Genomic DNA, 56,867 nt, shown 5'->3' on the forward strand with positions numbered 1-56,867 from the left:
AATCGCCGCGAGATCCGGCTCCAAGAAACTCGCCATCATCGCCGTCGCAAGGAAACTCCTCACCGTCCTCAACGCAATGCAACGCGAACAAAAACAATACGCCTGAAAACACAGTTGCCAGGCCTCGACCTTCCGACCGGATACAGCGTAATCAATACCCCGCCGCGCGGTCCACCACATTCTGCAACGGCTCGCCGCGTTCCAGCCGCGCCATCTGCTCCAGCATGAGCGGGACGAGATGGGTGGCGTCCGAGGTCGCGGCGGCGTGTGGTGTCACGAAGACCCGCGGATGCGACCAGAGCGGGCTCAATCGCGGCAAGGGCTCGGTCTCGAATACATCGAGGCTTGCCTCCTTCAGCGTGCCGTCGTCGAGCGCGCGCAAAATGTCGGCTTCCTTTTGCAGCTTACCCCGTCCGGCATTGATCAGGCACGCCCCGCCGAGGCCGTTGTCGCGCCGCAACCTCGACAGGAGTTCGTAATCCACGATGCCTTCCGTCGCCGGCGTATGCGGCAGGAGAACGACCAGAATGTCGGTGGCGTTCAGGAACGGCGTCAGCCCCTCGTCGCCGCTGAATGTCTCCACCCCGTCCACCGTTCGCGGCGTCCGTGTCCAGCCTTTTACGTCGTATCCGATCGCAATGAGCGCCTTCGCGGCGGCGCGGCCGAGTTCGCCAAGCCCCAATATGCCGACCGAAACATCGGGCGACGGCGGCTGTGTCCTGTCGCGCCAGTTCCCGCGTGCCTGTTCGCTGCGATAGAATATGCCCTGGCGGTGATGATCGGTGACGCGCCAGACGACGTAGTCGACCATATGCTGCGTCAAATTGGACGCGACCACGCGCACCACCGGCACGTCGGGCAGGTCGGGGTCGGAAAGAACATGATCGACGCCTGCGCCGATGGAGAAAATCGCTTTCAGGCCTGGCAGTTTCGCCAAAAGCCCATGCTCATGCTTCCAGACGACCGCATAGTCGATTGCATCCGCTTCGCCACCGGGCGACAGCACCACCTCGTGGCCTGCGGACAAGAGGTCTTGCCATTTCTTCGGCTCGAAGCCCTGAACGGACAACAGAATACGGCCCGGCTTGCGCTCGCTCATATGCGTCTCCCTGAAATCTCTTATTCGCTGACGACGCCCTTGGGCGCTGTGGCGATGTCGAAGGCGGCGGCGATCAGCGCCTTCGTGTAATCGGTCTGCGGGTTCTCGAATATCTGCCGGCTCGGGCCGTATTCGACGACCTTGCCGTTGCGCATCACGATCACGTCGTTGGCCAGCGCGCGCACGACCTTCAAATCGTGGCTGATGAAGAGATAGGCGAGTTGATGCGCCTTTTGCAGATCGCGCAACAAGTCCACGACCTGCGCCTGCACGCTCATGTCGAGCGCGGAGGTCGGCTCGTCCAGCATGACGAAGCGCGGATTGACCACCATGGCGCGCGCGATCGCGATGCGCTGGCGCTGGCCGCCGGAAAACTCGTGCGGATAGCGAAAGCGCGTCGCCGGATCGAGGCCGACTTCGTTCAGGACATCGACGACCAGGCGGTCGCGTTCGTCGTCGTTCAGCTTCGGCTGATGAATCCGCAAGCCTTCCTCGATGATCTCGGACACCGACATGCGCGGCGAAAGCGAGCCGAACGGGTCCTGGAAGACGATCTGCATCTCGCGGCGCAGCGGCTTCATCTGGCGGAAGGAGAAATCGTTGATCTCCCTGTCGCCCAGCATGATTCGCCCCTGCGACGAGATCATCCGCGACAGCGCCAGCCCCAACGTCGTCTTGCCGGAGCCGGATTCGCCGACGACGCCGAGCGTCTGCCCGGCGCGCACCGTCACGTCGATGCCGTCGACGGCCTTCACATGGTCCACCGTCTTGCGGAAAAACCCTTCCTTGATCGGGAACCAGACCTTCACGTCTTCGCCCTTCATCACGATCGGCGCGGTTTCGTCGGCGGCCGGCGGCTCGCCTTTCGGCTCGGCCGCCAGAAGATGACGCGTGTATTCGTGCTTCGGATTGGCGAAGACCTCGGCCGTCGCTCCCTCCTCGACGATCTTGCCCTTCGTCATCACGCAGACGCGGTCGGCGATGCGCCGCACGATGCCAAGATCATGCGTGATGAACAGCATCGACATCTTGTTGCGGGTCTTCAACTCGGCCAGAAGCTCGAGAATCTGCGCCTGAACGGTCACGTCCAGCGCCGTCGTCGGCTCGTCCGCGATCAGGAGTTTCGGCTCGTTGGCGAGCGCCATGGCGATCATCACGCGCTGGCGCTGGCCGCCCGACAATTGATGCGGGAAGGCGCCAAGCCGCTTTTCCGGCTCGCGAATGCCGACTTCGTTGAGCAGTTCCAGCGTGCGCACGCGGGCCTGTTTGTCACCCATGCCGCGATGAAGCCTGAGGATTTCCCCGATCTGCCGCTCGATCGTGTGTAGCGGATTGAGCGAGGTCATCGGCTCCTGGAAGATCATGGTGATGTCGTCGCCGCGCACCTTGCGCAGCGACTTCTCACCAAGCCCGAGCAAATCCTGCCCGCCGAACACGATCCTGCCAGACGGGTGGCTTGCCGCCGGATAGGGCAACAGCTTCAGCACCGACAGCGCCGAGACCGACTTGCCCGAACCCGACTCACCGACCAGCGCCAGCGTCTCGCCTTCGGCGATGTCGAAGGAGATATGGTCGACTGCGACCTGCTCGCGCCCGCCCTGCGTGAAGGCGACGGACAGGTCCTGAACGGAAAGAAGAGTCCCGCTCATTTGAACGTCTTCCGGGGGTCGAAGGCATCGCGGACCGCTTCGCCGACGAAGATCAGCAGCGAGAGCATGATCGACAGCGACAGGAAGCCGACGATACCGAGCCACGGCGCGTTGAGGTTGCGCTGGCCCTGCCGCAGAAGTTCGCCGAGCGAGGCGGAGCCGGGCGGCAGGCCGAATCCGAGGAAATCGAGAGAGGTCAGGGTCGTGATCGATCCGTTGAGAATGAAGGGCAGGAAGGTCAGCGTCGCCACCATCGCGTTGGGCAGGAGATGACGGAACATGATCGTCGCATTGCCGACACCGAGCGCACGCGCCGCGTTCACATATTCGAAGTTGCGCGCACGCAGGAACTCGGCCCGCACCACGCCGACGAACGCCACCCATGAGAACAAGAGCATGATGCCGAGCAATATGAAGAAGCCCGGCGGCAGGATCGCCGCTATGATGAGGATCAGATAGAGAACCGGGATCGACGACCAGATTTCGATCACGCGCTGGAAGATCAAATCCGTCCAGCCGCCGAAATAGCCCTGCACCGCGCCGGCCGAAACGCCGATCACGGCGGATGCGGCGGTGAGGATCAGGCCGAACAGAACGGAGATGCGGAAACCATAGATGACGCGGGCGGCAACGTCGCGCGCCTGATCGTCGGTGCCGAGCCAGTTCCAGTTGCCCATTCGGCATTCGGGATCGTTCGCGCCCTCGAAATAGCGCTGACAGCGCGTCTCGCGGTCATACATCCATGATGGCGCGGCAGGGGCCGCGACCGGTATCTCGTTGTTCACCGTGCGGTAGGAGTAGCGGATCGGCGGCCAGATCATCCAGCCATTCGCCTCGATCTCGTCGCTGATGACCGGATCGCGATAATCCGTCACGGCAAGAAAGCCGCCGAACTTTTCCTCCGGGTAGTCGACCACGACCGGGAAGAGGATTTCGCCATTGTAGGACGCGATGATCGGCTTGTCGTTGGCGATAAACTCGGCGAACATCGACAGGACGAAAAGGATCAGGAAAATCCAGAGCGACCAGTAGCCGCGCCGATTCGCCTTGAAGTTCTCCCAGCGTCGTTTGTTAAGCGGCGACAGCCAGGGCCGCGCGGCCCGCTCGCGCACTTGCTCCACCTGCGCCTTGGAGAGGATATCCGACATCAGACGTCCCTCCGCTCGAAATCGATGCGCGGGTCGATCCAGGTGTACATGAGGTCCGACAGGAGTGCGACGAGCAGCCCGATCAGCGAGAATATGTAGAGCGTGGCGAAGACGACCGGATAGTCGCGGTCGAGCACCGAGCGGAAGCCGAGGAGGCCCAGGCCGTCGAGCGAGAAGATGTTCTCGATCAGGAGCGAGCCGGTGAAGAAGGCCGAGATGAAGGCGCCGGGGAATCCGGCGATGATGATCAGCATGGCGTTGCGGAACACATGCCGGTAGAGCACCTGCCGTTCCGACAGCCCCTTGGCCCGCGCCGTCACCACATATTGCTTGCGGATTTCCTCGAGGAACGAGTTCTTCGTCAAAAGCGTCGTCGTCGCGAAGGCCGACAGAACCATGGCCGTCAGCGGCAGGGTCAGATGCCAGAAATAGTCGAGGATGCGCTGCGGCCACGACAGGTCGGACCAGTTCTCCGATGTCAGCCCTCGCAGCGGGAACCAGTCGAAGAAGGATCCGCCGGCGAACAGAACCATCAACAGAATCGCGAACAGGAAGCCGGGGATCGCATAGGCGATGATGACGATGCCGCTGGTCCACACGTCGAAGGCCGAGCCGTCCTTGACCGCCTTGCGGATGCCGAGCGGGATCGAGATCACGTAGGAAATCAGCGTGATCCACAGGCCGAGCGAGATCGAGACCGGCATCTTCTCGATAATGAGATCGATGACCGTGATATCGCGGAAATAGCTCTCGCCGAAATCGAACCTGCTGTAATTCCAGATCATCAGGCCGAAGCGTTCGAGCGGCGGCTTGTCGAAGCCGAACTGCCGCTCCAGTTGCGCGATGAACTCCGGATCGAGCCCCTGCGCGCCGCGATAGCCGGACTCGCCGCCCGAATCGAACTGGAAATCCGCCCCGCCGCCCGTCAGGCGGTCGGATGCGCCGCCGCCCTGTCCGGTGACGTTCGCGATCACCTGCTCGACCGGACCGCCCGGCGCGAACTGGATGACGATGAAGGAAATTGCCATGATGCCGAACAAGGTCGGGATCATCAAAAGCAAGCGTCGGAGGATATAGGCGCCCATCAGGTCTTTCTGGGTTCCGATTCGGGAAGGCTCGTCACGTCGCTCTTATCACATCTCATGCTTGCGTCAGCCACGCGAGCCGGTCGCCTCGACCCGATCGGGCCGCGTCCACCACGTATCGAGAATGCCGGGATCGTAGGGCGGCGTCGTTTCGGGCCAATCGTAGTAATCCCATGCCGCAACCCATCTGGTCGGCTTATAGAACTGGAAGACGAAATAGTGTTCGGCCCGCAAGATGCGGTCCAGCGCCCTGTTTGCGGCGGTGAATTCTTCGGGCGTCTTCGCCTCGACGACCTTGTCCAGCACCTTGTCGATCGCCGGATTGGCGACACCCGCCATGTTAAAGGACCCCGGCGCATTAGCGCTTTGCGTGCCGAAGAACTGGCGGATGAACCGATCGGGATAAAGCGGCATCGAATAGCGCGAGACCGTCATGTCGAAATCGAAGTCTCGCACACGCTGCCTGTATTGCGAGGCATCGACCACCCGGTAAGTCGCCTGAATGCCAAGCCGGCGCAGATTGCCGATGAAGGCGTTGTGATGCGGCTCGAAGGAATTGTCGTCGTCGAGAAATTCTATGGTCAGCGGTTCGCCCGAAGGCAGCAGCATCCGCCCGCCCTCAACTCGGCAGCCGGCCTCGCGAAAGATTTCCATAGCGCGGCGTGCCTGGTTGCGGTCGCGGCCCGAGCCGTCCGTGACCGGCGCGACATAGGCTTGCTCGAACACCTTTGGCGAAAGCTCATCTCGCAGGGGTTCGAGGATGGCAAGCTCTTCCGCGCCCGGCAGGCCGGTCGCCTTGTATTCGGTATTTTCGTAGAAGGATTGCGAGCGCTCGAACGAGTTGTACATGATGTTCGCGTTCGTCCATTCGAAATCGAACAAGAGACCGATTCCCTCGCGAACGCGCGGATCGGTGAACTTTTCGCGGCGCGTATTGAACGACCACCCCTGCCCGCCGGACGGGCGTTCGTCGGGAATTTCGAGTCGTTTCACGCGGCCGTCGGTGACCGCCGGGAAATTGTAATCGACCGCCCAGTTGCGTGAGGTGAACTCTTCACGCACGAGAATGCGCCCGGCCTTGAACGCTTCAAACGCAGCATTGCGGTCGCGGTAGTAGTCGTAGCGGATGCGGTCGAAATTGTAGCGCCCCCTGAAAATCGGACGCTCTGCCGCCCAGAAATCCTCGACCCGTTCGAAATCGATATAGGTCCCGAAGGAAAACGGCCCGACCCGGTAGGGGCCGGACCCCAGCGGCGCTTCCGATAAAGTCGCGTCGAAGCGCCGTCCTTCCCACCATGCCTTGGAAAATATCGGACAGCCTGCGGCGATGGTCAGGATCGTGGCATTTCCAGCGTCGGCCGGAATCCGTACGAGAACGGTCCGCTCGTCAACCGCTTCGACCGCCTCGATCTGGCGCAGATAGGTCGCCAGATTCTCGTGACCGAACTCTTTCAGCGTTTCCATCGACCATACGACGTCTTGCGGCGTGATCGGCGTGCCGTCGTGAAACTGGGCTTCGGCGTCCAGAGTGAAGCGTAGTTCCCGCCGGTCCTCGTCCACGGCGATCGTCTCGGCCGCATAAGCGTATACGGACCCGATCTCATCGGTCGTCGATGTCATCAGCGTGGCAAAGGTCAGGCTCATTCCCAAGGCCCCGTTGCCTCGCAGGACATACATGTTCAGCGTATCGAACGTGTTGGGGTTCTGGTTGTAGGCCCATGACGGCGTTTGCGTGACGATCCGCCCGCCCTTCGGCGCATCGACATCGACATAGTCGAGATGCGGAAAATCGGGCTTGTATTTCAGTTCGCCGAACGCGGCGAGACCGTGCAGCGGCGTGTTCGTCGGTGCCTGCGCGAGCAGGTTCTTCGGCAGAAACGGGGCGGCGGCGCTCGCCGCGCCGAGCGCGAGAAAATCGCGACGGCCAAGGGCGAAGCGCGTCATTCGGCTTCCTCATATTGCTCTTCGATCTCGGCCTCGCGGTCCGGCAGGACCCACCACGACATGGTGTCGATGCCGATATAATGCGGCTGCTCGTCCGGGATGCCGAACTTGTTCCAGATCGCGTAGCGCAGGGTCGGCTGGAAATATTGCGGCACCGTATAATAATTCCACAACAAGGTTCGATCGAGCGCGCGCGTCGCCGCGACCAGTTCCTCGCGATCGGCCGCGAAGATGATCTTGTCGATGAGCGCGTCCACGACCGGGCTCTTGATGCCGGGAATGTTGCGAGAGCCGGGCGCGTCGGCGGCCTGTGTGCTCCAATAGTCGCGCTGCTCGTTGCCGGGCGATTCGGACTGCGGATAGCTCGCCGTGACTGCCTCGAATTCGAAGCCCTGCACCCGCTGGATATATTGCGACGTGTCCACGATGCGCAGCGTGGCGTCGATGCCGAGCCGGCGCAAATTGGAGATATAGCCGCCGGTGATCACTTCGGCCGTCGGCGAGCCGCCGAGAAATTCGATGCGGAACTGCTCTCCGCTTTCCTTGTTCACCATCCGCCCGTCACGGATCGCCCAGCCCGCCTCGTCGAAGAGGCGCACCGCCTCACGCAGATTGTCGCGTGAGGCCTGCGGTGTGTCGAAGACCGGAAGCTTGAATTCCTCGGTAAAGAGTTCGGGCGGCAGATCGGCGCGATATTCTTCCAGGATTTCCAGTTCCTTGCCTTCCGGCAGGCCGCTCGATGCCAGTTCGGAACGCTGGAAATAGCTCGAGGTGCGCTCGTTCAGATTGTAGAACTGAAGCCGGTTCTGTTCCTCGAAATTATAGGCCAGCGTCAAGGCGTGACGCACATTGCGGTCCTGGAACCGCTCCTCGCGCATGTTGAACGAAAACGACTGCATCGGCGCCACGCTTTCAGACGTGAACTCGCGCTTGACCACGTCGCCGCGCTCGAACGCAGGGAAGTTGTAGTCGACCGACCAGCGCCTCGTGCTCAGCTCGCGCCTGATGTCTTCCATGCCGCCGCGCGTGAAGGCAAGGAATTCAGCGTTGTCGTCGAGGAAATAGGTGAAGGTCATGCGGTCGAAATTGTTGCGGCCGACATTGACCGGCAGGTCCGCGCCCCAATAATCCTCGACACGCTCCCAGATGATCCGCGATCCGGCATCGAATGACGAGATTTTGTATGGACCGGAACCGAGCGGCGGCTCCAGCGTCGGATTGGCGATGTTGCGGGTCTGGCCGCGCGCGTTCTCGCCCTCCCACCAGTGCTTCGGCAGGACGGGCAGGTCACCCATGATATGCGGCAGTTCACGATTGCCCGTCTGATCGAAGGTGAAGCGGACCTGTCTGTCGTCGAGCGCAACCGCCTCGGTGACGTTGGCATAATAGCGAACGTGAAGCGGGCTGATTTCGCTCAGCTTCTCGAACGACCAGACCACGTCTTCCGCCGTGATCGGCTCGCCGTCGTGCCAGCGCGCATTCGCATCGATGCGGTAGGTGGCGGACGAATAATCGTCGGGATAGGTGAAAGCCTCGGCGATCAACGCATGGCTCGTGCCGGCCTCGTCGAGCGACTGCTGCATCAGCGTGTCCCAGAGCACCCCGCCGAACTGCGAGAGCCCGGCCGCCGGCGTGCCGCGCACGATGAAGGGATTGAAACTGTCGAAGGTGCCGAAGGCGGCCGAATTCAGCGTGCCGCCCTTTGGCGCATCGGGGTTTACATGAGGATAGCGGGTGAACTCCTCGGTCGGCTCCTCGGTCGTGATGAGGGATGAAACGGTCCGCCAATTGTCTTCTGTATCCTCGGCCCCTTGAGCGCCGGCAAGGCCCACGCCCGCCGCGAGCAGTGCCGATACGGTCAAAGACCGTTCGAAAATCGTGCCGAACCAGCTCAGTCCCATGCGAAGCATCTCCCTGTGATGTCGATTACCCTAGCGGATCGGACGCGTTTGAAAACAGGCAGTTTGCCAAGTTTTGGCAAAGCGCCGTTTCGTCGCGCAATAAAAAAGCCGGGGCGAACCCGGCTTTTTCGTGATCGTGGAGATTACGATATCGTTAGTTCTGAGCCGGCGCGCGCGGCTCCTCGTCGGTCACCTCACCATCGGCGGCCGGCTGGCCTGCATCGGGCTCGGGCGACGCCGCGGTTCCGTCCTGATCTTCGGTCGGCTCTGCCGGCGCGGCTTCCGTCTGCGGAGCGGCCTCGGTAGCAGCGCCATTGTCCTCGGCAGGAGCGGCTTCGTCCGCCGGCGCAGCGGCACCGTTTTCGGCAGGCGCAGCTTCATCTGCGGGCGCTGCATCGCCATTCTCGGCCGGAGCAGTGCCTTCATCAGCAGGAGCAGCCTCGTCGGTTGCCGGAGCGGCTTCCTCGCCTTCGGCGGGTGCAGCCTCCTCACCTTCGGCAGGCGCAGCTTCATCGCCGGCGGCCTCGTCTTCGGCGGCAGCCGGTTCGGGCAGCGGCAACGGATTGTCGGATTGCTGGTTGAGATAGGCGATCAGGTTCGCTTCTTCCTGCGGGTCACGAATACCGGCGAACGCCATGGTCGTGCCGGAAATGTAAGAACGCGGGTTGACGAGGAAGTGGCTCAGATTTTCGAATTCCCAGGTCTTCGTGGCACCCTCGGAATAGGTTTCCATCGCTGCCGAATAGGAAAAGCCTTCATGCTCGGCGACCACTCGGCCGACGACACCCCACAAATTCGGGCCGACGCGGTTGGCACCGCCACTATCGACCGTGTGGCAGGACGCGCAGCGGCGGAACGCCGACTCGCCGGCGGCCGGATCGGCGGTAGCGAGAAGATCGAGCGCGCTCGGACCCGCATCAGCGGGCGCGCCGCCGGCGGCCGGCTCGTCGGGAACCTCGATCGCGTAGCCCGGAGTTTCAGGCGAATGCGACGCAAAGAGCGCGTCAGAGACAAGGCTGACCGAAAAGACGACGAAAACGACGCCGAGAAACGCGCCGATCAGCTTGTTGAGTTCAAATGAGTCCATCTACCCAAGGCTCCAAGGTTCGACCGGGGTGATCCGCCGCGCGGACGGCGCGCGCGGCAATTGGTCCCCCATCCCGGTCGTGCCGGTGAAAATCGCGCGGAAACTAGGTCTTTTGCTTACCGAAGGCAACACATATAAGGGCGTTTCCATGTGAGACCTTTTGCCACTTTCGCGGGCGACGACGAAGCGCAGGATCATCAGCCGGCATGTCCCGACTTGTTCTCATTCCGGCCCGGATGGCCTCGACCCGCCTGCCCGGCAAACCGCTGGCCGACATAGGCGGCGTCCCGATGATCGTGCAGGTCGCGCGGCGCGCTTTGGAAAGCGGCATCGGCGACATCGCCGTGGCCACCGATACGCCCGCCGTGGCGCAGGCGGTGGAAGCGGCCGGCTTCAAGGCCGTCATGACCTCGCCTGACCACCAGTCGGGCTCCGACCGCATCCACGAGGCGCTGGCCGCGCTCGATCCGGACGGCCGCTTCGAGACGGTCGTCAACCTTCAGGGCGACCTGCCGACCATCGCGCCCGACCTGATCGCTTCATGCGCCGAGACGCTGGAAGCGGGCGCCGCCGACATCGCCACGCTCGGCGTCGAGATCGCCGACGAGGCGGAAAAGACGAATCCGAACGTCGTCAAGATCGTCGGCTCGCAGATCGGCGAGGGCCGGCTGCGGGCGCTGTATTTCACGCGCGCCACCGCGCCGTGGGGCGAAGGTCCGCTCTATCATCACATCGGAATCTACGCCTATCGCCGCGCCGCACTGGAGCGGTTCGTTTCGCTCGGACCCAGCCCGCTCGAAACGCGCGAGCGTCTGGAGCAATTGCGCGCGCTCGAAGCCGGCATGCGCATCGATGCAGCGATCGTCTCGTCGGTCCCGCTCGGCGTCGACACGCCGGACGATCTCGAACGCGCCCGCACCATACTTTCAGCAGGATAAGACCGCATGACGAAGACCAACAAGATCGCTTTCCAGGGCGAGCCCGGCGCGAATTCGGACACCGCCTGCCGCAACATGTTTCCGGACATGGAGCCGTTGCCTTCGCCGACCTTCGAGGATGCGTTCAACGCCGTCGAAAGCGGCAAGGCGGACCTCGCCATGATCCCGATCGAGAACACGATCGCGGGCCGCGTCGCCGACATCCATCATCTGTTGCCGGAATCGAAGCTGCACATCGTCGGGGAATATTTCCTGCCGATCCATTTCCAGTTGATGGTGCTGCCGGGCACGGAATTGAAGGACATCAAGACCGTTCACAGCCACATTCACGCACTTGGCCAGTGCCGCAAGATCATTCGCAAGAACCGCTGGAAGCCTGTCGTCGCGGGCGACACCGCAGGAGCGGCGAAGCAGGTGGCGGAGGAAGGCGATAAAAGCGCAGCGGCGCTCGCGCCGATCCTTGCAGCAGAGCTCTACGGTCTCGACATCCTCGACCGCAACGTGGAGGACACGGAGAACAACGTCACCCGCTTCGTCGTCCTGTCCAAGCAGAAATCATGGGCGGCCCGCAAGGCGCCCGACGATCTGATGATGACCACCTTCGTCTTCCGCGTCCACAACATACCGGCCGCGCTCTACAAGGCGACCGGCGGCTTCGCGACCAACGGTGTCAACATGACGAAGCTCGAAAGCTACCAGCTCGGCGGCACCTTCTTCGCCTCGCAATTCTACGCCGACATCGAGGGGCATCCCGACGACGTCAACGTCGCGCAGGCCCTGAAGGAACTCGACTTCTTCTCGCGCGAGGTGCGGGTTCTCGGCGTCTACCCGGCAGCGGAGTTCCGGGTCAGCCAGCGCGGCGGGGAATGACGGGCTTCGGATCGAATCGTAGCCACCGGTTGAAATGCCGAGGCATGGATTTCTGTGACCCGCACAGGGATGACGATGGCATTGATGGCCGTGCCAATCGCCAACGCTGATAGTTCGCAAAAAACTTTTCCGCCGTCACCCCTGTGCTCGTCACAGGGGCCCATGCCTCGACTTTCCGGCTCGCTCGACCCGCCGATGCTTAATCGTCGTCCAGCCAAGCCCTGATCAGATGGCTGGCGATTGCCGCGCGCGGCGGCACGATGAGCCCGTCCGGGTGTGTTCCGGCGAGCATCGCCGCCACCTCCGCGCGGTCGAACCAGCGACACGCTTCGAGTTCGGTGAAATCGGGCGTCAGATCCTCATTCAGCGCCTCGCCGAAACAGCCGATCATCAGCGAATGGGGAAATGGCCAGGGCTGGCTTGCGTGATAGGCGACGCGGCCGATGCGCACGCCGGATTCCTCGAACGTCTCGCGGCGCACGGCGTCCTCGATGGTTTCACCCGGCTCGACAAATCCGGCAAGCGTCGAAAACACGCCCGGCGCGAAATGCGGGCTGCGGCCCATCAGGCAGCGCTCACGCGTAACCGTCAGCATGATGACGACGGGGTCGGTGCGTGGGAAATGCTGCGTGCCGCACTCCGGGCACACGCGCTTGTAGCCGCCGATCTTCGCCTCTGTCCGACCGCCGCATTTGCCGCAGAAGCGGCAATTCCCATTCCACGCAAGCAGCGAAGCGCCCTGCCCGACCGCGCCGAGATCTTCGCTTTCCAGCAGTCCCTGGCTGTTGAGCGAGCGCAGGTCGATCGCCTTGAGCCCATCGGGCAGGTCTTCGGGTTCCAGACTGCCGGGTGCCGCCAATAGCGGGCCGTTTGCGTCCATCCCCAGGAGCACGGCATGATCGAGCCTGGCACCAAGCTCTTTCGCTTCATCCAAGGTCAACCGGCAGGCGGGCGCAGCGCCGTTCATCTTCAGGCAAAGCCGGCCGCCGCGCAGGATCAGCACCGCGAGCCGTGGATCGGCCATGGCGTCGGCAAGCGCCGTTTCGGAGCGATTCTCGGCCTGCCGGTCGACCCGGTTGCCGGCAAACCCGACGAAACGGCTCGGCTCGTCGCCCGGCCCCTCGAACAGTGAAAACGTCACAGGCGGTCCTTGATCGTGTTGACGAAAGAATGCAGATCCTCGCGCCTGTAGGGCTCGGCCTGGCCGAAGCCCCAGACCGGCCCCGGCCAATTAGCGTCGCCCTGCCGGCGCGCGACGACATGAACGTGGAGCTGGCGCACGACATTGCCCAGCGCACCCGTGTTGATCTTATCGCAGCCCGTCACTTCCAAGAGGGTTTTCGAAACGAGGTTCGTCTCGAAGGAAAGCATCGCCTGGTCGAGGGGCGTCAAATCGTGAATCTCGACGGCGTCCCGACGTTGCGGAATGAGGATCAGCCACGGCCAGCGCGCATCGTTCATGATCCGCAGCTCGCACAGGCCGAGCCAGATCACGTCCCACGTGTCGCGTTCGAGCTTGCGGTCGAGTTCGAAGCCGCCGGCCTTGTGCGGCATGTCCATATCCTCTCCTCCCACTGGAACAGGGAGGCTAGAGCGTTTCGCAGCGGGAGGGAAGCCAATCCTTCGTCATGCGATGCGGCCTTGCATTCGCCTCTCGAATTGCCGATATGGAGCGTGGGAGGTTGGTGGTGGACGAGCCACTCGCCAACCGGGTCAGGTCCGGAAGGAAGCAGCCCCAACGAGCTCCGGCACGGGTCATCGTGCCAGCCTCCCACCTTTTCCCCGGCCCCGCGCCGTTGACGCGAGCCCACGAGGAAGACGACACTCGCGCCGCGAGACATTGAAGGGCACAAGCGAGGTCATGGACGAAACCCCGGACACGGAACAGAGCCGTCCTCAAGGCCCCTACCGGGTTCTGGCCCGGAAGTACCGTCCGCGCGACTTCACCGCGCTGATCGGCCAGGAGCCGATGGTCCGCACGCTGACCAACGCGTTCGCCACCGGCCGCATCGCTCAGGCGTGGATGCTGACGGGCGTGCGCGGCGTCGGCAAGACGACGACGGCCCGCATCCTGGCCCGCGCGCTCAATTACAAGACCGATGCGGTCAGCCAGCCGACCGTCGATCTGTCGGTGCCCGGCGAGCATTGCGAAGCCATCATGGAAGGTCGCCATGTCGACGTGGTCGAGATGGACGCCGCCTCGCATACCGGCATCGACGACATCCGCGACATCATCGAGCAGGTTCGCTACGCGCCCGTTTCGGCGCGCTACAAGGTCTACATCATCGACGAAGTGCACATGCTCTCGACGCAGGCCTTCAACGGCCTGTTGAAGACGCTGGAAGAGCCGCCGCCGCATGTGAAATTCATCTTCGCCACGACCGAAATCCGAAAAGTTCCGATCACCGTCCTGTCGCGCTGCCAGCGCTTCGACCTGCGCCGTATCGATGCGGGGATGATCACCGCCGATCTGAGGCGCATCGCCGGCCTTGAAGGCGTTGACGTAGACGATGACGCGCTCGCCATGATCGCGCGTGCCGCCGAAGGCTCGATGCGCGATGCGCAATCGATCTTCGACCAGGCGATCGCACATGGGGCCGGCCGCGTCACCGGCGAGGCCGTTCGCGACATGCTCGGGCTCGCAGACCGTGCCCGCGTGATCGATCTGTTCGAGCTTTTGATGAAGGGCGACGTCGCCGGGGCGCTCGGCGAATTGCGCAGCCAATACGATGCCGGCGCCGATCCAGCGACGGTGCTGACCGATCTGGCCGAATTCAACCATCTCGTCACGCGCATCCGCTTCGTGCCGTCGGCGGCGGACGATGCCTCCATCTCGCAGGAAGAGCGACAGCGCGGCCGCGAGATGGCGGAGGGCCTTTCTGTCCGCGTCCTGTCACGGACCTGGCAGATGCTGATCAAGGGCATAAGCGAGGTGCAGACCGCATCGCGACCGGTCAGCGCCGCCGAGATGGTGCTGATCCGCATCGCCCACGCCTCGACATTGCCGACGCTCGACGAAGCCTTGAAGTCACTCGAATCGGGCGTGCCCTCGACCAATGTGCCGCAAGCGCCGCCATCCGCACCTCGCGGCCCTGCCGCTCCGGCACCCGCACCCGCGCCGGTCGATGCCATCGCCGCGCAGCCCATGACTGTCACGACGAATGGCGGCGGGCAGGCGATGCGCCTCGTCAAGACCGAACCGGAGCACATTCCGGCTGTCGCGCCCGCGCCTGAGCCAGAGCCGGACGTGCCCGCCGGCCCGCGCATCGCTTCGCTCGCCGACATCATCGCGCTGGCCGACGCCAATCGCGACATGGCGCTCAAGGTTCAGATCAAGCAATATCTGCGGCCCGTCCGTTTCGAGCCGGGCCGGGTCGAGATCAGCCTGACGGAGGATGCGCCGCGCCTCTTGGTCAACGATTTGTCGACGCGGCTGCATGCCTGGACCGGACGACGCTGGATCGTCACCGTCTCGCGCGAACGCGGCGGCGATACGATCGCCGAGCAGGAACGGGCAAAGCGCGACAGCGCCTTCATGGATGCGCAGAACGACCCGGCTGTCGCCGCGATCCTCGCCCGCTTCCCCGGTGCGAAGATCATCGACGTGCGCCTGCCCGATGCCCCCGAGATCGCCGAACCCGAAATCGACGGCGAGGATATTCCCCTCGATCCGGGCATCGGCGACCCGGACGACGACGAAATCTGAACCACGGAGACGACGATGAAAGATCTTCTCGGCATGATGGGCAAAGCCCGTGAAATGCAGGCCAAATTCCAGCAGATGCAGGAAGAGCTGGCCAATGTGGAAGCGTCGGGCGAGTCCGGCGGCGGGCTCGTTCAGGTGACGCTCGCGGGTAAGTTCGAGATGAAGGCGCTCAAGATCGATCCCTCGCTCTTCAAGGAAGACGACGTGGAAATTCTTGAGGATTTGATTCTCGCCGCGCACAATGACGCCAAGGCCAAGGTCGAGGCTATCATGCAACAGAAGACGCAGGAACTGACGGCCGGCCTTCCGATCCCGCCTGGGATGAAGATGCCTTTTTAGGCATTTGGGAAATCGTCGGTTAACCGTTCTGCAACCTGTTGCGGGCAGGATTGGAGGAAATCCGGTTTTGACCAAGGCTTACCCGCGGTTGCGCGTTGTGAATGCGCTTGCCCCTTTTTCGCCGCAAATCGCCCTTTCAAAACCTTAACGTGACGGCGGGGGCCGTTCGGAGAGGTCTGTATCGTGTTCTTTCGGCTCCCGGCCGCCGTATCGGCGGTGGCCCTGTCGCTTTTCGTGTCTGCCTGCACTTCCAGCAGCGATCTTCTGGACGATGTCGTAACGTCGTCGGTCAAGCCGGTCGCAGCGACCGCCAGCAACCGCGACTGCATGGCGCGCGCCATGTTCTTCGAATCGCACCGGTCGAGCCGCGAGGGGCTGATCGCGGTCGGATCGGTGGTCATGAATCGCGTGGAATCGGGCGAGTATCCCGACACGATCTGCGGTGTCGTCGGCCAGAAAAACCAGTTCGCGCCCGGCGTCATGACACGGCAAATGAATTCCAAGGCACTGCCCGACGTGATGGCGGCGGCCGATGCGGTTTTGGCCGGCGAGCGCCACCCCCTCGTTCAGGACGCCAAGTTCTTCCATACGGCCGGCCTGAACTTCCCCTACCCCAACATGCACTACGTTTTACGCGCCGGCGGCAATGCGTTTTACGAAAAGCGGGGCAAAGCCGAGCGCGCCGCCAAGGGCATACGCCCGCAGGCGCAGCTTGCCGCCGCCGGACGCGTCGAGGGCAAGGGCGCGCGCGTCACGCAGGTCGCGGCAGCGCCGCAGCCCCAACCTCAGCCGGAGCGTTTCGGCGCGCCGCAACCGGCTACGGCTACGCCGACCGAATCGCAGATCGCCGCGACGCAAGCCGCCGCCGAACCGCAGGTCGAGGCGCTGTCTTTCGATATCGAGCCCGCAAAAGCCGACGCGATCGGCGCACTGATCGCCAGCACGAGCAAGCCGGTGTCGGGACAGTAACTCAAGGGATCGCCCGCTCCATCAGGACGACCGGCAGCACAACGCCTTCACCCATTTTGGCTTCGACGATCTTCAGTCGGCGAAAGCCCGCAAAGGCGTAGAATGGCTCGGCGGGTAAGGTGGATTGACTCATCATCCGCTCGATCTGGGCCGCATGTGCCTGGCTGAGACAGTGCCGCAGCAATGCAGAGGCAGCGCCACGCCGCGCGAAACGCGGATCGGCAGCAAAATGGCGGATATGCGCAACGCCCTCCTTCACCTTGCCGGTTCCCGGCTCCTCCCGGGTCCAGCCGCCACACGCTGCCGGCTCGCCGTCCAATTCCGCGACAAAATAGGTTCCGCAGGCAAGAAGCAGTGGATTGGGCCGGGACATAAGCGGCATGGCTGCGACGAGAGCTTCTCGATCATACCGCTCGTCGTCCAGTGTCGCATAGGCGGCCGCGATCAGCGAGGCGAGCGTGTCATGGTCCAAAGGCGTTGCCCTACGAATGACGACGTCGCTACTTCCCATGCCATCTCCTCCTTACACAAAAGATAGCGAGCCTTTGCTGGCAACGCTACCCAAACCTCCCAAAACGCATTACACCGCCGGAATGTCGAAGAGAATCGCCGGTCCCGAGATCGAACGCCTGATCCAGCTTCTGGCAAAGGTGCCGGGGCTTGGGCCGCGCTCGGCCCGGCGCGCGGCGCTGCATCTCATCAAGAAGAAAGAGCAGCTTTTCGTGCCGCTCACCGCCGCTATGGGCGAGGCGGTGGACAAGGTGCGCGTGTGCTCGGCTTGCGGCAATGTCGACACGTCCGATCCGTGCACGATCTGCACCGATCCGCGCCGCGAGGACGCGACGCTGATCGTGGTCGAGGACGTCGCCGATCTTTGGGCGCTGGAACGGGCGAGCGCGATGAATGTGCGCTACCATGTCCTCGGCGGAACGCTGTCGCCGCTCGACGGCATCGGCCCCGATGATCTCAACATCAAGGCGCTGGTCGACCGGGTCGCCGAGGGCCGCGTTGCGGAAATCATCCTTGCGGTCAACGCCACTGTCGAGGGGCAGACCACCGCGCATTACATCACCGATCAATTGTCGAGCTTCGATGTCAAGGTGACGCGGCTTGCGCATGGTGTGCCGGTCGGCGGCGAACTGGACTATCTCGACGAAGGCACGCTGACGGCCGCCTTGAAGTCGCGCACCGCGTTTTGAACACCTGACCGGAAGGAAAGCAATGAAAAGCCCAGCTCTACGTTGCCCCCCTCTGTCCTGCCGGACATCTCCCCCGCGAGGGGGGAGATCACGCGCGTCGATGTCTCGTCCGATCCAACGACTGACCGCGACATTTCAGAAGGCTGATCTCCCTCCCTGCGGGGGAGATGTCCGGCAGGACAGAGGGGGGCGCCATAGAGCGCTGCTCCTCATGTTACTGCTGTTCCTGTTCCCCCTCTCCGCTTACGCCCAATCCGTCGAACAACAATTCCAGTCGTGGCTCACGAACGATCTGTGGCCGGAAGCCTCGCGGTCGGGCGTGTCGCGCGCGACCTTCGACGCGGCTTTTGCCGGCGTCAGGACCAATCTGGAACTGCCTGACCTCGTCATGCCCGGTCAGGCCGCGCAGACGCCGCAGCGCCAGCATCAGGCGGAGTTCGGCTCCCCCGGCTCCTATTTCGCGGAGAACATCATCGGCGGTGTCGCGGCGGGCGGGCGACAGCGCGCCGGCTATCTGTCCGGTGTCCTGAAAGATTTGGAAGACCGCTACGGCGTTCCGCGCGGCATTCTGCTTGCCGTCTGGGGCCGCGAGAGCGGGTTCGGCACCGCGCGCATTCCGCACAACGCTTTCGAGGTGCTCGCCACCAAGGCGTTTCTGGCGACGCGCAAGGACATGTTCCGCGCCGAGACCATCGCCGCATTGCAGATGGTCGAGCGCGGCTATGTGCGCGTGTCGAACATGAAGTCTTCGTGGGCGGGCGCGCTCGGGCAGCCGCAATTCCTGCCGACTTCCTATCTCGAACATGCCGTCGCGCATTCCGGCGGACCAAGAGCCGATATCTGGAATTCGGAGGCCGACACGCTCGCGTCCATCGCCAATTATCTTTCGCATTTCGGCTGGGTTCGCGGGCGCGACTGGGGTTTCGAGGTGAACCTGCCGGCAAACGTCTCCTGCGCGCTCGAAGGCCCGGACCGGGGCAAGCCGATTTCCGAGTGGGCGTCGATGGGCGTCACGCGCGTTTCGGGCCGCCCTTTCCCGGATAACGAATTGCGCGGCGAAGGCTATCTGATGATGCCAGCGGGCCGCTCCGGACCGGCCTTCATCGTCACGCCGAACTTCTACGTCTTGAAGGAATATAATGAGAGCGATCTTTACGCCCTGTTCGTCGGGCATGGCGGCGATCGCATCACCTACAATGTCGCACCGTTTTCAGGCCAATGGGGCCGCGTCGGCGGGCTGATGCGCTCGGATGTCGCCGCGATGCAGACCGGCCTCCAGCGCCTCGGCTACGATACGGGCGGTGCCGACGGGCTGGCCGGCTTTCGCACCCGCCGCGCCATCGGCGACTGGCAGGCACGCAACGGACTGACACCGACCTGCTTTCCAGATGCGGAAATCGTGCGGCAGCTTCGATAAACCGACTGGAACCGCCCGCCCGTTTCACGCATTGTTGATTCAGGGACGGGACTATTTGGAGGGAAATCGATGCCCAAATTACAATTCAAAGGCTGGCATGCCGGCGTTCTTGCCGTTGCCGCTGCCGGCATTCTCGCATCCTGCGTCGTCGTCGAAGACGGCCCGGGACCGCGCCCCTTGCCTCCAAGGCCAGGCCCTGGCGGTCCCGTCATGTGCACCCAGCAATTCGACCCTGTCTGCGCCGAGCGTCGCGGCGATCGGCAGACATTCGGCAATGCCTGCATGGCGGAGGCCGAGGGCTACCGCATCGTCTCGTCCGGCGAATGCCGGCGCGGCGGCGGAGGCTGGGATCGCCCAGGCCGTCCAGGCGGCGGCCCCGGCTCGGATCGTCCGGGACGCCCCGGCCCGGACCGTCCGCAATTCTGCACCCGCGAATATGCTCCGGTCTGCGCCGTTCAGGGCAATCGCCAGCAGACATTCGGCAATGCCTGCGAAGCGGAATCCGCAGGCTGGCGCATTCGCCGCAACGGCGAGTGCTGATCTGACGAACTGCGAGGGGCCGGCATTGTGCCGGCCCTTTTCATTCGGCCGCTTCGGATATCTCCGCAAGCCCATGCACATCGGCCAAAATCTCGAAAGATCTGACGCGTGCGGCATGGTCATGAATCTGCGCCGTCACCATGAGTTCGTCGGCGTCCGTGCGCGCGATGAAGGCATCGATGCCCGCTTTGACCGTTGCGGGCGAACCCACGACAGCACAGGTCAGCGCCTGATCGAGCATCGCTTTGGCCATCGGATCGATCCCGGCTGCAAAGTTTTCGACCGGCGCTGGCAACTTGCCGGGTCGTCCCGAGCGCAGATTCACAAATGCCTGCTGAAGCGATGAGAACAGATATTCGGCTTCCGCATCGCTCGGTGCGGCGACGACATTGACGCCAAGCATCACATAGGGCCTGTCCAGATGTTCGGACGGCTCGAAGCGTGTTCGGTAGACTTCGAGCGCGCGGTCGAGTTCTGCCGGCGCGAAATGCGAGGCGAACGCATAGGGAAGGCCGAGAGCCGCCGCAAGCTGAGCGCCGTAAAGGCTCGAACCGAGAATCCAAACCGGAACGCCCGTCCCCTCGCCCGGCACCGCGCGCACGCGCTGCCCCGATTCTGCGGGCTTGAAGTACGACATCAATTCGATCACGTCGTTCGGAAACTGGTTGACGTCGCCGGACAGCGAACGGCGCAGCGCGTGCGCGGTCAACTGGTCCGTGCCAGGCGCGCGACCGAGACCAAGGTCGATCCGCCCCGGATAGAGCTCGGCCAGCGTGCCGAACTGCTCGGCGATGACGAGCGGCGAATGGTTGGGCAGCATGATGCCGCCCGCACCGACCCGGATGCGGGAGGTCGCACCGGCCACGTCGCCGATCACCACGGCCGTCGCGGCGCTGGCGATGCCGGGCATGTTGTGATGTTCGGCCAGCCAGTAGCGATGGTAGCCGAGCCGCTCCGCGTTCTGCGCCAGATCGCGCGTGTTGGCGAGCGCCTGCCGCGTCGTTACGCCGTCGGGCACGGGCGAAAGGTCGAGAACGGAAAGGCGTGTCATGGCATCATCCGGATTTGTCTGAACCCGGATATAGGAATGCGAAACGCGCGCGCAAATCTCAGGGCGCGACCGTTTCGGCCTCTTGCTTGTCTTCCTCGGCCTCCTCGACGCTCTGCTGCGCGGACAGGAAGTTGCCGACATGGCTCAGGCTGTCGAAATGGTCGCAGAAGACCTTGATGATGACCAGAAGCGGAACGGCGATCAGCGCACCGACGAACCCCCAGAGCCATGACCAGAAGGCGACGGCGATGAAGATCGCCACCGCGTTGATCTCCAGCCGCCGCCCGACGACCAGCGGCGTGATCATGTTCCCTTCGGTGACGGTGCAAATCATCACGAAAAGGGGCGCGACCATCGCGAAGGCCAGGCTGTCAAATGTGACGACCGAAATGATTGCGACCAGGATGATCGTCATCGCCGCGCCGATATAGGGCAGGAAATTCAGCAATCCCGCCGCTGCGCCGAAGACGAGCGGCATCGGCATGCCGATGACCCACAAGCCGGCGCCGATGACGGCGCCGAGGCACGCATTGATCAGGGAAATGGTCAGAAGATAGCGCGACACCTCGCGCTCCACGTCATAGACGACGCGCAGGGCGCGTTTTTTCTCGCTCATCCGCGTGAAGGACTGCACGATCTTCTCGTAGAACATCGTGCCGGAGGCGAGGACGAATAGCGACAGGACGAAGGTGATGGCCGCGGTGGTCCCGGCCGACAGCACGTTGCCCGCCGCGCGCGAGACGATGCCGGGTTGCGAGACGACGACGCGCTGGATATCCGTCTCCCCCGCCGTCTCGGCGACCTCGTCGACCTGCCGCGACACCTCCATGAACCGCTCGAACGGCCGGCGCAGATCCTCCATCCGGTCGGACAATTGCCGGCCGATCTGCGGTGCGTTGTTGACCAGTTCGACGACGGGACCCGAAAGCAGGTATCCGGCCGTTCCGATACCGACCATCGAAGCGAAGACCAGCAACGTTGCCGACAGCACCTCGGGCACGCCGTGCTTTTTCAAGAAGCGCACGATCGGGGTCAGCATCAGAGCGAGAAGGAACGCGAGTACCACCGGCAGGAAGAACTCGCGCGCGAAATAAAGCGCATAGACCAGCGCCAACAGGAAAAGACCCAGCATGAGACGCCGGATGACCCGCAGATCTCCGCTTGGCACTGCCTGCTCCGGAGGTGCGGAACCGGAGGGCTCATGTTCGGTTTTCATGTCGCTGTTCCCACCCTGATCCGCAGCCGCCCATGCGGTTCGGAGGAAGTAGGAAACGCGCGGTATCACGCTTTCGTTCCGGGCCGTGAAGCGGCGTCAGAACAGTCCCTGCTGGGATATCTGGATGCCCGCGGGGCCGAGAATCACGGCGAACAGTACCGGCAGGAAGAAGAGGATCATCGGCACGGTCAGCTTGGGCGGCAGCGCCGCCGCCTTCTTCTCGGCCGCCGTCATGCGTGCCTCGCGACTTTCCGCCGACAGGACACGCAGAGCCTGCGCGACGGGCGTGCCGTAACGCTCGGCCTGGATCAAAGCCTGTGAAACCGATCGAACGGGCTCGAGCCCCGTTCGGATGGCGAGGTTCTCGTAAGCCTGACGACGCTCGGGCAGAAACGAAAGTTCCGCATTGGTCAAAACCAGTTCTTCGGCGAGCTCGACGGATTGAGAGCCGATTTCCTCCGCCACGCGGCGGAACGCGGCCTCTACCGAATTTCCCGATTCGACGCAGATCAGCATCAAATCGAGCGCATCCGGCCAGGCGCGCTGGATCGATTGCTTGCGCTTCGTCGCTTTGTTGGACACGTAGAGAACCGGCGCATAGAAGCCGGCATAGGCCGCCACGATGCAGGCGAACACGCGCACGAACATCGGTTTGTCGCCCAGAACGCCGAGAACGAACACGTAAAACATCGCGAAAGCGAGAAACGCGAAGGGCAGAACGAGACGGAAGAACAGGAATTTGGTCAGCGGGTTCTGGCCGCGATAGCCTGCCGTCCGCAATTGCGCGACGGTCTTGTCGTCAGCCAGCGCACGGCGCAAATCCAGTTTTTCGACGATCGAGCTCATTCCCTTGGATTTTTGCTCGCGAAGCCCCTTGCGACGGCGTTCGGCCTCGCTCGCAAGGCGCATTTTCTGCTGGGCGCGAAGCTGGTCACGCTCCAGAGCGACGGCCTTCATGCGCGCCTTCAAGGGGTTGCCGCTCAGCGCCGGCAGCGCGGTGAACAAGGTGGCGAAAACCGCGACCGACACCAGAACCGCCAGCAGAAAGCCGGGATCGGTAACCGTACTGACGACTGATCCTGTCATGATCTGACCCTAAAAATCGAAGTTCATCATCTTGCGCATCATGAGCAGGCCCATCGACATCCAGATGCCCGATACGAGCAGGATCAAATGGCCCGTGCTGGTCGTGAACAGCGGCATGATGTAGCCGGGACTCGACAGATAGACGAGGATCGCCACGATGAACGGCAGCGCGCCGATGATCCACGCCGACGCCTTGGCTTCCATCGAAAGCGCCTGAATCTTCGCCTTCATCTTTTTGCGGTCGCGCAGCACCTTGGACAAATTGCCGATCGCTTCCGACAGATTGCCGCCGGCCTGGCTTTGAATCTGAATGACGATGCCGAAAAAGCTCGCTTCGGCCGCCGGCATCGTCTCGGGCATCTTCAACACCGCTTCCGGCAGCGAGAGGCCGAGTTGCTGATGCTCGACAACACGCTTGAACTCGCTGCGGACCGGTTCCGGGGACTCGCTGGCGATCATGCGCACGGCGTCATTCAGGGGAAGGCCCGATTTGACCGCCCGAACGATGACATCCAGTGCGTTGGGAAACTCGCTGAGAAACGCCTTGACGCGCCGGGCGCGCATGAAGGTGACAAACCAGCGCGGCAAACCCAGGCCGCCGGCGATCATCGCGCCGAGAGAAACGAGAATCGGAGCGCCCAGAATGACGAACAGCAAAAAGAGGCAAAGCCCGGTTATCGCCGAGACCACGTAGAATTTCCGGATCGACATCGTCAGCCCGGCCTGCCGGATCTGGACCTTCAGCGGCGGCTTGTGCTTTCCCTGTCCGCGCGCCTTCTGCTTTTCCTCGATATCCTTGAGCGTGTCCTGAACGGATTTCCTGCGCCGGGTCGCCTCGGCCATGCGGTCGCGCGAGGCCCGCACGACGTTGCGGTCGGTCTCGGCGCTGCGCACGGTCTCGAACCGGCGCTCGGCCTGCCGCTCGTTCTGGACCCGCGAAAACAGGAACCCATAGGCGAGCGCGCCTGCGCTCACGGCCGCGAGCACGACGAAAAGGATCAGGCTGCTATCCATTTGCGCGCTCCTTGAGTCCCGGTCACTTGCTTGTTTCCATCGCTTCGAGCGCGGCGGCCACGCGGGCTTCCTCGCCGTAATAGCGGGCGCGGTCCCAGAATGCTGGGCGTCCGACGCCGCTCGACACATGCGCGCCGATGAGACGTCCATTGGCGTCCTCGCCCCTGATCTCATAGGTCATGAGATCCTGGGTGATGATGACGTCGCCCTCCATGCCGATCACCTCGGTGACGTGGGTGATCCGGCGCGAACCGTCGCGCAGACGCGCGGCCTGGATGATCACGTCGATCGAGCCGACGATGATCTCGCGCACCGTCTTTTGGGGAAGCGTGAAGCCGCCCATGGCGATCATCGATTCCATTCGGTTCAGGCATTCGCGCGGATTGTTCGAGTGGATCGTGCCCATCGAGCCGTCATGGCCCGTGTTCATCGCCTGCAAAAGATCGAACACTTCGGGGCCGCGCACCTCGCCCACGATGATGCGCTCGGGACGCATGCGCAGGCAGTTCTTGACCAGATCGCGCATCGTGATCTCGCCTTCGCCTTCGAGGTTGGCGGGGCGGGTTTCCAGACGCACCACATGCGGCTGCTGAAGCTGCAATTCGGCCGAATCCTCGCAGGTGATGACGCGCTCGTCGCGATCGACATAGTTCGTCAGGCAATTGAGCAGCGTCGTCTTGCCGGAACCGGTGCCGCCGGAAATGATGACGTTGCATCTGACGCGGCCGATGACCTTGAGAAGCTCCGCGCCTTCCGGCGAGATCGAGCCGAAACGCACGAGTTGGTCGAGCGTCAGCTTGTCCTTCTTGAACTTTCGGATGGTGAGCGCGGTGCCGTCGATCGCCAGCGGCGGCGCGATGACGTTGACGCGGCTGCCGTCGGGAAGGCGCGCATCGCAGATGGGCGAGGATTCATCGACGCGGCGGCCGACCTGGCTGACGATGCGCTGGCAGATGTTCAAAAGCTGCTGGTTGTCGCGAAAGCGTATCTGCGTCTGCTCGACGCGGCCGGCGACTTCGATGAACACCTGCCTTGCGCCATTGACCATGATGTCGGCGATGTCGTCGCGCGCCAGAAGCGGCTCGAGCGGGCCATAGCCGAGCACGTCGTTGCAGATATCCTCGAGCAGTTCCTCCTGCTCGGAAATCGACATCGCAAAGTTCTTGATCGCGATGATGTCGTTGACGATGTCGCGGATTTCCTCGCGCGCGGCATCGGGTTCGAGCTTGGCGAGCTGCGACAGGTCGATCGTGTCGATCAGGGCCGAAAAGACCTGGCTCTTGGTATCGTAATAATTTTCCGAGCGCGGACGACCGGAAGTCGCGGGCCGCTTGGGTTCGGGCGCGAGCGGCGGTGCCGGATCGACCTGTCGGCGTGCCAGCGAACCGGCGTCGGCCGGCCGTTCGTCGAGCGTCAGCGATTCGGCGGCGGGCACCGCCGGCGCCTGCCGGAATTCGGGAGTCGTGCGGTTTTCGCCGTCATTTCCGCGCTTGCCAAACATCGTGTCGCCCGCTTCGATCATGCCCTGCTTTCGCAGGCCGCCAAAATTCGTTCCGAATCCGCCGAGCGCCTACGCGCCCGCCTTCTTCCGCTTCAATTTGTGGAGCAGTCCGGTCAGGCCGGCCTTCTTCTTGATCTTCATCTCGCCTCGCCCCGACAGGACGTGCGCGATGTCGTTCATGATCTGGACGATCTGGTGCTGCGCATCCGTTTCGCCGAGCATCCGGCCGTTATTGGCGGCGTTTCCGAACAGTTGCGGCTCGAATGGAATGACCGCGAGCGGCGTCACGCCGAGCGGTTCGGCAAAGTCGGCGGGCGAAATTTCGGGGCGTTTTGCAACGCCCGCCTGGTTGATGACCAGCTTGGGCGCAGGATCGTTCGGCCGCAGCTTGCGCAGCATGTCGATCAGGTTTTTCGTGTTGCGCAGATTTGCCAGTTCCGGCGTCGCCGTGATGACGATCTCGTCAGCCTGGGCGAGCGTCTGACGCGTCCAGCCCGTCCATACATGCGGCACGTCGAGGATGACCATCGGAGCGCTGCGCTGGGCCGTTTCGACGATCGATTTGAACGCATCGGCGTCGAAGTCATAGACGCGATCGAGCGTCGACGGTGCGGCGAGCAGCGACAAGCGCTCCGCGCACTGGGACAAAAGCCGGTCGAGATAGACCTCGTCCACGCGCTCGGGCGAAAACACCGCCTCGGCAATTCCCTGCGCCGGGTCCTGGTCGAAATTGATGTTCGCCGTGCCGAAGGCGAGGTCCATGTCGGCGACCACCACTTCGGACTGGAACAGCCTCGACATGGTCCAGGCCATGTTGTGGGCGATTGTGGAGGAACCGACGCCGCCCTTGGCACCTATGAAGGCGATCGATCGGCCGATGGGTTCGGCTTCGGGATCGACGAAGATCTTGGATATGTCGCTGACGATGTCCGCCATGGAGATCGGGGCGACGACATATTCGGATATGCCGAAGCGGATCAGGTCGCGGTAAAGCCCGACATCGTTGTGATGGCCGATGATGACGACTTTGCTCGCAGGGTCGCAGACACCGGCGAGTTGCTCGAGCTTGGCCATCAGGACGCGCGGCTCGTCGCGCGTTTCCACGATGATGAGATTGGGCGTCGGTGCGGTGTGATAGAACTCGATGGCGGTCGGCAGGCCGCCCATGTGCACTTTCACATGCGCCTTGGCCATGCGCCGGTCCTCGGCGGCCCGTTCGATCGGGCTTGCGACGGCTTCGGTCTCGCAGAATGCCTGGACGGAAATGCGCGGAACGGGGCGCAGGCCCTGCATCTGCGTTTCGTCGGAGACGATCGCCTCGCTGGGATCGGTGGTGTAAGCCAGATTGGTCATGACGATGCCCCGCCCCTACCTTAATATTCGAGTTCCGACGCGTCACGGAAGGCCGGCGTGACCGCGCGCGTCCGGTATTGTTCGAGCGCGTTCGACCTGTTCTGGGCGTCGATCGGTGTCCGGCCGCGCGGCGTGATCAGATCGGCCGGATTGGCGATCTGCGCGGCAAGGTTGTTCTGGTAGGAACAGCCGAAATTCGCCCAGCTCTTGTTGTCGACACGGGCCAGCATGTCCTCCGGCCAACGGCCGCAATTCGACGCGACCTGCGCGCGCATGTTCGCGTAGCTCAGCCGGATCGGCGCTGCGGCGTCCGCAGGCGCCTGATAGTGCTGCTGCACCACGCGGTTCTGCGGCACGCCATTCTTGCGCATCTGCACAGCGAATTGCGAGGCGATGCGCGCGGCTGCCGCCGAGTTTGCGGAGCCATAGGGCACGAGTATCTGCACCACCGGCGCAGCATCGGTATCGTAGCGGGCCATGAAGCCGGTCAGGGCGGCGCGCTGGACGCTCGTCGCGTTGTAGTCGTTCACGCCGACCGGCACGTCGATCACTTCCTGCTTCTCCTGGATGACGATCGGGTGGTTCGTCCGATAGTCGTCCGGGATCGCGCCGACATGGATGCTGTCGGTCTGGGCGCATGCCGTGAGCATCGCGGCGACGCCGGCAAGCCAGATGGCGCGCATTGGCCGCGAAGGTGGGGAGAATTCCTTGAAAGACATCGTTCGGTCCCCGCTCACTTGTAGATGAACCCGACCACGCCGTGGTAGCGGCCGGCGGGCCGATCGGTTTTCGTGGTCCCGTAGACCCGGTTGACGCGGCCGAGGAACGTGCCGGCGCCTTCAGAGGCCGGATTGAAGTTGTCGTCCGGGCGGGCAAGCTCGTTGCGGGCGACAGGGCGTGCCAGATAGGGCGTGACGAGGATGACCAGTTCGGTCTCGTTGCGCACGAATTCGCGTGAGCGGAAGAGCGCGCCCAGAACCGGCACCTTCGACAGGCCGGGAAACGCGGTATGCTGCTGGCGCACATTGTCGCTGACCAGGCCCGCGATCATCATCGAGCCGCCCGAAGGCAGTTCGACGGTGGTGTCGGCCAGACGCTTGCGGACGCCGGGGATGACGGTGTCCTGGAACTGCACCGCGCCTTCCGTGGTCAGTTCGGAGACGGCCGTGCGCACCTTGAGGCTGATCCGGCCGGGCGAAAGGACCGTGGGCTGGAATTCGAGGCCGATGCCATATTCGATCGGGGTCAGCGTCTGCTGCCTGACACCGTCGATGATTTCGGTCGTGATGAGGTTGAAGTCGCCGCCCACGCGGAATTGCGCCATCTCGCCGGACACCGCGGTCAAGGTCGGTTCGGCCAGCGTGCGCAGAACGCCCGACTGCTCCATGGCGCGCAGATATCCGTCGATGAAGCTGGAGCCACCGCCGAAACCCACGGCGGCGTTGGACAGGCCGCCCGAGATTTCCAACGGGTTGAACGGCACGCCCAGGGTGTTGAACGACATGCCGTCGATCTGCCCGATGAGGTTCACGCCAAGCTGGCGCATCACGTTGCGCGAGACTTCCGCGACGGTGACTTTCAGCGTCACCTGATCCTCGCCGACGATCTGGATCATGTTGACGATCCGGCTGGAGCGGCGCTGGCCGTCAGGATTGTTGATGTCGACGCCGCCGGTCGATGCTCCGCCCGCTGCGGTCTGAGCATATTGACCGGTGGTCGCCTCGCCGCCGGACACGAACAGCGTCGCGATCTCCTCGGCGCGCTTGGCGTCGAGCGGCGTTTCGGCCGTTCCCGTCAACACGACATTGTCGTTGATCAGCTCGACGCGGATTTTGGAATTGGGGAGGAAGCGCCTCAAATGGTCTTCGAGGCCGGCCACGTCGCGTTCGATCGACAGGTCGATCGAGACGATCTGCTCGCCATTGGCGCCGAAGACGAAGATGTTCGTCTCGCCGACCTGCTTGCCGAAGAGATAGATGCGCCGCGAAGTCCGCGTCACCGCATCCGCAACAGCAGGGTTGGCGACCAGAATGTCGTAGGCGTCGGCGGGCAGATCGATCACGACCGATTTGTTGAGGCCGAGCTTCACGCGCTGGCTGGCCGATTTGGAGGCGACGCTGATCTGCGCCTCGGCACCGAGCGTCGATGCCAACAGGGCAGCACCGCCCAGCGGCAGGCCGATGGCGACCGCAAGCGCCGTCCCGATCAGCGTGGACTTGACGGATGCGATCATTGGCGTGCCCCCACTTCGGTAACCTGTCCGGATTTGATGAGGCGAACGGAGCCCCGGCGGCCGTTGCCCGACAGAAGGTGATCGGCCTGTTCGTTGACCTCCTCCTGCGTGTCCACGACAGAGCGCAGCGCAAGGCTGAGCCTGTCGGCCATCTGCTGGGCGACGGTGATGATCTCCGATTGCTCGGGCGTCAGTTCCAGCGTCGCCGTCTCGCCGACCTTGACCCGGCGTCCTTCCTCGTCCTCCTGAATCGCCTGGTCGATCGCCAGAACGCGGATGTTTTGCAGGATGGTCTCGGTCGCGTAGCCCTCCGCACCCGTGCTGTCGGCCTGCCGGCGCGTCATGATGACGTCGACATAGTCGTTCGGCAGGATGAAGCCGCCCGCCGACGTGTCGGCGGAAATCCGGGTGGCGATGGCGCGTTTGCCGCTCGGCAGGATCGAGGACATGAAGCTTTGCCCCTCGCCGATCAGCTTGGAACGGCGCAGCGGCTCGCCCGCATAGATCGGCACGCGGGCGATCGAACGGCTCAGATCCTCGATCGCGTTCGGCTCCGCGTCGCGCTGGATGAAGTAGTCATAGACATTGCTCGACGGCCAGGACTGCCAGGACAGTTGACCGCCCAGTTCGGCACCCATCGGCACGTCCCCGTTCATCACGAGAACTTCCGTCAGCCGGATCGCCGGTTCGGGCGCGGCGGCCTCGAGAACGATCTGTTCGGGTGGTTGCGACGCGATGTTTCTGGCCACGAGGCCGGCGCCCGCAGCGGCCATCACCGCGACGCCAAGAATGATTACTCTCGATGGAGCCATGTCCCGCGCCCCCTAGCCCGGCAAATTGCTTTTTTAGTCAGGGCGGACCTTGTCACAGCAATCGTCAAATTAAGGTTAACGGTGGACTTACATCTATACTTAACGATCCGTTGACAAGACCGTCAGCGCGCCAGTGCCTCGATGGCCCAGACGCCCATTGGCGATGTCGGAAAAACCACGAGGCCGGCAAGCCCGAGCGCGATGCCGTACGGAATGCCGACGCGGCGATCGGAAAACTTGCGCAGGAGAACGAAATTCCCGGTCACGTCGGAAATGGGGGAGTTGCGGTAAACGATGATGAGAAGCGTCAACACGCCGCCGCATATAGAGCCGATCACCACATATTCGGCGAGCGACATCCCAAGCCCCATCCATACGGCAGTCGCGGCAAGCAGTTTGGCGTCGCCGCCGCCCATCGTGCCGAAGGCGAACAGCGCGAACGTCACGCCGAGGACCAGGAGACCGGCAAGAAGGTGCATGCCGATCGTCGCCATCGGCATGCCGGCCAGCGGCGCGGCCACGACGAAGACCGCGACAAGCAGGAGAGAGACGCGATTGGCGATGGTCATCGTGATCATGTCCGAGATGGCCGCATAAGCCATGCAGAACGGAAAGACGACAAGAACGAGCGCTTCGACCATTTGAGTTCCTCTTCGATAAAACGAGGATAGCGGCTCGCGCTTAAGCATTGGTGAAGTGAAACCGGACATTTCGTCTGGTCGGCAGCGCTTGCCTCCGCCGATTAACCACGAATTCACCATTCCACTTCATCTTGACATGAACAATTCCAGACGAGGCTCCGCATGTCGCTTTCCGTTCGCTCCTTCCGCATGCTTGCCGGTCTCCTCATCGCTGCCGCGGCGTCGCTGTCCACCGTAACCGCCTTCGCCGAGGGCATCTCCGTGCTCGTGAACCAGGCGAAGATCCTCAAGCTGGCGCGCAATGCCGACACGATCATCGTCGGCAATCCCGAAATAGCCGACGCCTCCGTACAGGACGCCTCGACGCTGGTCCTGACCGGCAAGGGCTTCGGCGTGACGAACCTCGTCGTCCTCGATCATGAGGGGCGCACAATCGTCGACGAGCAGATCACCGTGTCGCGCCAATCGGTGAATTCGGTTCGCGTCTATCGCCGCGCCAACGTCCAGACCCTCTCCTGCACGCCCGTTTGCGAGGCCGCCTACGTGACATCGGCCGAATCCGCATCAGACAACGCGGTCGGCACGCCCTGAATGGTCCGTTAACGGATCACGGCGAATTATCGCGATCCGCACAACGGGAACTCAACGCGGCTTCGCTACGGTGCGAAAAGAGTTCAACAGGCGGATCGGGCAATGTCTTCCAGCACCTCCAGAACGCGCAGACGTTTCGGACGTCCGTTGCTGCGACGGTTCCTGCGTCGGCGGGACGGCAGCACGGCGATCGAGTTTTCGATACTCGTCATCCCGTTCGTGCTGCTCGTCTTCGCGATCCTGGAGAGCTGTATTTCGTTCGCCGCCCAGCAAATCATGACCAATGCGGCCGACGATGTCGCCCGCCTCTACAGAACCGGGCAGGAACGCTCGCCGTCCGACCCCAACCAGTCGGCAGCCGAAGCCGTGCGGCTGCGCGCCATGGTGTGCGACAAGATGCAGATCCTGGTCAGTGCGGGCTGTCCCGGTCTTTCCGTCGATCTGCGGACCTTCAACAGTTTTGCTTCCGTCAGTTCGATCGACACCCCCATCAAGGACGGTGACCTCGACACCGGCCAGTTCGGTGCGATGGCGGGCGGGGCCGGATCGAAGAACATGCTGCGCGTCTATTACAAGTGGCCGATCATCACAGACCTGATGCGCCTGTCCATGTCCAATCTAAGCGGCGGCAAGGTCCTGCATTTCGCGATGGTGACCTGGCAGAACGAACCCTACCCCGATTGAGGCCATGCGGATGATGTCGCTTTCCAAGCTGTTGCGCTCCAAAGTCCGCGACGAACGCGGCGTCGCGGCCATCGAGTTCGCGCTCGTCGCCCCGATCCTGTTCATCCTCTATTTCATGACGATGGAGGTCTCGCAGGCGATCGAGACGAACAAGAAGATCGGCCGCATCTCCAGCATGGTGGGCGACCTTGTGGCCCAGCAGAACCTTTCCAGGAGCGATCTGGACGGAATACTGGATATCGGCGCAGCCATCATCCAGCCATACGGTCGTTCGCAACCGACGATCGTCGTCGAGCACATCCGCATCGAAGACAAGCCGAACCCCACCAAAGCGTTCATCACATGGTCGAGGCAACTGGAAGGTAGCACCAAGAAACCGGGAGCCAGCGAGAACACCGAAACGATGGTGCCGGAGGAACTGATGGAACGCGGCCGGCATCTGGTCCGGGTGACGACACGGCTGAATTATCGTCCCGTGATCACATGGACGGCCGAACAGAAGACGGCGCTTGGGCTCGCCTCCGCATTCGACAATATCGCGATGTCCGAGCTTTCCTATCTGCGCCCCCGAAACGGCAGCAAAATCGACTGTACCGGCTGCTGAGACGGGCAGCGTTTGCAACGATCCTGCGTTCATCCTATCTGACCGCAACGCCAGAGACGGATGGACCATACAGATGCGCCGAGCCTTTCTCTTCGTGCTCGATTCCTTCGGGATCGGCCATGCGCCCGACGCGGCGCAATTCGGCGACGCCGGAGCCGACACGTTCGGCCATATCCGTGCGCGATGCGCGGCCGGTCAAGGTGACGCTCCGGGCCTGCGCGGCGGGCCGCTGAAACTGCCGAACATGGAGAGGCTTGGCCTCTTGCAGGCGGCACAACTTGCGGCGGGACGGCAGGCGTCCGACACGGGCATTTTCGGGTTTTTCGGCTCCGCGCAGGAAGTGTCCAGCGGCAAGGATACGCCATCGGGCCATTGGGAGATGGCCGGCGTCCCTGTTACGTTCGACTGGGGCTATTTTCCCGATACCGTTCCAGCCTTTCCCGACGATCTCGTCGCCGCCATCGTCCGAAAGGCCGGCCTTCCCGGAATTCTGGGCAATTGCCACGCATCGGGCACCGAGATCATCACGCGTTTCGGCGAAGAGCATATGCGCTCCGGCAAGCCGATCTGCTACACGTCCGCCGACAGCGTGTTCCAGATCGCCGCCCATGAAGAGCATTTCGGGCTGGAACGCCTCTATGAGCTTTGCCTGACCGTGCGCGGTCTGGTCGATCCGCTGAATGTGGGCCGCGTCATCGCGCGCCCGTTCATCGGTGACGACACGACTTCCTTCAAGCGCACGGCGAACCGGCGCGACTTCGCCGTGCCGCCGCCGGAGCCCACCTTGATGGACCGCGTCGTCGCGGCGGGCGGTCGTTCGCTCGCGGTCGGCAAGATCGGCGACATCTTCGCGCATCGCGGAATCTCGCATCTGCGCAAGGCACCGGACAATATGGCGATGTTCGACGCCGCGCTGGACGCCATGTCGGATGCCGGCGACGGCGATCTCGTTTTCGCCAATTTCGTCGATTTCGACACCTTGTTCGGGCATACGCGCGACGTGCCGGGATATGCGGCGGCGCTCGAAGCCTTCGACGCGCGACTGCCGGAGGCGCTTTCCCGCCTTCAACCGGGCGATCTTCTTCTTCTGACCGCCGACCATGGCTGCGATCCGACCTGGCGCGGCACGGATCACACGCGCGAACAGGTACCCATCATCGGCGCAGGTCCGGGCCTCAAGCCGGGATCGGTCGGCGTGCGCGCGACCTATGCCGACATTGGCGAAACCATCGCGGAGCATCTGCGCCTTGCGCCCGGCCCGCACGGTAATTCGTTCTACAACCTCATGCGCGCCGATGCCTGAACTGCCCGAAGTCGAGACTGTCCGGCGCGGGCTTGCGCCCGTCATGGAAGGCGCGCGGATTGTCTCGGTCGAACAGCGCCGGCCGGATCTTCGATTTCCCTTCCCACAGGATTTCGCCGCACGGATGACGGGAAGGCGCATCGTCTCGGTCGGGCGGCGCGCGAAGTTTCTCGTCGTGCATCTGGACGCCGATCCCGTCCTGATCGCGCATCTGGGCATGTCCGGCTCGTTTCGCGTCCATGACGACGAAAACGCCACGACGCCCGGCGCTTTCCATCACGAACGCTCCAAGCTCGCCGCGCATGATCATGTCGTCTTCCACCTCGAGCGAAACGGCGTGAAGCACCGTGTCGTCTACAACGACCCGCGGCGCTTCGGCTTCATGGCCTTTGCCGAAGAAGCCACGCTCGACGACCATCCGTTTCTTGCCGGCCTCGGCATCGAGCCGACCGGCAATGCGCTGGACGGCACCGTGCTTTCGGCGCTTCTGGCAGGACGGCGCGCGCCGCTGAAAGCGGCGCTGCTCGACCAGCGCCTGATCGCCGGTCTCGGCAACATCTATGTATGCGAAGCGCTCTGGCGTGCGGGTCTTTCGCCCCGGCGACTGGCCGGAACCGTCACGGGCAAGCGCGCGGCGCGTCTTTCCGATGCCATTCGCGCGGTGATCGCGGATGCGATCGCGGCGGGCGGCTCGACCTTGCGCGATCATCAGCTCACGGACGGCTCGCTCGGCTATTTCCAGCACTCCTTCAGCGTCTATGACCGCGAGGGCGAGCCATGCCGGCGGGACGGATGCAGCGGTACGGTCAAAAGGGTTTTGCAATCGGGGCGCTCGACCTTCTATTGCTCCGCCTGCCAGCGTTAGCTATGCCAAAGGTCATGTCGAACCCGGCTGTCAGGAGGAAAATACGTGACCTTTGAAACGATTCTGGTTGAAACGCGTGGCAAGGTCGGTCTGATCACGCTCAATCGCCCCAAGGCGCTCAACGCCCTCAACTCGCAGGTGCTGACCGACGTCGTTGCGGCGGCCGAGGCATTCGACGCGGACCCGAAGATCGGCGCCATCGTCCTGACCGGTTCCGAAAAGGCGTTCGCGGCCGGCGCCGACATCAAGGAAATGCATTCCAAGTCCTATATCGACATGTATATGCAGGACTTCTTCTCGGGCTGGGATGCGTTCCTGCGCGTGCGCAAACCGGTCATCGCGGCGGTTTCGGGCTATGCGCTTGGCGGCGGCTGCGAACTTGCCATGATGTGCGACTTCATCATCGCGGGCGACAACGCCAAATTCGGACAGCCCGAGATCACGCTCGGCGTCATGCCGGGCATGGGCGGCTCGCAGCGCCTCACCCGTTTCGTCGGAAAATCGAAGGCGATGGATATGTGCCTGACCGGACGAATGATGGACGCCGCCGAGGCCGAACGCTCCGGTCTCGTCTCGCGCGTCGTGCCGGCCGGCGAACTGATCGAGGAAGCCGTGAAGGCGGCCACGAAGGTCGCGGATTTCTCGCTGCCCGCCGTCATGATGACCAAGGAAGCCGTCAACCGGTCCTACGAGACGACGTTGACCGAAGGGCTGCGGTTCGAGCGCCGCGTCTTTCATGCGATGTTCTCGCTCGAGGACCAGAAGGAAGGCATGGCCGCCTTCTCCGAAAAGCGTTCGGCGAATTTCCGCAACCAGTAGGCGGAAGGCCGTTGACGCACCGGAGTGCCTCCAGTATAAGCCCACTCGACTGAGGCAGCTTACGGGCTGCCCCAATTGTTTTTGTGCCCGGCCTTGGTCCGTTCGGCGCATCCACACAAAGAGATACTGAAGAGAGGCATTCGATGGCCAATACGTCTTCGGCCAAAAAGGCTACGCGCAAGATCGCTGCCCGCACGGCTGTTAACAAGAACCGCCGCTCGCGTGTTCGCACATTCCTCCGCAAGGTTGAGGAAGCGCTGCTTTCGGGCGACAAGGCAGCGGCACAGGAAGCGTTCAAGGCCGCGCAGCCGGAATTGATGCGCGCCGCCTCGAAGGGCGTGTTCCACAAGAACACCGCCTCGCGGAAGGTTTCGCGCCTCGCCAACCGCGTAAAGGCACTCGAAGCCTGACAATCGGGCGCATCGCGCATCGATTTGAAGAACCCGGCCTCAAGCCGGGTTTTTTTGTGCCCGTTACAACCTTGCCGATACGGATTTTTGCGATCCGGGCCGAAACGGAGCAACCAGAATCCGGCCTGCCTTATCGATAGCCGGCATGCTTTGACGCTGCGTCATGAATGCATTCGCTCACGGCATGTTTTTTTGTTGTTTTTCAACTGGTTACAAGGGGTCCGTTGAAGGACGCCCGGAAGGGCCGCCACCCCTTGCCGAAGCGAAAGAGTCAAGCCAAATTTGCGATTCTTTTTTTACGGCCCACAACCAAAGCGGGGCTCACGGCAAAAGGTTTTGAATCAAAACGGTTTATGCGCCGGCAGAGGAATTTGCGGGCTTCCGGCCGGCTGCGGCCCGGCCGTCATCGATGAAGAATCCGTTACGCCACCCTTGCCTGTGTACCGCAGGCTTTTGTAATGTCGGTCTCGTTGAGAGGGGCGGGCGGAACGCCTGCGGATTTAAGCAAAATCTGGCTTGTCGCGCCACGCGGAAGTGATTCCGTGCATGCTGTCGGCTTGCCTTCGATCAGCGAATATGTGCCAGTTTTCACCGTCGCAACGACGGCAGAGTCAGTATCAACCGCCTGGTTGAAGCAATAGCGTATTGTGCGGAGAGTAGATCGAAGTCGGACGGGGACGAAGTGGATCGTGAGGGCTTTCCGGCTGGCGGCCAGAGCCTTCGAGACAAATGATAAGCAGCCGACGAGTTCGCCGGAACGCATATCGAAGACCAGCTCCTATCGAGCGGTTCCGATGCGCGAGACAAGGCGGCCGATCGTGCAGCACGCACAACAGGGACACATGAAATAATGCAAAGCGGCGTCGAGGCGGGTCTACGGGCGAATGCCCGTATTTCGGATGGACAGATCGAGGGACAGGGGATGGACGGTTCGGCCACGCCGGAGGTGAATACGATTTTCGAGCGTGTCACCGCGCAGTTGAAGGCAAGGCTGGGCAATGACGTTTATTCGAGCTGGTTCGGTCGCATGCAGATCGCCGAGGCATCGCGCGGCATCGTTCGGCTCTCGGTTCCCACGGCATTTTTGCGCCAGTGGATCAACGGTCACTACCGCGACCTGATCGCCGAGCTATGGAAGCAGTCGGACCCGTCGGTCCTGAAGGTCGAGATCGTGGTGCGCAGCGCCACGCGTCCGGTCAAGGCCGTCGAGGACGACGAGGTTCAGGCAGGCCGACAGCGCCAGCCGGCAGGCGCAACGGTGACGATGATGCCCCTGCGCAACGCGTCGACCGCGCCCTCGCTGCTGCGCCCCGCCAGCGAACCGACATCGCAGCGCCAGTCCGTCCTCGGCTCGCCGCTCGATGCTCGCTACACGTTCGCATCCTTCGTCGATGGGCCGTCCAACCGTGTCGCCTTCGCCGCCGCCCGTGCGGTCGCTGAAAGCACCTCCAATGCGGTTCGCTTCAATCCGCTTTTCCTTCACGCCTCGGTCGGGCTTGGAAAGACCCATCTTCTTCAGGCGATCGCCGCCGAGGCGCTGCAACGACGCCCGCAGTCGCGCGTCGTCTATCTGACGGCCGAATATTTCATGTGGCGCTTCGCGACCGCGATCCGCGACAACAACGCGCTGACCTTCAAGGAGCAGTTGCGCGACATCGACCTTTTGATCATCGATGACATGCAGTTCCTGCAGGGCAAGTCGATCCAGCACGAATTCTGCCACCTCATCAACACGCTGCTCGACAGCGCACGCCAGGTCGTGGTCGCGGCGGATCGCCCGCCATCCGAGCTGGAATCGCTGGAGCCGCGCGTGCGCTCGCGCCTCAATGGCGGCGTCGCGCTGGAAATGGCGACGCCTGACTTCACCATGCGCCTGTCCATGCTCGAACAGCGGCTGGCCGCAGCCACGGCCGAAGACCCGTCGACCGCGATCGCCGACGGCGTTCTGGAACACATCGCGCAGACGGTCACCGGATCGGGGCGCGAGCTTGAAGGCGCGTTCAACCAGCTTCTTTTCCGCCAGTCCTTCGAGCCGCAACTGACCGTCGACCGGATCGACGAGATCCTCGGCCATATGTACCGGTCGGGCGAGCCGAAGCGCGTTCGTATCGAGGACATCCAGCGCATCGTCGCGCGCCATTACAACGTGTCGAAAACGGAGCTTTTGTCGAACCGGCGCACGCGCACCATCGTCAAGCCGCGCCAGATCGCCATGTATCTTGCCAAGATCATGACGCCGCGCTCGCTGCCGGAGATCGGCCGGCGCTTCGGCGGCCGCGACCACACGACGGTCCTACATGCCGTGCGCAAGATCGAGGATCTGTCGGGCGGCGACACTAAAATGGCGCAGGAACTCGAACTCCTGAAGCGGCTGATCTCGGATCAGGCGTAAAGGGGAGCACTTATCCACGATTGCGGGCCGCCTAGACCATGATGCCGAAAAGTGGGAACCGGTTTTCGGTCGACATCATGGTCTAACTCATTATTTTGTCGCATGTCTGCGACGCCAAGTGAATTCACTTGGCTGCATCATGCTTCGAAGCGGCCCACACTTGCGTTCACGCCGGTTTTGCTGTCAGTTTGCCCACCCTGCTTGCCCCACAAGGCAAGCCGAGAAATTCAAGTCTTTCGCGAGTTTTATCGGTCATGCGCGTCATCCTCGAACGGTCGAACCTTCTCAAGTCGCTGAACCATGTTCACCGGGTGGTCGAGCGGCGAAACACGATCCCGATCCTGTCCAACGTGCTGCTCAGCGCGGACGGCGAAAATCTGGCGCTGAAAGCGACCGATCTCGACCTTGAAATCACCGAGGCGACACCCGCACGCGTCGAACAGGCCGGTGCGACGACCGTTCCGGCACATCTTCTCTACGACATCGTGCGCAAGCTTTCGGACGGGTCGGAGGTCATGCTCAAGCTGGATGACGGTGGCAATGCAATGTCGGTCGTGTCCGGTCGCTCGTCCTTTCGCCTGCAATGCCTGCCCCAGTCCGATTTTCCCGAACTGACGGCGGGGTCGTTCACCCATCAGTTCAAGATGCCGGCCGAGGGCGTAAAGCGACTGATCGACAAGACGCAATTCGCGATCTCGACCGAAGAGACGCGCTATTATCTCAACGGCATCTATCTCCACACGATCGAGGCAGACGGCCGTTTGCGGCTGCGTTCGGTTGCGACCGACGGCCACCGACTCGCGCGCGCCGAAAGCGAAGCGCCGCACGGCTCGGAAGGCATGCCCGGCATCATCATTCCGCGCAAGACGGTGTCGGAACTGCAAAAGCTGGTCGACCAGCCGGATCTTGAAATCGGCATCGAGCTTTCCGACACCAAGATCCGCTTCACCATAGGCTCGATCGTCCTGACTTCGAAGCTGATCGACGGCACCTTCCCGGACTACCAGCGTGTCATTCCAACCGGCAACGACAAGAAGCTCCTGATCGACCGGCAAAGCTTCGCCCAGGCCGTCGACCGTGTCTCGACCGTCTCGTCCGAACGCGGGCGCGCGGTGAAGCTGTCGATCGGCGACGGCATGGTGACCCTCGTGGTCAACAACCCCGATTCGGGCAGCGCCACGGAAGAGGTCGCGGCCGATTATGCGTCCGATCCCATGGAGATCGGCTTCAACGCCAAGTATCTGCTCGACGTCGCCGCCCAGCTTTCAGGCGGCGAAGCGCAGTTCATGCTGGCAGATGCCGGCTCGCCGACGCTCATTCAGGACGGTACGGATGCGGACACGCTCTACGTCCTGATGCCGATGCGCGTCTGACCGCCGGACTGTATCCTTGGCCGAACAGACCGCAATCCGTAAGTTCACGCTTACGCATTTCCGGAATTACGACCAACTGTTCATAACGGTCGATCGCGGGCTCGTCGTCCTCACCGGCGACAATGGCGCGGGCAAGACGAACCTTCTCGAAGCCGTTTCCTTCCTGACGCCCGGTCGCGGATTGCGCCGCGCCGCGCATGAGGACGTGACCCGCGTGTCGGCCGATGCCGGTTTCGCCATCAATGCGCGGATCGAAGGCGCATTCGGCGAGGCGTCGCTGGGCACCGGCACGCTCCCGGACCAGACCGGCCAGATCGAACCCGGTCGCAAGGTGCGCATCAACGGCGTGCCGGTGAAATCCGCCGACGAGCTTCTCGACTGGCTGCGCGTGATCTGGCTGGTGCCCTCCATGGACACGCTTTTCAACGGGCCGGCCGGCGACCGCCGCCGCTTTCTCGACCGGCTCGTCCTCGCCATCGATCCGCAGCATGGCAAGCGCGCGCTCGACTACGAAAAAGCCATGCGCGGGCGCAACCGGCTGTTGGCCGAGGGCAGCCGCGACGATGGCTGGTTCGAGGCGATAGAGACGCAGATGGCTGAAACCGGCGTCGCCATCGCCTCCGCGCGGATGGAACTCGTCGGCCTGCTCGCCGGCATGATCGAGAAACTGCCCAACGACGGCCCCTTCCCGAAATCCGACATCGCGCTCGACGGGCTCGTGGAAAAAATGGTCGGCACCATGCCCGCCGTCGACATCGAAAGCGCCTTCGCCGCACGCCTGTCGGATCAGCGCAATCGCGACCGCGCGGCTGGACGCACGCTCGAGGGGCCGCACCGCTCCGATCTGACGGTGACGCACCGGCCGAAGGCGATGCCGGCCGCACTGTGCTCGACGGGCGAGCAGAAAGCGCTCCTGACCGGCATCATCCTGTCGCAGGCGCGGCTCGTGGCCGAGATGACCGGGTCGACCCCGATCCTGCTTCTCGACGAGATCGCCGCGCATCTCGACCCCGGAAGGCGCGCGGCCTTGTTCGACATTCTTCTCGATCTCGACTGCCAGGCTTTCATGACAGGGACCGATGCAAGCCTGTTTTCGAGCCTTGAGGGCCGTGCCCAGTTTTTCGACGTGCGGGCCGGCACCGTCACAGTGCGGTGACAAGCGGGCGCCCACAGCCTACCATTGCGTGATGAGCCAGCCCCCTGCCCTTTCCGACGACGAAATCGAACGCTATGCGCGCCACATCGTGCTGCCGGAAATCGGCGGGCCCGGTCAGCAGAAGCTAAAAGGCGCGCGCGTGCTCGTCGTCGGCGCGGGCGGTCTCGGCGCGCCGGTTCTGCTCTACCTCGCCGCCGCGGGGATCGGCACGCTCGGCATCGTGGATGACGATACGGTCTCCCTGTCCAATCTGCAGCGGCAGGTGATCCATGCGGGTGACGATGTCGGAACGGCGAAGGCGGACAGCGCGGCAAACGCGATCGGTCGGATCAACCCGCATGTAAAGGTCGTCTCTCACACACTGCGCCTGACCGCCGACAATGCGGCAGACCTTCTTGCGGACTACGACATCGCCGTCGATGGGTCCGACAATTTCGCCACGCGCTACGCGCTCGCCGACGCCTGCGCACTCGCGAAAGTCACGCTGGTTACCGGTGCGGTCGGACGTTTTGACGGATCGGTGACGGTGCTGAAGCCCTTCGAAACAGGACCGGACGGCCGCCCCAATCCATCCTACCGCGACCTGTTCCCCGAACCGCCGCCGGACGGGCTGGTCCCAAGCTGCGCGGAAGCCGGAATCGTCGGCGCGCTCGTCGGCGTCATCGGCACATTGCAGGCCATGGAAGTGATCAAGCTCATCACCGGCGCGGGCGAACCGCTGGTCGGAAGGCTACTGCTTTACGACGGGCTCGGCGCACGTTTCGACGTGGTCAGGTACAAATCCGCCACGCCCTGACGCTCACACCTTTGTCGGCAAGACGCGATCCGGCGGGCGGTGGCCGTCGAAGAAGGTGCGGATGTTGATGATGACCTTTTCGCCCATGTCGATGCGGCCTTCGATCGTCGCCGACCCCATATGCGGCAGGATCACCACCTTGCCCTTTTCGGCAAGTTTGCGCAGCTTCGGATTGACCGCCGGTTCGTGCTCGAACACGTCGAGACCGGCCCCGGCCAGTTTCTCCGTCTGGAGCATCTTGATCAGCGCGTCCTCGTCGATGATGTCGCCGCGCGCGATGTTCACCAGATAGGCCGAGGGCTGCATCAGGGCCAACCTGCGGGCCGACAGAAGGTGAAAGGTCGCCGGCGTCGAGGGGCAGTTGACCGAGATGATGTCCATGCGGGCCAGCATCTGGTCGAGGCTTTCCCAATAAGTCGCCTCCAACTCGTCCTCGATCAGCGGGGCGACGCGCTTGCGGTTGTGATAGTGGATCGACAGGCCGAACGCCTTGGCGCGGCGCGCGACGGCGGTTCCGATGCGGCCCATGCCGATGATGCCGAGACGCTTGCCGCGCACGCGCCTGCCCAGCATCCATGTCGGCGACCAGCCGTCCCACTTGCCCGTTTCGGTCAGGACGGCGGCGCCCTCGACGAGCCGGCGCGGAACGGCCAGCATCAGCGCCATCGTCATATCGGCCGTGTCCTCGTTGAGGACGTTGGGCGTGTTGGTGACGGTGATGTTCTTCTTCGCTGCGGCCGCCACGTCGATATTGTCGACGCCGTTGCCGTAATTCGCAATGAGCTTGAGCGCCGGTCCGGCCTGTTCGATCAGCGCCGCGTCGATCCTGTCGGTGACGGTCGGCACCAGCACGTCCGCCTCGCGCATCGCCGCCACGAGTTCGGGCTGCGTCAGCGGGCGATCGTCCACATTGAGCCGCGCGTCGAAGAGTTCGCGCATGCGCGTTTCGACCTGATCGGGCAATTTGCGGGTGATAACGACCTGAGGCTTCTTGCGGGCTGTCATGGGTTCCTCGCCTCCTGACGCGTTGAGACCTCTTTAACCAAGAACGCCGATAGTTAAAACCGGAATCACCGGCACTGGGGACTGGCTCGCGAGTCTCGTGCCGCTATAGCCGAAAATCCTTTCCAAGGTCTCGACACTATGAAGCCCCGCACGTCCCTTCGCCTGACCCTCCGCCGCATGACGCTTTTCGCCCTGGCGATGGCGCTTGCGGTCACCGGCGTCGTGACGGAGGGCTTTTCGCCGCAAGCGGTGGCAGTGGCACAGCAGGTCGGCCCGAGCGGCCTGCCGCTGCCGCGCTATGTCAGCCTGCGCGCCAACCGCGTCAATCTGCGGGTGGGACCGGGCACCAATTACGCAGTCGAGTGGATGTACACGAAATCGGGAATTCCGATGGAGATCATCCAGGAATACGACAATTGGCGGCGGGTGCGCGACGCCGAGGGCGCGGAAGGCTGGATCAACCAGTCGCTTCTGTCGGGCAACCGAACGGCGGTCGCGGCCCCGTGGCACAAGGGCAAGGACGTCCAGATCAATCTTCACCGCGAGGGTAATCGCGGATCGCCGGTGCGCGCCATTCTGGAACCGGGCGTCGTCACTTCGGTGCGCGCGTGCAACGGCGACTGGTGCGAGGTGGATGCGGGCGGGCATCGCGGCTGGGTCGAACAGGCGCAGCTTTGGGGCGTCTATCCCGGCGAGACCTATTCGGACTGATGAGAGCATTTTGAAGTCAGACGGAATCGTCTGGCGTCGCACAAATGCGGCTGGAAGAAACAAGGCTGGCGTTCGTCAGAACGCCGCTGCTCTAGCCGCGCTTCGGCCGCAGGCGAATGATGATGTCGACATTCGCGATTTCCATACCTTCCGGCGGCTCCGGCAGGTTGGTCACGCCGACCGGGCCGTGCTCGATGTCCATCACCCGGTTTTCACCCTCGATATAGAAGTGATGGTGGTCCGACGTGTTGGTGTCGAAATAGGTCCGCGCGCCCTCGACGGCCAGAATGCGCAGGAGGCCGGCGTCGGTGAACTGGTGCAGCGTGTTGTAGACCGTCGCCAGCGAAACGGCGACGCCGGCGACCACGGCTTCCTCGTGAAGCTCCTCGGCGGACAGATGCCGGTCGCCCTGCGCGAACAGAAGATCGGCCAGCGCGACGCGCTGGCGCGTCGGGCGCAGCCCGGCGCTCCTGACGCGCTTCTCAATGTCTTCCGCTGTATAATCGCTGCCTGAGGCCATACGCTCGCCGGGTGTAGCTGCCGAATTTCCGTTTTGCGCCGCCTCGTCGATCGGCAGGCACATTCCGTTGAGATATATTCGCAAGCCGCCGCGCGATCAATAGCGGCGCATTGACCCCGTCCTGCAGGCCATATAAGCGCGAACGCGGTTTCCAGCGTCAAACAGACTATGCTAGGGACATGCGAAACGGCCGGTCCGGCCGCGCCAAAGGACGGAGCACTATGGCTGAACAGAAATCGAGCTACGGATACGAAGATCTTCTTGCCTGTTCGCGAGGCGACCTTTTCGGTCCCGGCAACGCCCAATTGCCTGCCCCGCCGATGCTCATGTTCGACCGAATCACCGAAATCAGCGAAACGGGCGGCGAATTCGGCAAGGGGTTCATCCGTGCCGAACTCGACATCAAGCCGGACCTCTGGTTCTTTCCCTGCCATTTCCCGGGCAACCCCATCATGCCGGGCTGCCTCGGCCTCGACGCCATGTGGCAACTGACCGGCTTTTTCCTTGGCTGGCTCGGCGAAGAGGGCAAGGGCATGGCCCTGTCCACCGGCGAAGTGAAATTCAAGGGCATGGTCACGCCTTCGGTCAAAAGGGTCGAATACGGCGTCGACTTCAAGCGCGTCATGCGCGGTCGCCTCGTCCTGGGCATCGCGGATGGCTGGCTGAAGGCAGACGGCGAACAGATCTACAAGGCGACCGACCTGAAAGTCGGCCTGTCGAAGCAGGAAGCTGCCTGAACCTTTTCGCGAATTCAGGGTCGTCAGACCCGCAACCAGTGGAGCGCGACATGAGACGCGTCGTCATTTCGGGACTGGGGATCGTATCCTCGATCGGAAGCAATGCCGAGGAGGTCACGGCCTCGTTGCGCGATACGCGCTCGGGCATCTCCTTCTCGCCGGATTTCGCCGAGCACGGCTTCAAATGCCAGGTATGGGGCAAGCCGGATCTGGACGCCTCCGAACTGGTCGATCGGCGCGCCATGCGCTTCCTGTCGAAGGGCGGCGCGTGGAACCACGTCGCCATGGAGCAGGCGATCGCCGATGCGGGGCTCGGGGAAGCCGAGATCACCAATGAGCGCACCGGCATCATCATGGGCTCGGGCGGTCCTTCGACGCGCCAGATCGTGGAGGCTGCCGATATCGTGCGCGAAAAGGGCAGCCCCAAGCGCATCGGGCCGTTCGCCGTGCCGAAGGCTATGTCTTCTACAGCGTCGGCTACGCTTGCGACCTGGTTCAAGATTCACGGCGTCAATTACTCGATCTCGTCGGCCTGCTCGACCTCGGCGCATTGTATCGGCAACGCCTATGAGTTGATCCAGTGGGGCAAGCAGGATCGGGTCTTCGCGGGCGGCCACGAGGACCTCGACTGGACCATGTCGAACCTCTTCGACGCGATGGGCGCGATGTCATCTAAATACAATGAGACGCCAGCGGTAGCTTCCCGCGCATATGACGAGGGTCGCGACGGGTTCGTCATCGCCGGCGGCGCGGGCGTTCTGGTGGTCGAGGAACTGGAAGCGGCCAAGGCGCGTGGTGCCAAGATCTATGCCGAGATCGTCGGCTACGGCGCGACATCCGATGGCCACGACATGGTCGCCCCGTCCGGCGAAGGCGCGGTGCGCTGCATGCGTCAGGCGCTCGCCGGGGTCAAGGGCGACGTCGATTACATCAACACCCACGGCACCTCGACGCCGGTCGGTGATTCCAAGGAAATGGGCGCGATCCGCGAGGTATTCGGCGAGAAGATCCCGCATATCCAGTCGACAAAGTCGCTGACCGGCCATTCGCTCGGTGCGGCAGGCGTGCAGGAATCCATCTACTCACTGTTGATGATGCAGGCCGGCTTTATCGGCGAAAGCGCTCATATCGAAACGCTCGATCCCGAATTCGAAGGCATGCCCGTCGTTCGCAAGCGCATCGACGACGCCAAGTTCGACATCGCGCTCTCCAACTCGTTCGGTTTCGGCGGAACCAACGCGACGCTGGTCTTCCAGCGCTACCAGGATTGATCTGATGGACAGACTGATGAAGGGCAAACGCGGCCTCGTGATGGGCGTCGCGAACGATCACTCGATCGCGTGGGGCATCGCCAAGCAGCTTGCCGAGCATGGCGCTGAACTCGCTTTCACCTATCAGGGCGAGGCGTTCGGCCGCCGCGTGAAGCCATTGGCGGAAAAGGTCGGTGCAAAGCTGGTCCTGCCCTGCGACGTTGAGGATTCGGCGTCGATCGACAGCGTCTTCGACGCGCTCAAAGCCGAATGGGGCACGATCGACTTCGTCGTCCACGCCATCGGCTTTTCCGACAAGAACGAGTTGAAGGGCCTTTACGCCAATACGACGAAGGACAACTTCACCCGCACGATGGTCATCTCGTGCTACTCGTTCACCGAAATCGCCCGCAAGGCGGCCGAGATGATGAATCCGGGCGGCTCGATGCTCACGCTGACCTATGCCGGGTCCGTGCGCGTCATGCCGAACTACAATGTCATGGGCGTCGCCAAGGCCGCTCTCGAAGCATCCGTGCGCTATCTTGCCGACGATTACGGACCGAAGGACATTCGCGTCAACGCGATCTCCGCAGGCCCCGTGCGCACGCTTGCGGGCGCGGGCATCTCCGATGCGCGGCTGATGTTCACCTACCAGCAGCGCAACTCGCCGCTGCGCCGCACCGTCACCATCGACGAGGTCGGCGGCTCGGCGCTCTATCTGCTCTCCGGTCTCTCGTCCGGTGTCACCGGCGAAATTCACTATGTGGATTCAGGCTATCACATCACGTCGATGCCCACTTTGAGCGAATTGAAGTCGACGGAGACGGTCGTCGGCGATGCCGAATGACCATGTGACGGCAAAATGAGTCTTTAAGGAGTATGCGGTAACACATCGCAACCGAGGTGCGTCGCATGCCCTATAGCAATCCGATCCGAACGAGAACCTTCCGGCTGCTCACCATCGCAGCCTGCACGCTGGGCAGTTTCGCGATCGGCTTGGCCGCAACCCGGTTCGGCAGCGCGGGCGGTGTCGAGTTTCTGCCCGCCGCCATCGTCGGTCTGGTCATGGCATCTTTTTGCGCTCTTGCCGCCGCCAGTTCGGCCACTTCGTTCTTTGCCGGCGTCGATGAATCCGTGCGCTACGTCCATTTCGAGACGATGCACGACAAGCTGACAGGATTGCCCAGCCGCAAGGCGACGATGTCCAAGATCGGTTCGGCTGCCAGGGAAACGCGCTCCACGGGAAAGCCGGTTTTCCTCGTCGACATCGATATCGACCGCTTCAAGTCCATCAATGACGCGATCGGATATGCGAACGGCGACGAGCTCGTCCGCGTCTTTGCCGAGCGCCTTCGGCAATCGGTCCCGCACGGCACCGAGATCGGGCGCATCGCGGCCGGCGAATTCGCATTGCTGATCGAAGACAACAACGGCGGTGAGCGCATCGACCTGTTCGTCGACCGCCTTCTCGATAGCCTGGCCAAGCCCTACAGGCTTCAAACCCATCTTCAGTCCGTCAATTTGTCGATCGGCATCGCTTCCCTGCCCAAGGATGGTCTCAAGCCGGAACTTCTGCTGCGCCGTTCCAATCTTGCCCTTCAGCATGCACGCGCATCCGGTATCGGCGGGTGGGCGGTCTATCATGCCGAGATGGGCAAGGTCGCCGATTATCGGCAATGGATCGAGTCCGAGTTGCAGGCCGCGTTCGATCGTCGCGAGTTCACGCTTCACTATCAACCGCAGCATGACCTTTCGACGGGCCGCATCGTTGGCTACGAGGCACTGTTGCGCTGGAACCATCCGTTGCGCGGCATGATCCCACCGGACGAGTTCATCCCGATCGCCGAAGAAACGGGCATGATCACGCAGATCGGCGCGTGGGTTTTGCGGCAGGCTTGCCTCGATTCAAAGCGCCTGCCCGACGACTGTTTCGTCGCCGTGAACATTTCCGCCGTCGAGTTTACGAAGCGCGACTTCGTCGCCGACGTGGCAGCGATCATCGCCGAAACCGGCACAACGCCCTCGCGTCTCGAACTCGAGATCACCGAAACCGCGATGATGCAGGATCGCGAGCGCGCCGCCGCGATCCTCAAGGAACTGACCGCGATGGGGCTGACCGTGGCCGTCGACGATTTCGGCACAGGTTATTCCAATTTGAGCTACCTGATCGACTTCTCGTTTCACAAGCTCAAGATCGACCAGTCGTTCATCCAGCGCATGAACAGCGACGGAAATACGGGCGCGATCGTCTCGACCATCGTCGGCCTGTCGCGCGCACTTGGCGTTCATGCGATTGCCGAAGGCGTTGAAACGGAACATCAGGCCACAATGCTCAAGGCGGCCGGCTGCAACATCGTTCAGGGCTACTACTATGGCAGGCCCGCGCCGCTGCCCGCCGAGCAGATAACCGAGCGGCCGCGTCTGCGCGCCGTCTCCTGATTATTTGCGCGCGCCGAGCACCTTGAAGCCGCCGGTGCGCACCAGTTCGCGGCTTTGCGAGAAGGATTTGAGCGCGGCCTCGTAAGGCAGATGGCTGTTGGCGACCATCAAAAGCTTGCCACCCGGCTTCAAAAGCTGTTTCGCCGCCTCGATCATCGCAATGCCGATATCCGGGTCACCCTTGCGGCCCGTATGGAAAGGCGGGTTCATGACGATTGCGTCGTAGAGCGCCTTCGCATCCTCTGATGTCACGTCGAACCAGCGCGTGCGGCTTTCCACGCCGGGTGCCAGCGCCTTCATGTTCGCCTCGGCCGACCGAGCGGCGGCAAAGCTGGCTTCGAACAAGTCGATCCGCTTCACCTTGCGGCATTTCTGGGTGACGGCGACGGACAGATAGCCCCAGCCAGCGCCAAGATCGGCAACGGCTCCGAAGAGATCGTCGGGAATATGCTCGGCCAAAAGCTGCGAGCCCGCATCGATCCTGTCATGCGAAAACAGGCCCGGCACCGTCCGGAAACCGCCCTCGACCTCGACCGACGGCAGAGCGTCGGTCGGCGTGCCATTACCGCTGAACCAGAAGACCTTTCCGTGGTGCTTCGACGCCTGCCCCAGAAGCTCGGTCTGCGCGGCGACGCGCTTCTTCAAGCTGTCGATCCCGTCGGTCTTCGATCCGGCAACCACAACCAACCCGCTGGGACGAACGCGTGCATTCGCCTCGGCAAGCCAGTGCTCGTTGAGGGCCCTGTGTCTGCCACAGAGCACCAGCGCCATCGCATAACCTTCGCCGGCCGGCTCCGGCAGCACATGTGCCCCTGCCCTTTCGAGGCGCAGATAGTCGGGCCGGAAATCCTGCACCGCGGTCACTTCATCGGCCTTCAATCCCCGCACCGCCGTCTCGGTGGCGTTGAGGATCAGGATCGGCCCGTCGCCGGGTACTTCGAGCGAGCCGGTTTCGAATGGGTGAAGCAGAGTAAGGCTTGCGTCAGTCATGGTTTCTTCTTGAGCAAAGCGGGCAAAGAAAAACGGGCGCGAAGATCGCGCCCGTTCCGTTTTCAGTTCGGCGATAATTACGCGTCGGTCTCTTCGGCGTCGGCCGACTTCCTCTCGCGGGTGATTTCCTGACCGGTTTCCTGATCGACGACCTTCATCGACAGGCGAACCTTGCCGCGCTCGTCGAAGCCGAGCAGCTTGACCCAGACCTTCTGGCCTTCCTTGACGACGTCCGTCGTCTTGGCGACACGGTCCGAAGCGAGCTGCGAGATGTGAACCAGACCGTCCTTCGGGCCGAAGAAGTTCACGAAGGCGCCGAAATCGGCGGTCTTGACGACCGTGCCTTCATAGATCTCGCCGACTTCCGGCTCGGCCACGATCGTGTGGATCCACTTCTTGGCGGCCTCGATCTCCTTCGCGTTGGACGACGCGATCTTCACCGTGCCGTCGTCTTCGATGTTGATCTTCGCACCGGTCTTTTCCACGATCTCGCGGATGACCTTGCCGCCCGAGCCGATCACGTCGCGGATCTTGTCGGTCGGAATGTTCATGACCTCGATGCGCGGCGCGAACTCGCCGAGTTCCGAACGGCCTTCGGTGATGGCATTGGCCATCTCGCCGAGGATGTGGACGCGGCCGTCCTTGGCCTGGCCGAGAGCGATCTTCATGATCTCCTCGGTGATGCCTTCGATCTTGATGTCCATCTGGAGCGACGTGATGCCGTCCTGCGTACCGGCCACCTTGAAGTCCATGTCGCCGAGGTGATCCTCGTCGCCGAGAATGTCGGAGAGGACCGCGAAGCGCTCATCTTCCTTGATCAGGCCCATCGCGATGCCTGCGATCGGCTTGGTCAGCGGGACGCCAGCATCCATCAGCGCCAGCGAAGCGCCGCAGACGGTCGCCATCGAGGACGAGCCGTTGGACTCGGTAATCTCGGACACAAGACGCAGCGTGTAGGGGAACTGCTCGACTGCCGGCAGCATCGGACGGATTGCGCGCCATGCCAGCTTGCCATGGCCGATTTCGCGGCGGCCGGGCGAACCCATGCGACCTGTCTCACCGACCGAATAGGGCGGGAAGTTGTAGTGAAGCAGGAAGCGTTCCTTGTAGGTGCCCGTGAGCGCGTCGATGAACTGCTCGTCTTCGCCGGTGCCGAGCGTGGCAACCACGATCGCCTGCGTCTCGCCGCGCGTGAACAGGGCCGAGCCGTGCGTGCGCGGCAGGATGCCGACTTCCGAAACGATCGGACGGACCGTCGAAAGGTCGCGGCCGTCGATGCGGCTCTTGGTGTCGAGGATGTTCCAGCGAACGATCTTGGCCTGAAGCGACTTGAACACCGTACCGATGACTTCGGACGTGTACTTGGCTTCCTCGCCTTCAGCCGGTGCGAAATGCGCCTTCACCTTCGCCTTGACGGCGTCGACGGCGGCATAGCGCTTCTGCTTGTCGGTGTTCTTGTAGGCGTCGCGCAGCTCGCCTTCGACGAGCGCCAGCATTTCGCCTTCAAGCGCCGAATGGTCGGCAGGAACGAAGTCGCGCGGGTCCTTGGCGGCCACTTCGGCAAGCTTGATGATCGCGTCGATGACCGGCTGGAACGCGCGGTGGCCGAACATGACGGCGCCGAGCATCGTCTCTTCGTCCAGTTCCTGCGCTTCCGATTCGACCATGAGAACGGCATCGCCCGTACCGGCGACGACGAGGTCGAGCTTGGATTCGGGCATCTCGTCGAGATGCGGGTTGACGACGTATTCGCCGTTGATGTAGCCGACGCGCGCGCCGCCGATCGGGCCCATGAAGGGCACGCCCGAAAGCGTCAGTGCGGCGGAGGTGGCGACGATCGCGAGGATGTCCGGATCGTTCTCGAGGTCATGCTGCATGACCGTGACGACGACCTGCGTATCGTTCTTGTAGCCGTCGGCGAAGAGCGGTCGGATCGGACGGTCGATCAGACGGGAAACCAGCGTTTCCTTTTCGCTCGGACGGCCTTCGCGCTTGAAGAAGCCGCCGGGGATCTTGCCGGCTGCGTAGGTCTTTTCCTGGTAGTTGACGGTCAGCGGGAAGAAGTCGAAGCCCGGCTTCGGCTCCTTGGCCGAAACGACGGTGGCCAGAACGACGGTCTCGCCATAGGTGGCGAGAACGGCGCCGTCGGCCTGACGGGCGACCTTGCCCGTTTCCAGAACGAGCGGGCGACCGCCCCACTCGATTTCAACGCGGTGGTGATTGAACATGTCTTGTCCTTTCATCGACCATGCGCAGCAGCGCCTTCGCCTGTCGCGTCACGGTCTCTTCTTTGGCGGAACGAGCCACGGGCAAGACAACGGGAGGCTCATCGAAGCGCACTGTTCGCGCGAGCATCCTGCAATCCTGCCCCATGACCTATCCCATGGAGCGCCCCACATCAGGGGCGGTCGGGCACCTTGCCCGAATGCAAAAACCCGGCGAAGCCGATTGCACGGCTCCGCCGGGAAACTGTTAGCGGCGCAGGCCGAGCTTTCCGATCAGCGTCTGGTAGCGGCCTTCGTCCTTGCCCTTGAGATAGTCAAGGAGATGACGGCGCTGCGACACCAGAGCCAGAAGACCACGACGGGAATGGTTGTCCTTCTTGTGGTCCTTGAAGTGCTCGGTCAGGTTCTTGATCCGCTCGGAGAGGAGCGCGACCTGGACTTCCGGAGAGCCGGTATCGCCCTTCTTGGTCCCGAATTCGGTGAGCAGTTCCTGCTTGCGTTCAGCGGTGATCGACATCGAGTGCTTCCTTTCGAAATGGAGGAATTGGGTCGCCCACGGCCGGGATGTCGTCCAGCGGGGGCCTGTGGTCGCGGCAGAAAAGCTGCGGCGATGGCGCGCATATAGTGGAGTTGCACGACAAATGCCAGCGAATTCGGCCGCAGCATGCGCCGGCGGTTCGCAAAGACGGCCGCCGGGCCATAGACACGAGCGCAGGGCGTCAACCGAACCGGCGTTCGGCCCGCACGGCATCCGGCTCAGGCTGAAGCTTTTCGACCGGCATGACGAAGCGCCAGGAAAGTCCTTCCGGTCCGACCGTCCGTTCGATCTCGGCGTCCAGCGTGCCGCCGAGCATGCGCTCGATGACTTCCGAGCCGAAGCCGCGACCTTCTTCCTGCGCGACGAAACCGGGGACGGTCTCCTGCCAATCGATTGCCAGCCTGTCGCCCTCTATGGTCCATGTGACGGCAAGGTGCCCGTTGCTGGCAGCGAAAGCGCCGTATTTGGCCGCGTTCGTTGCGAGTTCATGCACGGCGAGGCCGATCGTTTGAGCCGCCTGATGCGACAGGCGGACGCGCTGACCGGTCAAGGAAAGCCGTGCCTCTTCATCGGGTCGAAACACTTCGATCTGGGCTTCGAGCAGTTCGCGCAGTTCGACGCCGGCCGCGCCGCCCGCGATCAGGAGGTCCGTCGATCGCGCCAGTCCCTGAACCCGCTTCTGGAACGAATCCTGAAAAGCGACCAGATCCGGCGCATGTCGCGCCGTCTGCTTGGCGATCGAGGAGACGACCGTCAACTGGTTCTTGGAACGGTGCGCGACCTCGCGCATCAGAAACCGGATTTCGCTTTCGGCCTGCTGGCGATCACGCGAGGCTTCGGCGAGCGCGGCGGAAATCGTCGCGATCTCGGCCACGCCATAGGGCTTTTCGACGACCGCTTCGCCGCTCCCCAGCCGGCGCGCATCCGCCTCCAGTTCGCGCACGGGCCGCGAAAGCTGCCGGCCGAGCACCCAGGCTGCCAGTGCGCTCAGAATCGCCAGAAGGATGCCGCCCAGCGCAAAGACCTGCAAGGCGCGTATCTGGGGCGCGGCCACGATCCGCGACGGCGACCAGACCACGACCTGCCAGCCGCTGAGCGATGAATTGATCGCGATCGTCTCGTAATCCTCGCCCTGGACCGAAATAGTGGTGCGCGAGGGCGGTCCGTCCGGGCGGCCGTTCGGCCACAGAAAGAACGGCTTGCCGATCTCCGAGGACATGAAAGTGGTAGCGACCACGACGCCGTTTCCGTCCACGACGGACGCGTTCCAGCCGCCACGCAGGTTCTGCCCCGCGATGACGCTTGTCAGGTCCTCCGCGTTCTGCGTCAGCACAAGCGCGCGATCGATGACGCCGTCGGTCCACGGGACGATGACGTTGAACACCCACTTTTGTGCGGTCTGTCCGTAGAAAGCGTTCGATACGACGGTGTTGCCGGATTGCAGGGCCAGTTCAATGGGGCCGGGGTCCGATGGCCTGCCCAGCACGCTTCCGAAGGGAACCCGCGTGTTGAAGAGCTGATTGAGATCTTCGTCGAAAAGGATCAGGTGTGAATTCGTTTGCTCCAGCGCGACAGCGGCGCGGTCGTAGAATTCGCGTTGATTGTCCAGAAGCAGCGAGCGCGCCGTCGAAAGCACGCGCAAGGTCGTGACCATGCTGACGAGTTCGCGGTCGACCGTTTCAGAAATCGAACCCGCCGTCGCTTCGGCGAGCGTCGTCAGGATATCCTGCTGCGTGCGGTTGTTGCGCTCGAGAAGAACGGCAATGAACAGAAGCGTCGGAATGAGCGCCACGGCGACCAGAGCCGCAAGCAGGGTCGCGACCGGCATAGGCCGGCGACGCCTGGCGCCGCCATGTTCATCTGCCGCAATGTCCCTGTCGCTCAAACTGCCCCCCAACGCGCACCCAACACGAATGCGCCCGGTATCCTAACGCATGATCCACAGGACCCGCATACCAAATGACGACCGGCCGCTGCAGTCAATCGCGATTCGGCCGATTTTCACGGATCGCTAAAATGGCAATGCGGCAGCACGGTGATCGGGCCGAACGCTCAACCGGCGAATACGCGCTTTGGCTTGAACATGCCGGCCTCGATCATGCCGATCGCGACCAGCTTGCCTCGCGCGGTGGCGCAGGCTTCGTCGGCTTCCAGCGGTGCATCGCGGCCACGTATGATGACCGGGTTGCCGAGCCGAATACGGGCGGCGGCATCGTCGGTCAGCGCGACCTGCGGCAGGCAGTCGAGAGCGGCCCCGGTGTCGGCCAGAAGACCATCCAGCGCCTTCAACTGCTCGCCTTCCGGTCGGCCCGGCTTCTCACCTTCCGCCACTTCGCGCGCATGCGCGGCGACCGCTTCCTCGATCATCTCCATCGTGACGAGGTCATCGGCGGTGAACGGATCGACTTCGGTTCGGCGCAACGTGGAGATATGGCCGTAGCAGCCGAGATCGCGGCCCATGTCGCGCGCGAGCGAGCGCACATAGGTGCCCTTGCCGCATTCGATCTCGAAGACCGCAGCGTCCGCTGCGTATTCGATCAGGTCGAACCTGCCGATTTCGACTTCGCGAGCGGGAATGTCCACTGTTTCGCCGTCCCGTGCCAGATCATATGCACGCTCTCCGGCGATCTTGATCGCGGAGAATTGCGGCGGCGTCTGCATGATGATGCCCGTATAGTTGGGCATGATCGCGCGGATGTCGGCTTCCGACGGGCGCTTGTCGGAGCTTTTCGTCGCCGTTCCCTCAAGGTCGTCGGTCGTGCGCTCCTCGCCCCATGTTACCGTGAAGCGGTAAACCTTCGCCCCGTCCTGAACGTAAGGCACGGTCTTCGTCGCCTCGCCGAGCGCGATGGGCAGCATGCCCGATGCCAGCGGATCAAGCGTGCCGGCGTGGCCCGCCTTGTCCGCATTATAAAGCCATTTCACCTTCGACACCGCATCGGTCGAGCCCATGCCGACCGGCTTGTCGAGGATCAGCCAGCCCGAGACCGGACGTCCCTTCTTCTTTCCGCGCCGCGCCATTTTCAGCCGTCTTTCCTGTCTTCGTCCTCGTCATCGAGGTCGCGCGCAACTTCAGGCGAGCGCAGCAACGCATCGATGCGGGCCATGTTGTCGAAACTGGTGTCGAGCCGGAAACGGAACTCCGGCATGTATTTCATCTGACGCAGCGCGCCGGATACGCGGCCGCGAATAAACTTCGCGTTCTTCGCCAAAGCCTTGATGACGGCCTGATCATCCTTCGCGGCAAGCGGGGCGACGAAGGCCGTGGCGATCTTGAGATCCGGCGACATACGCACTTCCGACACCGAAATCACGGTGCCTTCGATGGCGTCGTCGCGGATTTCGCCGCGCTGGATGACGTCCGAAAGGGCGTGTCGCACCTGCTCGCCGATACGCAACTGGCGCTGGGACGGACCGTCCGAAGCGAATTTGGACATGGGAATAAACCTCCGTGCGGTGCCGCAGGGATAGAACCTGCGACATCCGTCTGGCGAACAGGGAAATGGCGGCAGTTCGAAAGCTGCCGCCATTCATTCAGCCTGCAATCAAAGCGTGCGCGTGACCATCTCGACGCGGTAAGCCTCGATCGTGTCGCCGGCGCGAATGTCCTCGTAGTTCTCGAAGGCCATGCCGCATTCCTGACCGACCGGCACTTCGGAGACTTCGTCCTTGAAGCGCTTGAGCGTCTTGAGCTTGCCTTCGTGGATGACGACGTTGTCGCGGATGAGGCGCACGCCCGCGCCCCGCTCCATCTTGCCTTCCGTGACACGGCAACCCGCCACCTTGCCGACCTTGGTGATGTTGAACACTTCGAGGATCTCGGCATTGCCGAGGAAGGTCTCGCGGCGTTCGGGCGACAGGAGGCCGGACATGGCGGCTTTGATGTCGTCCACGAGGTCGTAGATGATGTTGTAGTAGCGGATTTCGATGCCGGCCTGCTCGGATGCGTCGCGTGCCTGCTTGTTGGCGCGCACGTTGAAGCCGATGATGGCGGCACCCGACGTCTCGGCCAGCGACACGTCGCTCTCCGTAATGGCACCGGCGCCCGAATGGACGATGCGTGCGCGCACTTCCTCGGTGCCGAGCTTGTCGAGCGCAGCGATGATCGCCTCGATCGAACCCTGCACGTCGCCCTTGATGACCAGCGGGAACTCCTTGAGGCCGCTCGTCTGGAGCTGCGACATCATCTGTTCCAGCGAACCGCGCTGACCAGCCTGGCGTGCAACGGCCTTCTCGCGAGCGAGACGCTGGCGATACTCCGCGATTTCGCGCGCCTTGGCCTCGTTCTCGACCACGGCGAAGCGGTCGCCCGCTTGCGGCGTGCCCTGGAGACCCAGAACCTCGACCGGCATGGCCGGGCCAGCTTCCTTGAGCTGACCACCCTTGTCGTCGACGATGGCGCGGACACGGCCCCATTCGTTGCCGGCGACCAGAATTTCGCCGATCTTGAGCGTGCCGGCCTGAACGAGAACGGTCGCGACCGAACCACGGCCCTTGTCGAGCTTGGCTTCGATGACGACACCCTCGGCCGTACGGTCCGGGTTGGCCTTCAGATCCAGGATTTCGGCCTGGAGCAGGATCGCCTCGAGCAGCTTGTCGAGATTGGTGCCGTTCTTGGCCGAAACCTCGACGTCGAGCACCTCGCCGCCCATCGATTCGAC

52 protein-coding genes, 1 other RNA gene and 2 pseudogenes (1 of these 55 running past the window's edge) are annotated in these 56,867 nt (G+C 63.1%); 25 read left to right on the forward strand and 30 right to left on the reverse strand.

Annotated features, from left to right (window positions below; translation table 11 throughout):
* Positions 1–151 precede the first annotated feature (151 nt).
* From GTW25_RS10475 to GTW25_RS10505, 7 genes are all read right to left on the reverse strand, one after another.
* A complete protein-coding gene (locus GTW25_RS10475; RefSeq protein ID WP_252912066.1) occupies positions 152–1,099 on the reverse strand; it encodes a 2-hydroxyacid dehydrogenase in 948 nt (315 codons plus the stop codon).
* A 20-nt stretch (positions 1,100–1,119) separates the two neighbouring features.
* Positions 1,120–2,748 (reverse strand): ABC transporter ATP-binding protein, encoded by a 1,629-nt coding sequence (locus GTW25_RS10480; RefSeq protein ID WP_252912067.1) that lies wholly within the window; start codon positions 2,746–2,748, stop codon positions 1,120–1,122.
* The gene (locus tag GTW25_RS10485; protein WP_252912068.1) at positions 2,745–3,896 is read right to left on the reverse strand and encodes an ABC transporter permease; all 1,152 of its coding nucleotides are present in this window, start codon (positions 3,894–3,896) and stop codon (positions 2,745–2,747) included. Before GTW25_RS10485 ends, GTW25_RS10480 begins: the two co-directional genes overlap by 4 nt.
* Positions 3,896–4,981, reverse strand: coding sequence for a microcin C ABC transporter permease YejB (locus GTW25_RS10490; protein WP_252912069.1), 1,086 nt, complete (start codon positions 4,979–4,981; stop codon positions 3,896–3,898). Before GTW25_RS10490 ends, GTW25_RS10485 begins: the two co-directional genes overlap by 1 nt.
* 66 nt (positions 4,982–5,047) lie before the next feature.
* Positions 5,048–6,925 (reverse strand): extracellular solute-binding protein, encoded by a 1,878-nt coding sequence (locus GTW25_RS10495; protein ID WP_252912070.1) that lies wholly within the window; start codon positions 6,923–6,925, stop codon positions 5,048–5,050.
* Positions 6,922–8,826, reverse strand: a complete 1,905-nt coding sequence (locus GTW25_RS10500) for an extracellular solute-binding protein (protein WP_252912071.1) — start codon at positions 8,824–8,826, stop codon at positions 6,922–6,924. Before GTW25_RS10500 ends, GTW25_RS10495 begins: the two co-directional genes overlap by 4 nt.
* Positions 8,827–8,980: 154 nt before the next feature.
* Positions 8,981–9,913 carry a c-type cytochrome gene (locus GTW25_RS10505; RefSeq protein ID WP_308206252.1) on the reverse strand — a complete coding sequence of 311 codons (933 nt, stop codon included), beginning with the start codon at positions 9,911–9,913 and terminating at the stop codon, positions 8,981–8,983.
* Positions 9,914–10,119: 206 nt separating this feature from the next.
* Here GTW25_RS10505 and GTW25_RS10510 point away from each other — a divergent pair, with 206 nt between their 5' ends.
* Entirely contained in the window at positions 10,120–10,851 is a 732-nt protein-coding gene (locus GTW25_RS10510; protein ID WP_252912072.1) for a 3-deoxy-manno-octulosonate cytidylyltransferase, read from the forward strand.
* Positions 10,852–10,857: 6 nt separating this feature from the next.
* The gene (locus GTW25_RS10515; RefSeq protein ID WP_252912073.1) at positions 10,858–11,721 is read left to right on the forward strand and encodes a prephenate dehydratase; all 864 of its coding nucleotides are present in this window, start codon (positions 10,858–10,860) and stop codon (positions 11,719–11,721) included.
* A gap of 199 nt (positions 11,722–11,920) precedes the next feature.
* On the opposite strand, the gene nudC is transcribed toward GTW25_RS10515, so the two are convergent.
* Both nudC and GTW25_RS10525 read right to left on the reverse strand, forming a co-directional pair.
* Complete coding sequence (gene nudC / locus GTW25_RS10520; RefSeq protein ID WP_252912074.1) at positions 11,921–12,862, reverse strand: NAD(+) diphosphatase; 942 nt, start codon at positions 12,860–12,862, stop codon at positions 11,921–11,923.
* Complete coding sequence (locus GTW25_RS10525; protein ID WP_372493130.1) at positions 12,859–13,281, reverse strand: HIT domain-containing protein; 423 nt, start codon at positions 13,279–13,281, stop codon at positions 12,859–12,861. Before GTW25_RS10525 ends, nudC begins: the two co-directional genes overlap by 4 nt.
* A 117-nt stretch (positions 13,282–13,398) precedes the next feature.
* Here GTW25_RS10525 and ffs point away from each other — a divergent pair.
* From ffs to GTW25_RS10545, 4 genes are all read left to right on the forward strand, one after another.
* An RNA gene (gene ffs, locus GTW25_RS10530) (signal recognition particle sRNA small type) lies at positions 13,399–13,496 on the forward strand.
* Positions 13,497–13,582: 86 nt separating this feature from the next.
* Positions 13,583–15,427, forward strand: a complete 1,845-nt coding sequence (locus tag GTW25_RS10535; RefSeq protein WP_252912075.1) for a DNA polymerase III subunit gamma/tau — start codon at positions 13,583–13,585, stop codon at positions 15,425–15,427.
* A 15-nt stretch (positions 15,428–15,442) separates the two neighbouring features.
* Positions 15,443–15,766, forward strand: coding sequence for a YbaB/EbfC family nucleoid-associated protein (locus GTW25_RS10540; protein ID WP_252912076.1), 324 nt, complete (start codon positions 15,443–15,445; stop codon positions 15,764–15,766).
* A 180-nt stretch (positions 15,767–15,946) separates the two neighbouring features.
* Complete coding sequence (locus GTW25_RS10545; RefSeq protein ID WP_443592621.1) at positions 15,947–16,735, forward strand: cell wall hydrolase; 789 nt, start codon at positions 15,947–15,949, stop codon at positions 16,733–16,735.
* 1 nt (position 16,736) lies between these two features.
* On the opposite strand, the gene GTW25_RS10550 is transcribed toward GTW25_RS10545, so the two are convergent.
* On the reverse strand, positions 16,737–17,246 hold the full coding sequence (locus GTW25_RS10550; protein ID WP_252912078.1) for a GNAT family N-acetyltransferase: 510 nt from the start codon (positions 17,244–17,246) through the stop codon (positions 16,737–16,739).
* A gap of 82 nt (positions 17,247–17,328) precedes the next feature.
* Between GTW25_RS10550 and recR the strand changes: the two genes are divergently transcribed.
* From recR to GTW25_RS10565, 3 genes are all read left to right on the forward strand, one after another.
* Positions 17,329–17,934, forward strand: a complete 606-nt coding sequence (gene recR / locus GTW25_RS10555; protein WP_252912079.1) for a recombination mediator RecR — start codon at positions 17,329–17,331, stop codon at positions 17,932–17,934.
* A gap of 211 nt (positions 17,935–18,145) precedes the next feature.
* A complete protein-coding gene (locus GTW25_RS10560; RefSeq protein ID WP_252912080.1) occupies positions 18,146–19,351 on the forward strand; it encodes a lytic murein transglycosylase in 1,206 nt (401 codons plus the stop codon).
* A gap of 69 nt (positions 19,352–19,420) precedes the next feature.
* Positions 19,421–19,891: a Kazal-type serine protease inhibitor domain-containing protein gene (locus GTW25_RS10565; RefSeq protein ID WP_252912081.1), complete on the forward strand. Its 471-nt coding sequence runs from the start codon at positions 19,421–19,423 to the stop codon at positions 19,889–19,891.
* A gap of 40 nt (positions 19,892–19,931) precedes the next feature.
* Here GTW25_RS10565 and GTW25_RS10570 read toward each other — a convergent pair whose 3' ends face one another.
* From GTW25_RS10570 to GTW25_RS10615, 10 genes are all read right to left on the reverse strand, one after another.
* Positions 19,932–20,942 carry an LLM class flavin-dependent oxidoreductase gene (locus GTW25_RS10570; protein WP_252912082.1) on the reverse strand — a complete coding sequence of 337 codons (1,011 nt, stop codon included), beginning with the start codon at positions 20,940–20,942 and terminating at the stop codon, positions 19,932–19,934.
* Positions 20,943–21,000: 58 nt separating this feature from the next.
* Positions 21,001–22,158: an AI-2E family transporter gene (locus GTW25_RS10575; RefSeq protein ID WP_252912083.1), complete on the reverse strand. Its 1,158-nt coding sequence runs from the start codon at positions 22,156–22,158 to the stop codon at positions 21,001–21,003.
* Positions 22,159–22,254: 96 nt separating this feature from the next.
* Entirely contained in the window at positions 22,255–23,244 is a 990-nt protein-coding gene (locus tag GTW25_RS10580) for a type II secretion system F family protein (RefSeq protein WP_252912084.1), read from the reverse strand.
* A 9-nt stretch (positions 23,245–23,253) separates the two neighbouring features.
* Positions 23,254–24,258 carry a type II secretion system F family protein gene (locus GTW25_RS10585; protein WP_252912085.1) on the reverse strand — a complete coding sequence of 335 codons (1,005 nt, stop codon included), beginning with the start codon at positions 24,256–24,258 and terminating at the stop codon, positions 23,254–23,256.
* A 22-nt stretch (positions 24,259–24,280) separates the two neighbouring features.
* Positions 24,281–25,759, reverse strand: a complete 1,479-nt coding sequence (locus GTW25_RS10590) for a TadA family conjugal transfer-associated ATPase (RefSeq protein ID WP_252912323.1) — start codon at positions 25,757–25,759, stop codon at positions 24,281–24,283.
* 69 nt (positions 25,760–25,828) lie between these two features.
* Positions 25,829–27,112, reverse strand: a complete 1,284-nt coding sequence (locus GTW25_RS10595) for a CpaE/TadZ family protein (protein WP_252912086.1) — start codon at positions 27,110–27,112, stop codon at positions 25,829–25,831.
* Positions 27,113–27,132: 20 nt separating this feature from the next.
* The gene (locus GTW25_RS10600) at positions 27,133–27,831 is read right to left on the reverse strand and encodes a CpaD family pilus assembly protein (RefSeq protein WP_252912087.1); all 699 of its coding nucleotides are present in this window, start codon (positions 27,829–27,831) and stop codon (positions 27,133–27,135) included.
* Between the two features lie 14 nt (positions 27,832–27,845).
* The gene (locus tag GTW25_RS10605; RefSeq protein ID WP_252912088.1) at positions 27,846–29,345 is read right to left on the reverse strand and encodes a type II and III secretion system protein family protein; all 1,500 of its coding nucleotides are present in this window, start codon (positions 29,343–29,345) and stop codon (positions 27,846–27,848) included.
* Positions 29,342–30,157, reverse strand: a complete 816-nt coding sequence (gene cpaB, locus GTW25_RS10610) for a Flp pilus assembly protein CpaB (RefSeq protein ID WP_252912089.1) — start codon at positions 30,155–30,157, stop codon at positions 29,342–29,344. The genes GTW25_RS10605 and cpaB overlap by 4 nt, the downstream gene beginning before the upstream one ends.
* Positions 30,158–30,279: 122 nt before the next feature.
* Positions 30,280–30,798: an A24 family peptidase gene (locus tag GTW25_RS10615; RefSeq protein WP_252912090.1), complete on the reverse strand. Its 519-nt coding sequence runs from the start codon at positions 30,796–30,798 to the stop codon at positions 30,280–30,282.
* A 162-nt stretch (positions 30,799–30,960) separates the two neighbouring features.
* Between GTW25_RS10615 and GTW25_RS10620 the strand changes: the two genes are divergently transcribed.
* The 11 genes from GTW25_RS10620 to GTW25_RS10670 all read left to right on the forward strand — a co-directional run bounded on the left by GTW25_RS10620 (position 30,961) and on the right by GTW25_RS10670 (position 41,791).
* Positions 30,961–31,389 carry a pilus assembly protein N-terminal domain-containing protein gene (locus tag GTW25_RS10620; RefSeq protein WP_252912091.1) on the forward strand — a complete coding sequence of 143 codons (429 nt, stop codon included), beginning with the start codon at positions 30,961–30,963 and terminating at the stop codon, positions 31,387–31,389.
* A gap of 102 nt (positions 31,390–31,491) precedes the next feature.
* On the forward strand, positions 31,492–32,073 hold the full coding sequence (locus tag GTW25_RS10625; RefSeq protein WP_252912092.1) for a TadE/TadG family type IV pilus assembly protein: 582 nt from the start codon (positions 31,492–31,494) through the stop codon (positions 32,071–32,073).
* Between the two features lie 4 nt (positions 32,074–32,077).
* Positions 32,078–32,677 carry a TadE/TadG family type IV pilus assembly protein gene (locus GTW25_RS10630; protein WP_252912093.1) on the forward strand — a complete coding sequence of 200 codons (600 nt, stop codon included), beginning with the start codon at positions 32,078–32,080 and terminating at the stop codon, positions 32,675–32,677.
* A gap of 73 nt (positions 32,678–32,750) precedes the next feature.
* Complete coding sequence (locus GTW25_RS10635) at positions 32,751–33,980, forward strand: phosphopentomutase (RefSeq protein WP_252912094.1); 1,230 nt, start codon at positions 32,751–32,753, stop codon at positions 33,978–33,980.
* Positions 33,973–34,845: a bifunctional DNA-formamidopyrimidine glycosylase/DNA-(apurinic or apyrimidinic site) lyase gene (mutM, locus tag GTW25_RS10640; RefSeq protein ID WP_252912095.1), complete on the forward strand. Its 873-nt coding sequence runs from the start codon at positions 33,973–33,975 to the stop codon at positions 34,843–34,845. The genes GTW25_RS10635 and mutM overlap by 8 nt, the downstream gene beginning before the upstream one ends.
* 45 nt (positions 34,846–34,890) lie before the next feature.
* A complete protein-coding gene (locus tag GTW25_RS10645) occupies positions 34,891–35,664 on the forward strand; it encodes an enoyl-CoA hydratase (RefSeq protein WP_252912096.1) in 774 nt (257 codons plus the stop codon).
* Between the two features lie 143 nt (positions 35,665–35,807).
* Positions 35,808–36,074 carry a 30S ribosomal protein S20 gene (gene rpsT, locus GTW25_RS10650; RefSeq protein ID WP_252912097.1) on the forward strand — a complete coding sequence of 89 codons (267 nt, stop codon included), beginning with the start codon at positions 35,808–35,810 and terminating at the stop codon, positions 36,072–36,074.
* A gap of 922 nt (positions 36,075–36,996) precedes the next feature.
* A complete protein-coding gene (dnaA, locus tag GTW25_RS10655) occupies positions 36,997–38,466 on the forward strand; it encodes a chromosomal replication initiator protein DnaA (RefSeq protein ID WP_252912324.1) in 1,470 nt (489 codons plus the stop codon).
* Positions 38,467–38,720: 254 nt separating this feature from the next.
* Positions 38,721–39,839, forward strand: coding sequence for a DNA polymerase III subunit beta (gene dnaN / locus GTW25_RS10660; RefSeq protein ID WP_252912098.1), 1,119 nt, complete (start codon positions 38,721–38,723; stop codon positions 39,837–39,839).
* A gap of 16 nt (positions 39,840–39,855) precedes the next feature.
* Complete coding sequence (recF, locus tag GTW25_RS10665) at positions 39,856–40,995, forward strand: DNA replication/repair protein RecF (RefSeq protein WP_252912099.1); 1,140 nt, start codon at positions 39,856–39,858, stop codon at positions 40,993–40,995.
* A gap of 31 nt (positions 40,996–41,026) precedes the next feature.
* On the forward strand, positions 41,027–41,791 hold the full coding sequence (locus GTW25_RS10670; protein ID WP_252912100.1) for a molybdopterin-synthase adenylyltransferase MoeB: 765 nt from the start codon (positions 41,027–41,029) through the stop codon (positions 41,789–41,791).
* Between the two features lie 3 nt (positions 41,792–41,794).
* Here the strand turns inward: GTW25_RS10670 and GTW25_RS10675 are convergent, their stop codons facing one another.
* The gene (locus GTW25_RS10675; protein ID WP_252912101.1) at positions 41,795–42,796 is read right to left on the reverse strand and encodes a 2-hydroxyacid dehydrogenase; all 1,002 of its coding nucleotides are present in this window, start codon (positions 42,794–42,796) and stop codon (positions 41,795–41,797) included.
* Between the two features lie 177 nt (positions 42,797–42,973).
* Between GTW25_RS10675 and GTW25_RS10680 the strand changes: the two genes are divergently transcribed.
* Entirely contained in the window at positions 42,974–43,507 is a 534-nt protein-coding gene (locus tag GTW25_RS10680) for an SH3 domain-containing protein (protein ID WP_252912102.1), read from the forward strand.
* A gap of 91 nt (positions 43,508–43,598) precedes the next feature.
* Here the strand turns inward: GTW25_RS10680 and irrA are convergent, their stop codons facing one another.
* Positions 43,599–44,027 (reverse strand): iron response transcriptional regulator IrrA, encoded by a 429-nt coding sequence (gene irrA / locus GTW25_RS10685; protein ID WP_252912325.1) that lies wholly within the window; start codon positions 44,025–44,027, stop codon positions 43,599–43,601.
* Positions 44,028–44,248: 221 nt separating this feature from the next.
* On the opposite strand from irrA, the gene fabA reads away from it, so the two are divergent.
* From fabA to GTW25_RS10705, 4 genes are all read left to right on the forward strand, one after another.
* Positions 44,249–44,764 carry a 3-hydroxyacyl-[acyl-carrier-protein] dehydratase FabA gene (gene fabA, locus GTW25_RS10690; protein ID WP_252912103.1) on the forward strand — a complete coding sequence of 172 codons (516 nt, stop codon included), beginning with the start codon at positions 44,249–44,251 and terminating at the stop codon, positions 44,762–44,764.
* Between the two features lie 50 nt (positions 44,765–44,814).
* The gene (fabB, locus tag GTW25_RS10695) at positions 44,815–46,035 is read left to right on the forward strand and encodes a beta-ketoacyl-ACP synthase I (protein WP_252912104.1); all 1,221 of its coding nucleotides are present in this window, start codon (positions 44,815–44,817) and stop codon (positions 46,033–46,035) included.
* 4 nt (positions 46,036–46,039) lie between these two features.
* Positions 46,040–46,861, forward strand: coding sequence for an enoyl-ACP reductase FabI (gene fabI, locus GTW25_RS10700; RefSeq protein ID WP_252912105.1), 822 nt, complete (start codon positions 46,040–46,042; stop codon positions 46,859–46,861).
* Positions 46,862–46,926: 65 nt separating this feature from the next.
* Entirely contained in the window at positions 46,927–48,453 is a 1,527-nt protein-coding gene (locus GTW25_RS10705; protein WP_252912106.1) for a putative bifunctional diguanylate cyclase/phosphodiesterase, read from the forward strand.
* Here the strand turns inward: GTW25_RS10705 and GTW25_RS10710 are convergent, their stop codons facing one another.
* The 8 genes and pseudogenes from GTW25_RS10710 to infB form a co-directional block, all read right to left on the reverse strand.
* Entirely contained in the window at positions 48,454–49,443 is a 990-nt protein-coding gene (locus GTW25_RS10710; RefSeq protein WP_252912107.1) for a class I SAM-dependent methyltransferase, read from the reverse strand.
* A 77-nt stretch (positions 49,444–49,520) separates the two neighbouring features.
* A complete protein-coding gene (gene pnp / locus GTW25_RS10715) occupies positions 49,521–51,671 on the reverse strand; it encodes a polyribonucleotide nucleotidyltransferase (protein WP_252912108.1) in 2,151 nt (716 codons plus the stop codon).
* A gap of 244 nt (positions 51,672–51,915) precedes the next feature.
* The gene (gene rpsO / locus GTW25_RS10720) at positions 51,916–52,311 is read right to left on the reverse strand and encodes a 30S ribosomal protein S15 (protein WP_308206256.1); all 396 of its coding nucleotides are present in this window, start codon (positions 52,309–52,311) and stop codon (positions 51,916–51,918) included.
* A gap of 76 nt (positions 52,312–52,387) precedes the next feature.
* Positions 52,388–54,034 (reverse strand): sensor histidine kinase, encoded by a 1,647-nt coding sequence (locus GTW25_RS10725; protein ID WP_252912110.1) that lies wholly within the window; start codon positions 54,032–54,034, stop codon positions 52,388–52,390.
* Positions 54,035–54,258: 224 nt separating this feature from the next.
* Positions 54,259–54,489 (reverse strand): annotated as a pseudogene (locus GTW25_RS20685) (tRNA pseudouridine(55) synthase TruB); the annotation flags it as partial.
* Positions 54,490–54,528: 39 nt separating this feature from the next.
* Positions 54,529–55,227: pseudogene (truB, locus tag GTW25_RS10730) on the reverse strand (tRNA pseudouridine(55) synthase TruB); the annotation flags it as partial.
* Between the two features lie 2 nt (positions 55,228–55,229).
* A complete protein-coding gene (rbfA, locus tag GTW25_RS10735; protein WP_252912112.1) occupies positions 55,230–55,643 on the reverse strand; it encodes a 30S ribosome-binding factor RbfA in 414 nt (137 codons plus the stop codon).
* A gap of 108 nt (positions 55,644–55,751) precedes the next feature.
* Positions 55,752–56,867, reverse strand: the final stretch of a protein-coding gene (infB, locus tag GTW25_RS10740; RefSeq protein WP_252912113.1) for a translation initiation factor IF-2. The gene runs 1,521 nt beyond the window's last position; the window shows 1,116 of its 2,637 coding nt (coding positions 1,522–2,637); its start codon lies off the right edge, out of view — the gene reads right to left on this strand; it ends in the stop codon at positions 55,752–55,754.

The organism is Aliihoeflea aestuarii, assembly GCF_024105665.1.
GTDB classification, from domain to species: Bacteria; Pseudomonadota; Alphaproteobacteria; order Rhizobiales; family Rhizobiaceae; genus Aliihoeflea; species Aliihoeflea aestuarii.

Excerpts from the sequence above, each read along its gene's own strand:
- cpaB (WP_252912089.1), bottom strand. The coding sequence starts at position 30,157 with ATGGCTCCATCGAGAGTAATCATTCTTGGCGTCGCGGTGATGGCCGCT.
- GTW25_RS10550 (WP_252912078.1), bottom strand. The coding sequence starts at position 17,246 with ATGGGAAGTAGCGACGTCGTCATTCGTAGGGCAACGCCTTTGGACCAT.
- GTW25_RS10535 (WP_252912075.1), top strand. The coding sequence starts at position 13,583 with ATGGACGAAACCCCGGACACGGAACAGAGCCGTCCTCAAGGCCCCTAC.
- GTW25_RS10490 (WP_252912069.1), bottom strand. The coding sequence starts at position 4,981 with ATGGGCGCCTATATCCTCCGACGCTTGCTTTTGATGATCCCGACCTTG.
- GTW25_RS10590 (WP_252912323.1), bottom strand. The coding sequence starts at position 25,759 with ATGTTTGGCAAGCGCGGAAATGACGGCGAAAACCGCACGACTCCCGAA.
- GTW25_RS10480 (WP_252912067.1), bottom strand. The coding sequence starts at position 2,748 with ATGAGCGGGACTCTTCTTTCCGTTCAGGACCTGTCCGTCGCCTTCACG.
- GTW25_RS10565 (WP_252912081.1), top strand. The coding sequence starts at position 19,421 with ATGCCCAAATTACAATTCAAAGGCTGGCATGCCGGCGTTCTTGCCGTT.
- rpsT (WP_252912097.1), top strand. The coding sequence starts at position 35,808 with ATGGCCAATACGTCTTCGGCCAAAAAGGCTACGCGCAAGATCGCTGCC.
- GTW25_RS10540 (WP_252912076.1), top strand. The coding sequence starts at position 15,443 with ATGAAAGATCTTCTCGGCATGATGGGCAAAGCCCGTGAAATGCAGGCC.
- GTW25_RS10630 (WP_252912093.1), top strand. The coding sequence starts at position 32,078 with ATGCGGATGATGTCGCTTTCCAAGCTGTTGCGCTCCAAAGTCCGCGAC.
- GTW25_RS10515 (WP_252912073.1), top strand. The coding sequence starts at position 10,858 with ATGACGAAGACCAACAAGATCGCTTTCCAGGGCGAGCCCGGCGCGAAT.
- fabA (WP_252912103.1), top strand. The coding sequence starts at position 44,249 with ATGGCTGAACAGAAATCGAGCTACGGATACGAAGATCTTCTTGCCTGT.
- GTW25_RS10560 (WP_252912080.1), top strand. The coding sequence starts at position 18,146 with ATGTTACTGCTGTTCCTGTTCCCCCTCTCCGCTTACGCCCAATCCGTC.
- dnaN (WP_252912098.1), top strand. The coding sequence starts at position 38,721 with ATGCGCGTCATCCTCGAACGGTCGAACCTTCTCAAGTCGCTGAACCAT.
- mutM (WP_252912095.1), top strand. The coding sequence starts at position 33,973 with ATGCCTGAACTGCCCGAAGTCGAGACTGTCCGGCGCGGGCTTGCGCCC.
- fabB (WP_252912104.1), top strand. The coding sequence starts at position 44,815 with ATGAGACGCGTCGTCATTTCGGGACTGGGGATCGTATCCTCGATCGGA.
- GTW25_RS10600 (WP_252912087.1), bottom strand. The coding sequence starts at position 27,831 with ATGTCTTTCAAGGAATTCTCCCCACCTTCGCGGCCAATGCGCGCCATC.
- GTW25_RS10485 (WP_252912068.1), bottom strand. The coding sequence starts at position 3,896 with ATGTCGGATATCCTCTCCAAGGCGCAGGTGGAGCAAGTGCGCGAGCGG.
- GTW25_RS10675 (WP_252912101.1), bottom strand. The coding sequence starts at position 42,796 with ATGACAGCCCGCAAGAAGCCTCAGGTCGTTATCACCCGCAAATTGCCC.
- GTW25_RS10595 (WP_252912086.1), bottom strand. The coding sequence starts at position 27,112 with ATGACCAATCTGGCTTACACCACCGATCCCAGCGAGGCGATCGTCTCC.
- recR (WP_252912079.1), top strand. The coding sequence starts at position 17,329 with ATGTCGAAGAGAATCGCCGGTCCCGAGATCGAACGCCTGATCCAGCTT.
- GTW25_RS10575 (WP_252912083.1), bottom strand. The coding sequence starts at position 22,158 with ATGAAAACCGAACATGAGCCCTCCGGTTCCGCACCTCCGGAGCAGGCA.
- GTW25_RS10500 (WP_252912071.1), bottom strand. The coding sequence starts at position 8,826 with ATGGGACTGAGCTGGTTCGGCACGATTTTCGAACGGTCTTTGACCGTA.
- GTW25_RS10495 (WP_252912070.1), bottom strand. The coding sequence starts at position 6,925 with ATGACGCGCTTCGCCCTTGGCCGTCGCGATTTTCTCGCGCTCGGCGCG.
- GTW25_RS10725 (WP_252912110.1), bottom strand. The coding sequence starts at position 54,034 with ATGCCGGTCGCGACCCTGCTTGCGGCTCTGGTCGCCGTGGCGCTCATT.
- GTW25_RS10615 (WP_252912090.1), bottom strand. The coding sequence starts at position 30,798 with ATGGTCGAAGCGCTCGTTCTTGTCGTCTTTCCGTTCTGCATGGCTTAT.
- GTW25_RS10710 (WP_252912107.1), bottom strand. The coding sequence starts at position 49,443 with ATGACTGACGCAAGCCTTACTCTGCTTCACCCATTCGAAACCGGCTCG.
- GTW25_RS10510 (WP_252912072.1), top strand. The coding sequence starts at position 10,120 with ATGTCCCGACTTGTTCTCATTCCGGCCCGGATGGCCTCGACCCGCCTG.
- GTW25_RS10705 (WP_252912106.1), top strand. The coding sequence starts at position 46,927 with ATGCCCTATAGCAATCCGATCCGAACGAGAACCTTCCGGCTGCTCACC.
- fabI (WP_252912105.1), top strand. The coding sequence starts at position 46,040 with ATGGACAGACTGATGAAGGGCAAACGCGGCCTCGTGATGGGCGTCGCG.
- GTW25_RS10585 (WP_252912085.1), bottom strand. The coding sequence starts at position 24,258 with ATGGATAGCAGCCTGATCCTTTTCGTCGTGCTCGCGGCCGTGAGCGCA.
- GTW25_RS10625 (WP_252912092.1), top strand. The coding sequence starts at position 31,492 with ATGTCTTCCAGCACCTCCAGAACGCGCAGACGTTTCGGACGTCCGTTG.
- GTW25_RS10580 (WP_252912084.1), bottom strand. The coding sequence starts at position 23,244 with ATGACAGGATCAGTCGTCAGTACGGTTACCGATCCCGGCTTTCTGCTG.
- GTW25_RS10605 (WP_252912088.1), bottom strand. The coding sequence starts at position 29,345 with ATGATCGCATCCGTCAAGTCCACGCTGATCGGGACGGCGCTTGCGGTC.
- GTW25_RS10525 (WP_372493130.1), bottom strand. The coding sequence starts at position 13,281 with ATGGACATGCCGCACAAGGCCGGCGGCTTCGAACTCGACCGCAAGCTC.
- GTW25_RS10680 (WP_252912102.1), top strand. The coding sequence starts at position 42,974 with ATGACGCTTTTCGCCCTGGCGATGGCGCTTGCGGTCACCGGCGTCGTG.
- GTW25_RS10570 (WP_252912082.1), bottom strand. The coding sequence starts at position 20,942 with ATGACACGCCTTTCCGTTCTCGACCTTTCGCCCGTGCCCGACGGCGTA.
- GTW25_RS10670 (WP_252912100.1), top strand. The coding sequence starts at position 41,027 with ATGAGCCAGCCCCCTGCCCTTTCCGACGACGAAATCGAACGCTATGCG.
- pnp (WP_252912108.1), bottom strand. The coding sequence starts at position 51,671 with ATGTTCAATCACCACCGCGTTGAAATCGAGTGGGGCGGTCGCCCGCTC.
- GTW25_RS10620 (WP_252912091.1), top strand. The coding sequence starts at position 30,961 with ATGTCGCTTTCCGTTCGCTCCTTCCGCATGCTTGCCGGTCTCCTCATC.
- rbfA (WP_252912112.1), bottom strand. The coding sequence starts at position 55,643 with ATGTCCAAATTCGCTTCGGACGGTCCGTCCCAGCGCCAGTTGCGTATC.
- GTW25_RS10635 (WP_252912094.1), top strand. The coding sequence starts at position 32,751 with ATGCGCCGAGCCTTTCTCTTCGTGCTCGATTCCTTCGGGATCGGCCAT.
- GTW25_RS10475 (WP_252912066.1), bottom strand. The coding sequence starts at position 1,099 with ATGAGCGAGCGCAAGCCGGGCCGTATTCTGTTGTCCGTTCAGGGCTTC.
- irrA (WP_252912325.1), bottom strand. The coding sequence starts at position 44,027 with ATGGCCTCAGGCAGCGATTATACAGCGGAAGACATTGAGAAGCGCGTC.
- dnaA (WP_252912324.1), top strand. The coding sequence starts at position 36,997 with ATGGACGGTTCGGCCACGCCGGAGGTGAATACGATTTTCGAGCGTGTC.
- GTW25_RS10505 (WP_308206252.1), bottom strand. The coding sequence starts at position 9,913 with ATGGACTCATTTGAACTCAACAAGCTGATCGGCGCGTTTCTCGGCGTC.